At 72.9% G+C, this 55,628-nt stretch carries 54 protein-coding genes and 2 pseudogenes (2 of these 56 running past the window's edge); 29 read left to right on the forward strand and 27 right to left on the reverse strand.

Annotation, left to right across the window (positions count from 1 at the left end; all coding sequences use genetic code 11):
• A protein-coding gene (locus tag ACQPZW_RS22550; RefSeq protein WP_433796905.1) for a glycosyl hydrolase family 8 crosses the window boundary here: on the reverse strand, positions 1 to 954 show its 5' portion. Its footprint begins 168 nt before the window's first position; the window shows 954 of its 1,122 coding nt (coding positions 1–954); it begins with the start codon at positions 952 to 954; the stop codon falls past the left edge of the window.
• A 221-nt stretch (positions 955 to 1,175) separates the two neighbouring features.
• Here ACQPZW_RS22550 and ACQPZW_RS22555 point away from each other — a divergent pair, with 221 nt between their 5' ends.
• From ACQPZW_RS22555 to ACQPZW_RS22565, 3 genes and pseudogenes are all read left to right on the forward strand, one after another.
• On the forward strand, positions 1,176 to 2,120 hold the full coding sequence (locus tag ACQPZW_RS22555) for a hypothetical protein (RefSeq protein ID WP_433796906.1): 945 nt from the start codon (positions 1,176 to 1,178) through the stop codon (positions 2,118 to 2,120).
• Between the two features lie 120 nt (positions 2,121 to 2,240).
• A pseudogene (locus ACQPZW_RS22560) lies at positions 2,241 to 2,408 on the forward strand (X2-like carbohydrate binding domain-containing protein); the annotation flags it as partial.
• 44 nt (positions 2,409 to 2,452) lie between these two features.
• A complete protein-coding gene (locus tag ACQPZW_RS22565) occupies positions 2,453 to 2,791 on the forward strand; it encodes a hypothetical protein (protein WP_433796907.1) in 339 nt (112 codons plus the stop codon).
• A 75-nt stretch (positions 2,792 to 2,866) separates the two neighbouring features.
• On the opposite strand, the gene ACQPZW_RS22570 is transcribed toward ACQPZW_RS22565, so the two are convergent.
• Complete coding sequence (locus tag ACQPZW_RS22570) at positions 2,867 to 7,783, reverse strand: DUF4011 domain-containing protein (protein WP_433796908.1); 4,917 nt, start codon at positions 7,781 to 7,783, stop codon at positions 2,867 to 2,869.
• Between the two features lie 217 nt (positions 7,784 to 8,000).
• Entirely contained in the window at positions 8,001 to 9,734 is a 1,734-nt protein-coding gene (locus ACQPZW_RS22575) for a polysaccharide biosynthesis protein (RefSeq protein ID WP_433796909.1), read from the reverse strand.
• Positions 9,735 to 9,834: 100 nt separating this feature from the next.
• Between ACQPZW_RS22575 and ACQPZW_RS22580 the strand changes: the two genes are divergently transcribed.
• The 3 genes from ACQPZW_RS22580 to ACQPZW_RS22590 are packed head-to-tail and all read left to right on the forward strand — an operon-like array spanning position 9,835 to position 13,706.
• Positions 9,835 to 11,226, forward strand: a complete 1,392-nt coding sequence (locus ACQPZW_RS22580) for a polysaccharide biosynthesis tyrosine autokinase (protein WP_433796910.1) — start codon at positions 9,835 to 9,837, stop codon at positions 11,224 to 11,226.
• 3 nt (positions 11,227 to 11,229) lie between these two features.
• Positions 11,230 to 12,513: a lipopolysaccharide biosynthesis protein gene (locus tag ACQPZW_RS22585; protein ID WP_433796911.1), complete on the forward strand. Its 1,284-nt coding sequence runs from the start codon at positions 11,230 to 11,232 to the stop codon at positions 12,511 to 12,513.
• Positions 12,510 to 13,706, forward strand: a complete 1,197-nt coding sequence (locus ACQPZW_RS22590; protein ID WP_433796912.1) for an O-antigen ligase family protein — start codon at positions 12,510 to 12,512, stop codon at positions 13,704 to 13,706. Before ACQPZW_RS22585 ends, ACQPZW_RS22590 begins: the two co-directional genes overlap by 4 nt.
• Here the strand turns inward: ACQPZW_RS22590 and ACQPZW_RS22595 are convergent.
• From ACQPZW_RS22595 to ACQPZW_RS22610, 4 genes are read right to left on the reverse strand one after another with little or no spacing between them, the layout of a single operon-like run.
• Entirely contained in the window at positions 13,625 to 14,896 is a 1,272-nt protein-coding gene (locus tag ACQPZW_RS22595) for a glycosyltransferase family 4 protein (RefSeq protein WP_433796913.1), read from the reverse strand. The genes ACQPZW_RS22590 and ACQPZW_RS22595 overlap by 82 nt on opposite strands.
• 13 nt (positions 14,897 to 14,909) lie before the next feature.
• Positions 14,910 to 15,542: a NeuD/PglB/VioB family sugar acetyltransferase gene (locus ACQPZW_RS22600; protein ID WP_433796914.1), complete on the reverse strand. Its 633-nt coding sequence runs from the start codon at positions 15,540 to 15,542 to the stop codon at positions 14,910 to 14,912.
• On the reverse strand, positions 15,535 to 16,161 hold the full coding sequence (locus ACQPZW_RS22605) for a sugar transferase (protein WP_433796915.1): 627 nt from the start codon (positions 16,159 to 16,161) through the stop codon (positions 15,535 to 15,537). Before ACQPZW_RS22605 ends, ACQPZW_RS22600 begins: the two co-directional genes overlap by 8 nt.
• On the reverse strand, positions 16,158 to 17,402 hold the full coding sequence (locus tag ACQPZW_RS22610) for a DegT/DnrJ/EryC1/StrS family aminotransferase (RefSeq protein WP_433796916.1): 1,245 nt from the start codon (positions 17,400 to 17,402) through the stop codon (positions 16,158 to 16,160). Before ACQPZW_RS22610 ends, ACQPZW_RS22605 begins: the two co-directional genes overlap by 4 nt.
• On the opposite strand from ACQPZW_RS22610, the gene ACQPZW_RS22615 reads away from it, so the two are divergent.
• The 5 genes from ACQPZW_RS22615 (at position 17,401) to ACQPZW_RS22635 (ending at position 22,302) form a co-directional block, all read left to right on the forward strand.
• The gene (locus ACQPZW_RS22615) at positions 17,401 to 18,174 is read left to right on the forward strand and encodes a 2-phosphosulfolactate phosphatase (RefSeq protein WP_433796917.1); all 774 of its coding nucleotides are present in this window, start codon (positions 17,401 to 17,403) and stop codon (positions 18,172 to 18,174) included. The two genes, ACQPZW_RS22610 and ACQPZW_RS22615, sit on opposite strands and share 2 nt — an antisense overlap.
• A gap of 101 nt (positions 18,175 to 18,275) precedes the next feature.
• The gene (locus ACQPZW_RS22620) at positions 18,276 to 19,763 is read left to right on the forward strand and encodes a glycoside hydrolase family 43 protein (RefSeq protein ID WP_433796918.1); all 1,488 of its coding nucleotides are present in this window, start codon (positions 18,276 to 18,278) and stop codon (positions 19,761 to 19,763) included.
• The gene (locus ACQPZW_RS22625) at positions 19,760 to 20,743 is read left to right on the forward strand and encodes a LacI family DNA-binding transcriptional regulator (RefSeq protein ID WP_433796919.1); all 984 of its coding nucleotides are present in this window, start codon (positions 19,760 to 19,762) and stop codon (positions 20,741 to 20,743) included. The genes ACQPZW_RS22620 and ACQPZW_RS22625 overlap by 4 nt, the downstream gene beginning before the upstream one ends.
• Positions 20,744 to 20,886: 143 nt before the next feature.
• Positions 20,887 to 21,375: an NUDIX hydrolase gene (locus ACQPZW_RS22630; protein WP_433796920.1), complete on the forward strand. Its 489-nt coding sequence runs from the start codon at positions 20,887 to 20,889 to the stop codon at positions 21,373 to 21,375.
• Between the two features lie 84 nt (positions 21,376 to 21,459).
• On the forward strand, positions 21,460 to 22,302 hold the full coding sequence (locus ACQPZW_RS22635) for a TolB family protein (RefSeq protein WP_433796921.1): 843 nt from the start codon (positions 21,460 to 21,462) through the stop codon (positions 22,300 to 22,302).
• On the opposite strand, the gene ACQPZW_RS22640 is transcribed toward ACQPZW_RS22635, so the two are convergent.
• Positions 22,265 to 22,645 carry a VOC family protein gene (locus tag ACQPZW_RS22640; RefSeq protein WP_433796922.1) on the reverse strand — a complete coding sequence of 127 codons (381 nt, stop codon included), beginning with the start codon at positions 22,643 to 22,645 and terminating at the stop codon, positions 22,265 to 22,267. The two genes, ACQPZW_RS22635 and ACQPZW_RS22640, sit on opposite strands and share 38 nt — an antisense overlap.
• A gap of 32 nt (positions 22,646 to 22,677) precedes the next feature.
• Between ACQPZW_RS22640 and pepN the strand changes: the two genes are divergently transcribed.
• Entirely contained in the window at positions 22,678 to 25,041 is a 2,364-nt protein-coding gene (gene pepN / locus ACQPZW_RS22645; protein WP_433796923.1) for an aminopeptidase N, read from the forward strand.
• On the opposite strand, the gene ACQPZW_RS22650 is transcribed toward pepN, so the two are convergent.
• Genes ACQPZW_RS22650 through ACQPZW_RS22665 form a run of 4 tightly spaced genes read right to left on the reverse strand, consistent with a single transcriptional unit; the run spans position 25,042 to position 26,795 of the window.
• Positions 25,042 to 25,593, reverse strand: a complete 552-nt coding sequence (locus tag ACQPZW_RS22650) for a tetratricopeptide repeat protein (protein ID WP_433797597.1) — start codon at positions 25,591 to 25,593, stop codon at positions 25,042 to 25,044.
• Positions 25,488 to 26,228, reverse strand: coding sequence for a tetratricopeptide repeat protein (locus ACQPZW_RS22655; RefSeq protein ID WP_433796924.1), 741 nt, complete (start codon positions 26,226 to 26,228; stop codon positions 25,488 to 25,490). The genes ACQPZW_RS22650 and ACQPZW_RS22655 overlap by 106 nt, the downstream gene beginning before the upstream one ends.
• A 25-nt stretch (positions 26,229 to 26,253) precedes the next feature.
• Entirely contained in the window at positions 26,254 to 26,397 is a 144-nt protein-coding gene (locus ACQPZW_RS22660; RefSeq protein WP_433796925.1) for a hypothetical protein, read from the reverse strand.
• Between the two features lie 32 nt (positions 26,398 to 26,429).
• Positions 26,430 to 26,795 (reverse strand): STAS domain-containing protein, encoded by a 366-nt coding sequence (locus ACQPZW_RS22665; RefSeq protein ID WP_433796926.1) that lies wholly within the window; start codon positions 26,793 to 26,795, stop codon positions 26,430 to 26,432.
• 259 nt (positions 26,796 to 27,054) lie between these two features.
• Here ACQPZW_RS22665 and ACQPZW_RS22670 point away from each other — a divergent pair, with 259 nt between their 5' ends.
• From ACQPZW_RS22670 to ACQPZW_RS22680, 3 genes are all read left to right on the forward strand, one after another.
• A complete protein-coding gene (locus ACQPZW_RS22670; protein ID WP_433796927.1) occupies positions 27,055 to 28,419 on the forward strand; it encodes a BNR repeat-containing protein in 1,365 nt (454 codons plus the stop codon).
• A 117-nt stretch (positions 28,420 to 28,536) separates the two neighbouring features.
• Entirely contained in the window at positions 28,537 to 30,765 is a 2,229-nt protein-coding gene (locus ACQPZW_RS22675) for a beta-L-arabinofuranosidase domain-containing protein (RefSeq protein WP_433796928.1), read from the forward strand.
• Between the two features lie 181 nt (positions 30,766 to 30,946).
• Positions 30,947 to 32,221 carry an ABC transporter substrate-binding protein gene (locus tag ACQPZW_RS22680; RefSeq protein WP_433796929.1) on the forward strand — a complete coding sequence of 425 codons (1,275 nt, stop codon included), beginning with the start codon at positions 30,947 to 30,949 and terminating at the stop codon, positions 32,219 to 32,221.
• A 4-nt stretch (positions 32,222 to 32,225) separates the two neighbouring features.
• Here the strand turns inward: ACQPZW_RS22680 and ACQPZW_RS22685 are convergent, their stop codons facing one another.
• On the reverse strand, positions 32,226 to 33,254 hold the full coding sequence (locus ACQPZW_RS22685; RefSeq protein ID WP_433796930.1) for a sugar ABC transporter substrate-binding protein: 1,029 nt from the start codon (positions 33,252 to 33,254) through the stop codon (positions 32,226 to 32,228).
• Between the two features lie 82 nt (positions 33,255 to 33,336).
• Between ACQPZW_RS22685 and ACQPZW_RS22690 the strand changes: the two genes are divergently transcribed.
• Positions 33,337 to 35,286, forward strand: a complete 1,950-nt coding sequence (locus tag ACQPZW_RS22690) for a putative bifunctional diguanylate cyclase/phosphodiesterase (protein ID WP_433796931.1) — start codon at positions 33,337 to 33,339, stop codon at positions 35,284 to 35,286.
• Between the two features lie 94 nt (positions 35,287 to 35,380).
• Here ACQPZW_RS22690 and ACQPZW_RS22695 read toward each other — a convergent pair whose 3' ends face one another.
• The 5 genes from ACQPZW_RS22695 to ACQPZW_RS22715 form a co-directional block, all read right to left on the reverse strand.
• Positions 35,381 to 36,493 carry a sensor histidine kinase gene (locus ACQPZW_RS22695; protein WP_433796932.1) on the reverse strand — a complete coding sequence of 371 codons (1,113 nt, stop codon included), beginning with the start codon at positions 36,491 to 36,493 and terminating at the stop codon, positions 35,381 to 35,383.
• On the reverse strand, positions 36,490 to 37,152 hold the full coding sequence (locus ACQPZW_RS22700; RefSeq protein ID WP_433796933.1) for a response regulator transcription factor: 663 nt from the start codon (positions 37,150 to 37,152) through the stop codon (positions 36,490 to 36,492). Before ACQPZW_RS22700 ends, ACQPZW_RS22695 begins: the two co-directional genes overlap by 4 nt.
• Before the next feature lie 91 nt (positions 37,153 to 37,243).
• On the reverse strand, positions 37,244 to 37,966 hold the full coding sequence (locus ACQPZW_RS22705; protein ID WP_433796934.1) for an ABC transporter permease: 723 nt from the start codon (positions 37,964 to 37,966) through the stop codon (positions 37,244 to 37,246).
• On the reverse strand, positions 37,963 to 39,453 hold the full coding sequence (locus tag ACQPZW_RS22710; protein WP_433796935.1) for an ABC transporter permease subunit: 1,491 nt from the start codon (positions 39,451 to 39,453) through the stop codon (positions 37,963 to 37,965). The genes ACQPZW_RS22705 and ACQPZW_RS22710 overlap by 4 nt, the downstream gene beginning before the upstream one ends.
• Positions 39,450 to 40,370: an ABC transporter ATP-binding protein gene (locus ACQPZW_RS22715; RefSeq protein WP_433796936.1), complete on the reverse strand. Its 921-nt coding sequence runs from the start codon at positions 40,368 to 40,370 to the stop codon at positions 39,450 to 39,452. Before ACQPZW_RS22715 ends, ACQPZW_RS22710 begins: the two co-directional genes overlap by 4 nt.
• Positions 40,371 to 40,627: 257 nt before the next feature.
• Between ACQPZW_RS22715 and ACQPZW_RS22720 the strand changes: the two genes are divergently transcribed.
• The 5 genes from ACQPZW_RS22720 to ACQPZW_RS22740 all read left to right on the forward strand — a co-directional run bounded on the left by ACQPZW_RS22720 (position 40,628) and on the right by ACQPZW_RS22740 (position 43,637).
• Positions 40,628 to 41,248, forward strand: coding sequence for a DUF4360 domain-containing protein (locus tag ACQPZW_RS22720; RefSeq protein WP_433796937.1), 621 nt, complete (start codon positions 40,628 to 40,630; stop codon positions 41,246 to 41,248).
• A 38-nt stretch (positions 41,249 to 41,286) separates the two neighbouring features.
• Positions 41,287 to 41,457, forward strand: a complete 171-nt coding sequence (locus tag ACQPZW_RS22725; protein ID WP_433796938.1) for a hypothetical protein — start codon at positions 41,287 to 41,289, stop codon at positions 41,455 to 41,457.
• The gene (locus ACQPZW_RS22730; RefSeq protein ID WP_433796939.1) at positions 41,454 to 41,861 is read left to right on the forward strand and encodes a hypothetical protein; all 408 of its coding nucleotides are present in this window, start codon (positions 41,454 to 41,456) and stop codon (positions 41,859 to 41,861) included. Before ACQPZW_RS22725 ends, ACQPZW_RS22730 begins: the two co-directional genes overlap by 4 nt.
• 244 nt (positions 41,862 to 42,105) lie before the next feature.
• Positions 42,106 to 42,630 carry an RNA polymerase sigma factor gene (locus tag ACQPZW_RS22735; protein WP_433796940.1) on the forward strand — a complete coding sequence of 175 codons (525 nt, stop codon included), beginning with the start codon at positions 42,106 to 42,108 and terminating at the stop codon, positions 42,628 to 42,630.
• Entirely contained in the window at positions 42,627 to 43,637 is a 1,011-nt protein-coding gene (locus tag ACQPZW_RS22740) for a CU044_5270 family protein (protein WP_433796941.1), read from the forward strand. Before ACQPZW_RS22735 ends, ACQPZW_RS22740 begins: the two co-directional genes overlap by 4 nt.
• A gap of 43 nt (positions 43,638 to 43,680) precedes the next feature.
• On the opposite strand, the gene ACQPZW_RS22745 is transcribed toward ACQPZW_RS22740, so the two are convergent.
• Positions 43,681 to 44,421: a hypothetical protein gene (locus ACQPZW_RS22745; protein WP_433796942.1), complete on the reverse strand. Its 741-nt coding sequence runs from the start codon at positions 44,419 to 44,421 to the stop codon at positions 43,681 to 43,683.
• Between the two features lie 97 nt (positions 44,422 to 44,518).
• On the opposite strand from ACQPZW_RS22745, the gene ACQPZW_RS22750 reads away from it, so the two are divergent.
• A complete protein-coding gene (locus tag ACQPZW_RS22750) occupies positions 44,519 to 44,950 on the forward strand; it encodes an RpiB/LacA/LacB family sugar-phosphate isomerase (RefSeq protein WP_433796943.1) in 432 nt (143 codons plus the stop codon).
• Here the strand turns inward: ACQPZW_RS22750 and ACQPZW_RS22755 are convergent.
• The 3 genes from ACQPZW_RS22755 to ACQPZW_RS22765 form a co-directional block, all read right to left on the reverse strand.
• Positions 44,940 to 45,377: an ATP-binding protein gene (locus ACQPZW_RS22755; protein ID WP_433796944.1), complete on the reverse strand. Its 438-nt coding sequence runs from the start codon at positions 45,375 to 45,377 to the stop codon at positions 44,940 to 44,942. The two genes, ACQPZW_RS22750 and ACQPZW_RS22755, sit on opposite strands and share 11 nt — an antisense overlap.
• An 80-nt stretch (positions 45,378 to 45,457) precedes the next feature.
• Entirely contained in the window at positions 45,458 to 45,817 is a 360-nt protein-coding gene (locus ACQPZW_RS22760) for an STAS domain-containing protein (protein ID WP_433796945.1), read from the reverse strand.
• Positions 45,814 to 46,104 carry a hypothetical protein gene (locus tag ACQPZW_RS22765; RefSeq protein WP_433796946.1) on the reverse strand — a complete coding sequence of 97 codons (291 nt, stop codon included), beginning with the start codon at positions 46,102 to 46,104 and terminating at the stop codon, positions 45,814 to 45,816. Before ACQPZW_RS22765 ends, ACQPZW_RS22760 begins: the two co-directional genes overlap by 4 nt.
• Positions 46,105 to 46,227: 123 nt before the next feature.
• Between ACQPZW_RS22765 and ACQPZW_RS22770 the strand changes: the two genes are divergently transcribed.
• The 4 genes from ACQPZW_RS22770 to ACQPZW_RS22785 all read left to right on the forward strand — a co-directional run bounded on the left by ACQPZW_RS22770 (position 46,228) and on the right by ACQPZW_RS22785 (position 49,176).
• Positions 46,228 to 46,914 carry a response regulator transcription factor gene (locus tag ACQPZW_RS22770; protein WP_433796947.1) on the forward strand — a complete coding sequence of 229 codons (687 nt, stop codon included), beginning with the start codon at positions 46,228 to 46,230 and terminating at the stop codon, positions 46,912 to 46,914.
• Positions 46,911 to 48,254, forward strand: coding sequence for an ATP-binding protein (locus ACQPZW_RS22775; protein ID WP_433796948.1), 1,344 nt, complete (start codon positions 46,911 to 46,913; stop codon positions 48,252 to 48,254). The genes ACQPZW_RS22770 and ACQPZW_RS22775 overlap by 4 nt, the downstream gene beginning before the upstream one ends.
• Positions 48,251 to 48,820 (forward strand): GerMN domain-containing protein, encoded by a 570-nt coding sequence (locus ACQPZW_RS22780; protein ID WP_433796949.1) that lies wholly within the window; start codon positions 48,251 to 48,253, stop codon positions 48,818 to 48,820. Before ACQPZW_RS22775 ends, ACQPZW_RS22780 begins: the two co-directional genes overlap by 4 nt.
• Positions 48,821 to 48,909: 89 nt before the next feature.
• Entirely contained in the window at positions 48,910 to 49,176 is a 267-nt protein-coding gene (locus ACQPZW_RS22785) for a DUF3040 domain-containing protein (RefSeq protein ID WP_433796950.1), read from the forward strand.
• Between the two features lie 284 nt (positions 49,177 to 49,460).
• Here ACQPZW_RS22785 and ACQPZW_RS22790 read toward each other — a convergent pair.
• From ACQPZW_RS22790 to ACQPZW_RS22800, 3 genes and pseudogenes are all read right to left on the reverse strand, one after another.
• Positions 49,461 to 49,571: pseudogene (locus tag ACQPZW_RS22790) on the reverse strand (flavin reductase family protein); the annotation flags it as partial.
• Between the two features lie 164 nt (positions 49,572 to 49,735).
• Positions 49,736 to 50,245 (reverse strand): peptide deformylase, encoded by a 510-nt coding sequence (gene def, locus ACQPZW_RS22795; RefSeq protein WP_433796951.1) that lies wholly within the window; start codon positions 50,243 to 50,245, stop codon positions 49,736 to 49,738.
• A gap of 22 nt (positions 50,246 to 50,267) precedes the next feature.
• Positions 50,268 to 50,411, reverse strand: coding sequence for a hypothetical protein (locus ACQPZW_RS22800; RefSeq protein ID WP_433796952.1), 144 nt, complete (start codon positions 50,409 to 50,411; stop codon positions 50,268 to 50,270).
• Between the two features lie 357 nt (positions 50,412 to 50,768).
• Between ACQPZW_RS22800 and ACQPZW_RS22805 the strand changes: the two genes are divergently transcribed.
• The 3 genes from ACQPZW_RS22805 to ACQPZW_RS22815 all read left to right on the forward strand — a co-directional run bounded on the left by ACQPZW_RS22805 (position 50,769) and on the right by ACQPZW_RS22815 (position 53,220).
• A complete protein-coding gene (locus ACQPZW_RS22805; protein ID WP_433796953.1) occupies positions 50,769 to 51,956 on the forward strand; it encodes a cytochrome P450 in 1,188 nt (395 codons plus the stop codon).
• Position 51,957: 1 nt separating this feature from the next.
• Positions 51,958 to 52,521: an HD domain-containing protein gene (locus ACQPZW_RS22810; RefSeq protein ID WP_433796954.1), complete on the forward strand. Its 564-nt coding sequence runs from the start codon at positions 51,958 to 51,960 to the stop codon at positions 52,519 to 52,521.
• A gap of 258 nt (positions 52,522 to 52,779) precedes the next feature.
• The gene (locus ACQPZW_RS22815) at positions 52,780 to 53,220 is read left to right on the forward strand and encodes a GNAT family N-acetyltransferase (RefSeq protein ID WP_433796955.1); all 441 of its coding nucleotides are present in this window, start codon (positions 52,780 to 52,782) and stop codon (positions 53,218 to 53,220) included.
• Between the two features lie 292 nt (positions 53,221 to 53,512).
• Here ACQPZW_RS22815 and ACQPZW_RS22820 read toward each other — a convergent pair whose 3' ends face one another.
• Together ACQPZW_RS22820 and ACQPZW_RS22825 are read right to left on the reverse strand one after the other, a co-directional pair.
• The gene (locus ACQPZW_RS22820; RefSeq protein ID WP_433796956.1) at positions 53,513 to 55,018 is read right to left on the reverse strand and encodes an MFS transporter; all 1,506 of its coding nucleotides are present in this window, start codon (positions 55,016 to 55,018) and stop codon (positions 53,513 to 53,515) included.
• A 174-nt stretch (positions 55,019 to 55,192) separates the two neighbouring features.
• Positions 55,193 to 55,628, reverse strand: the end of a protein-coding gene (locus ACQPZW_RS22825; RefSeq protein WP_433796957.1) for a helix-turn-helix domain-containing protein. 665 nt of this gene lie beyond the right edge of the window; 436 of the gene's 1,101 nt are visible here — the last part of the coding sequence; its start codon lies off the right edge, out of view; its stop codon occupies positions 55,193 to 55,195.

Below are 55,628 nucleotides of genomic sequence, written 5' to 3' on the forward strand. Positions count from 1 at the left end.
CCAGAACGCGTTGTCGGCGTCGGCCCGGTAACGGGTGCCGTCCAGGGCGTACCCCGATCCGACCCGGCCCGGATCGTCCCCGGTCACCGACCGGAACCACGCTGTCATCCGGCGGGCCGCGGCGGTCGTGACGGCGTCACCGGTGAGCAGCGCGTCGAGGCCGAGACGCCACGGGGTCCGGCAGGCGTTGAACCCGTAGTCATCGTCGTGCACGGTCTCCAGCACCCGGCCCGTGACCGGCGCCGGCCCGTCGCCGCGCACGAAGTCCGGAAGCAGACCGGTCCGCGGACTGTGCCGGCGCTGCAGCCGGTCGATCGCCGACAGGTGCGCGCGGGTGATCGCCGCCCACCGCGGATCCCCGGTGGCCGCCTGGAACGCCCGGAAGTACAGCGGATTCCAGTCCGACGTGCGCGACGTGCCGTACAGGCGGGTGCCCTCGGTGCTCCAGTCGCCGAGCAGCATCAGGCCGCTGTCACGGTTCACGGTGCTGCGCTCGATCGCCCGGATGCGGCGTACCGCCAGCTCCCGGTAGTCGTGACGGCCGGTGCTGCCCCAGGCGCGGTCGGCGAGCAGCAGCGCGTACGCGATGTCCAGGTCGCCGTCGGTCGCCGAGTCCCCGCCGGCCCGCTCGGCGCAGCGCGCGTCGAGCTCCGCCGCCATCAGGTCGGGGTCGTTGCGGGACGGATGCTCCAGCACGAAACCGAGGAGACCGTCGAACAGCTCCCGTGCCCCGCTGTCGAGCGTTGCCATCGACACGGCGGCCACCAGGCCGTACCCCTGCCCCTCGGCGATCGCCGGATACGCCGCGTCGGGGGAGTGGACCCGCAGCGTCCCCTCGGTGCAGCCGGGCCGCACGAACGCCGTCTTCCAATCGGTGTAGTAGGCGAGCAGTCGCTCCCGCATCCGCTCCGGGCTCGCCGACGGCCGGATGACGTCGTGCGGATAGAAGCCCACGGGCGGCGGTGGTACGGGTGTGCGCAGTATGGCGACGGAAGGCTGCGGCCCGCACCCGGCGAGACACAGGAGAAGAAGCCCCGCGGCCCACCTGATCACGGCGGCCACCCTACGTCGGCTCTCCGGCGTGCCGGGCATCCAGCGACGGACCCGGAGTGCGTCCCGGCCCTCCCGAGGCAGGGTTCTAAGATCATGGATCTTGTGAGACTCGGGGGAGTTCGATGAGACAGCGACGGCCGGGCCGATATTGGATCTTCACCGCCGCGGTGATGCCGCTCAACCCGCTCGCCTGGTATCTCGTCGAGCGCCGGCAGTCGTGTGCGGACGCGCATCCGGGGGCGCAGCAGCAGGGGTACGACGGGCCGTGCGCCGTCGAGTACGGCCTCTCCGGTGTCGCGACCCTCGCGCTGCTGCCGCTGACCGCCACCATCGCCGTCGCCCTGTTCATCGGCATCACCGAGGGACGGCGGCGCTACCCGTTCGCCGCCGCCCGGTGGTGGTGTGCCGCGGTGGTCGGCGTGTGCTCACCTCCGACGCTGGTGGTGTACGCGCTCGGCTACGGGCTCGGGCGTGTCCTGCCCGCGCCGCAGGCCCTGGTGGCGTACCGGGTGGGCCGGCAGACCGCGGTCCACGCGTTCGCGGCCCTCAGCCGTGGCCTGCCGCCGCAGCAGGTCCTCGCCGCCGGTTTCGTCAGCCCGGAGCCGGTCTATCTGGACACGGTGATGGGCTACGCCCGCTACTACGGCATGGACGTGACCTTCCAGCCCGGCTTCACGGTCGCGTTCGGGTCGCCCGCGTTCGTGGCCGGCGCGGCGATCGGCAATCTGGTCGGCAACAGCGTCGGCCGGTCCCGGGCCGCGGCGATGGCCCGCGCCCAGTGGCGCGAGCAGCGGTCGGTCCGGGTGCTCGTCACCGCCTCGACCACCTGGTGCTGTGTGGACGGCCGCTGGCTGCGCTTCGACCACTCCGTGGTGATGGAGTACCACCTGGAGGACGCCACGTGCGTCCTGACGTTCCCGGACACCGAGCCGATGATGCTGACCGGCCCGGCGGCGGCGCTGCACGCCGTGCTCTTCGCCTATCTCCGGGGCGGGCCGCACTGGCAGCACCAGCCGTTCCTGCATCAGATCGCGGTCGCGGCCTTTCCGGGATCCCCGATCGGCTGAGCCGTCCGATCGTGGCCGGCGCGCCGGACGGCGCACCCCTTATGATTGACGTCCTTCAATATCACTCGTAGCGTGCCGGGCAGAGAAACTTTCGCCGTCCCGAGCGAAAATATCCTCTACATGCGGCGGTCCGGCGCCATCACCGCGCAGAGCGTCACCCTCAACCTCCACGGCCTGACGTTCCGGGGCGTCACCGGTCTCACCCGGGGCGCCGACTACACGGTCTCCGGCAACACCCTCACCCTCACGGCGGCGGCCCTCACCCGGCTGGCCGACGACCGCGCCTACGGCGCCAAGAGCACCATCGAGCTGCGATTCTCCCAAGGTCTGCGATGGTCCATCACGATCATCTCGTACGATCAACGACTCACGCCCCGGCCAGTGCGACGACCGGCGGCTTCGCCATACCGACGCAGTTCCGTGGTGATCAGCCGGCCACCATGGAGGCGCGGTACGCCGACGGCACCAACGCGGGGCCCGCGGACTGGACGCCCTTCAAGGAGTTCTGGACCCACTTCCAGCCCGACTACGCGGCCGGCACGATCCTGCTGAAGCCGGAGTTCTTCGCCGAGGTCGACGACGGCCCGGTCACGCTCACCTTCCACTTCTGGAGCCGCGCGCGGACCACGTACCTCATCACGAAGTCCGGGGCCACGGTCACCGGCTCCTGAGCCGATACGGGCGTGGTGGCCCGCTGCCGGTCGCCGCGCGCGGCTCGCCGGCGCGGATCGACGGCCGCGTAGCGGTCACCGGCGGGCTGGCTCCGAGCGCAGCACCCGGGGCCGGGCCGACGGCGCCCGGTCGGCCGGAGCCTCCGCCGCTCCGGTACGCCCCACGCGCCCCCGCGCCGCACGGTCCAGTGCCGCCCGCAGCCGGGCCTCCTCGCCGGCCCGGTCCCGGTACCACGCCAGCGCCCACGCCCGGTGCAGACGCCACCCCAGGCTCATCAGCACCTGGTCGTTGAGCCGGTCCCGGTCCCGCGCCGCCGGGCAGTCCCGGTAGCCCGGCCCGTCGCAGCGCACCCCGAGCAGATAGTCACCGGCCGGATCGTCGGGGTGCCGGATCGCGATGTCGACCCGCCCGCCGGCCGTGCCCAGACCGGTCCGTGCCGGATAGCCCCAGGATCGGACGGTCTCCAGCACCGAGGTCGCGAACGCGCCCGCCTCGTCGTCCGGCCCCGGATCGGCGCCCGCCGCGTCGCGTTCCACATAGTCCAGGTAGGCGGCGAGTTGCCGGATCCCCTCGTTCTCCGACTGCGGCACGTCCCGTGCCAGGATCGACGTCACGATCTCCACCCGGTGCCGGGCGCGGGTGATCGCCACGTTCAGCCGCCGCCAGCCGTTCGGGCGGTTGAGGGCCCCGAAGTTCGCGCTGATCCGGCCGTTCTCGTCGTAGCCGTACCCGATCGAGAAGATCATCACGTCGCGCTCGTCGCCCTGCACCGACTCCAGGCTCTTGACGAAGAAGCCGTGCAGCCGGTCGTCGGTGACCGCCCGCTCCAGCGCCGGATGCCCGGCCGCGATCTTCTCCAGCGCCCGCTCGATCGCCTCGGCCTGGGTCACCGAGAACGTCACCACCCCGAGCGACTGCCGCGGCCGGGTGGCGAAGTGGTGCACGATCCGCTCGGCGACCCGCTCCGCCTCGACCGGGTTGTCCCGGCCGGTCGCCCGGCGGTAGACGCCCGCCACCGGGAACAGCTGGACCCCGGTGTCCGGCCCGCCGATCGCCGGCGCCGGGAAGGTGCTCAGCCGGCCCTGATAGAACGCGTCGTTGGCGAACGCCACGAGCGCCTGGTGCCGGCTGCGGTAGTGCCAGGTCAGGCTCATCCCGGGGAACGCGCCGCAGGCCTTGGCCAGCTCCAGGACCGACTGGAAGTCGAGCACCTCACTGTCCTCGCCGCCCGCGGACAGACCGCCCGCAGAGAGGTCGGACACGGAGAGACCGGACGCGGAGGGAGCCGACGACGAGAGACCCGACGCGGAGAACGAGCGGTCGAAGAACGACGTCGGGGGCAGCTGCCGGTCGTCACCCGCGGTGATCAGCGAGCGGCCCCGGTAGATGCAGTTGACCGCTTCCGCCGGCGTCACCTGGGATGCCTCGTCGAAGATCACGGCGTCGAAGTCGATGTCCGGGGGCAGCGACTGGCTGACCGTCAGCGGGGAGGCGAGCACGCACGGGCGCAGGGCGAGCACGGCGTCGCGGGCGCGGGAGATCAGGTCGCGTACCGGAAGCTGCCGGTCGGCCTTCATCGCCTCGCGCCGCAGCAGGGCCGCCCCGGCGCTGTCGGCCGCCGGCCGGCCCGCCTCGACGGCGGCGACGATGTCGCGGGCCGCGATCGGCGCGAGCCTCGCGTCGGCCTGCCGGTACTCGGCGACCAGCCGGTCCCGGTCCTCGCCCCGCCACGGCCGCAACCGGCTGTCGCCGCGGACCACCGCGTCCACCCAGCCGTGCAGTAACGCCCGTTCCAGCACGGCCGGCACCTCGGCGCCGTCGACGCCCTGATCGGCGCAGAACTCGACGGCCGCGTCCAGGCCGTGGAAGGTGAGCACGTCGCGGGCGTCCAGGCAGGCGAACCACTCCTCCTGGCCGCTGCTGTCGTCGCGGATGGCGCGCAGCAGCGCCGCCGCCCGCCGGTAGTCGCCGAAGCACTCCCGCAGGTCGGCCTGGCGGGCCGGGCCGAACCCGGCGAGCACCAGTTGGCTCGCCCCGGCCCACTCCTGGGCCCGCTCGCCGAGCAGGGGCAGCGGCCGCAGATCACGCAGCGCGGCGACCTGGGCGTCGGTGAGTGGCCCACCGGCGAACTCCCGCGCGGTCGCGACCCAGGCGATGGCCGCGGCGAGCACGGCCGGATCGGTGTCCGGCATCTGCGCGGTACGCCCACCGGCCGCCGCCGTGGCCGACTCGGCAGCCGCCCGCAACTCCGCCAGCCGGACCGTCTCGGCGTAGTCCAGGGTCCGCCCGGTCGCCTTGTCGTACGCCCGGACCGTCTCCGCCGCCGCCCGCAGCGCCACGCCGTGCTCGGTCAGCCAGGTGATCGCGTCGTCGATCGGCCCGGTCGTCAGCTCCGGCCGGGCCGCCGGATAGGGCGCCGGCCGCAACGTGGCCTGCCACCGCTGCAGGGCGTCACGTGCGTCGGCGACCACCTGCAGCGGTGTCGGGTCGGGCGCCGGCGCGCAGACGTAGGCGAGCACCGCCTCCAGGGCGGCGGGCGGTGCGGCCGTGAGCGCCGCCCCGGCCACCGCGATCGCGTCGTCGAGGGCGGCGAAGTCGGTGCCACGGCCCTGCCAGTAGCGGCCGAGCGCGGTCGCGTAGGTGTGCTCGGCCGCCGCCAGGTCCTGCAGCGCCCGCTTCCACGCGACAGCCACCCCGATCCGGGAGATCGCGTCGCCGAGATGCGCGGTCGGCAGCACGAACCCGGCCACCTGCCGCCGGTCGCGCCGGTACGCCGCCAGCAGCTTGCGCCACCCCCGGTGCACGTGCGTGAACCGTTCGGCCAGTTCCTCCACCGGCTGCGCCAGGATCGCCTCGGAGAAGTACGGACGGGCCTGGATCTCCGCCCCGACCAGCACCTCCAGAGCCCGGCGCAGCGCGTTCGCCCCGGTCTGCACGGTCGCCAGCACCCCCGGCCCGAACCAGAACCGTTCCGGCTTGTGCGGCCGGGCGCCCAGCTCGACGACCGTGGCGACGCGGGCGATGTCGCGGGTGGTGGCCGCCGACGGCAGCCCCAGCTTGGCGGTGACCCGGTCGACCGCGCGCCGGTGCTTCTCGAGCTGCTCGGCGGCTCGCGTGAAGGACAGGGCCAGCTCGTCGGCGTCGGCCGCGGTCAGTGCACCCAGGTCGACCGGGGCGGTCAGCGACTCCAGCGACGGCACGTCCGGCAGGGCGGCGGGGGAGGGCAGGGCCGTCCAGGGCGCGCCGGCCCGCTGCCTGACGGCCTCGGCGGCGTGGGCGGCGGCGGCCAGCGCGTCACCGCGACGGCCGGCGGCCGTCCGGATCGGTTCCAGGTCGGCGGCGGTCAACCAGGCGTCGGCGACGTGTTCCGGCCGGGTGCCCGCGTGGTCGGCCAGACGGGCCAGCGTGGCCGCGTCGGACGGCCCGCGCAGCCCGAACGCGGTGGCGGCGGCGTCGGCGGTCCGGGCCATCCGGGCCAGCGCGGCGAGGGCCTTCTCGGCGCGGCTCAGCGCCGGGTCGAGCGATTCCCGGATCGTCACGTCACGCCAGAGCAGCGTGTCGCCCCCGGCGATCGCCCGCCACGAGCGCGACAGCTGGTCGACGGCCTCGTGGATGCGGTGCATCGCGTCGGGGGTGAGCGCGCTCGGGGCGATCGTGGGCACCGGCGCGGCGGGCACCCGGGCCAGCGCGGCGCATCGTCCGATGATCTCGTGCACGCTCGCGCCCAGCGGCCGGCGGATCTCGTTGATCGCGTACGCGTAGGCGGTGAGCCGCTCCCGGCGCTCGCGCAGAGCGGCCCGGTCCACCGACGGCCCCTCGCCGGCCGGCTCCGGGACCTCGTCGACCGCCGCGGCCAGCAGCGTCGCGACCTCCCGGCGGCCCGCCTTCTGCCCGTGCAGCTCCAGCAGGTACCGGTCGAGCCCGGCCTCGGCGAGGCGGTTGCGGACCACGTCGAGCGCGGCCACCTTCTCCGAGACGAACAGGACCCGTTTCCCGGCGTGCAGCAGCGCCCCGATCATGTTGGCGACGGTCTGCGACTTGCCGGTGCCGGGCGGCCCGTCCATCACGAAGCTCTGCCCGGCCAGCGCCGCGGCCACGCACGCGCGCTGTGACGAGTCGGCGTCCAGCACCAGCGGCACGTCCTCCGGTGGGGCGAGCCGGTCGGTCTCCTCCGGCCTGATCGGCGTGAAGCGGAACTGCTCGGTCTGCCGCCGCTGGTCGGTGGTCGCCAGCGCGCGGACCACGGGGTGCGCCAGGATCCGCTCCTCGTTCTCCTGCAGGTCCCGGTAGATGGCCTCCTTGTGGAAGGTGAGGCAGGTCAGGGTCACCGACCGCTCGATGTGCCAGCCGTTGCGGCGGGCCACGGTGTCGGTGAACGTCTGCCAGAGCCGGGACACGTTCAGCTCGGCGCCCGGCTCCGGCTCGGGCACGCTGATACCGGCCTGCCGCAGTCGCAGCACGAGCGCCGGGTTGAGCACCGGCTCGGCGTCGCGCATCCGCAGGCCCGGATGGCCGCCCTGCTCGCCGGCGACGAGCTCGACCGGGAGCAGCAGCAGGGGGCTGGCGTAGCTGGTGGTCTCGCTGTCGGCGTCCTCGTCGTCGGTGGCCAGCCGCCAGTGCAGCAGCCCGAACGCCAGATGCAGCACGGCGACGCCACGGTCCAGGTGCTCCTGGTGGGCCCGGCGCATCATCCGCCGCAGCATCGGCCCGAGGGCACGGTCCGGCAGTTCGGTGCGGAACGTCGTGTCGTCCGCCTCGCCGCCGCCCGGTCCGCCCAGCGGGCACGGCATGCCCCGGGTGAGCGCGGCGACCACCTGATCGGCGTCGGGAGCGGTGATCTCCACGAGATCGGCGCTGCCGCCGGTGAAGTTGATCAGGCGGTTGTTGTCGCCGAGATCGATCAGGCTGTCACGCCAGGCCCGCAAGGCCGCGTGCACGCCGGCCCGTGCCGGCCTCGACTCGGGCCGGTCGTCGTCACCCCGGGATCCCATGCCCCGATTGCAGCAGTACGAGACGCTTTCGCGCGGGAGAATCAGATACTTCGCGTTTGTCGGCTTTCCGGAGAAAGCGCCCCGGCGGGCGCTTCCCGACGGCCGCCCGGCGACTCGTCGTGACGGCCGCCCGGGGAGTCGTCACCGCCGCCCGGGGAGTCGTCGCGCGGCGGTTCGGTGGGCGCCGGCAGGGCGCACGTCTCCGCCAGGGCCGCGATCAGAACCGGGGGTCGGCTCCGGAGGGGAGCGGGATCAGGTGGTTGGGGTCGACGGGCGGCACCTCGACGTGCGAGATCAGCGGATGCAACGGCCGCCGGTCGACCTCGCCGGCGCCGAACAGCGTCTCGGTGAGCTTCTCGCCCTCGCGCAGCCCGGTGTAGACGATCGGGACCGGTTTGCGCGACAGCGACACCATCTGGTGCGCCACCTCGGCGATCCGGACCGGTTCGCCCATCTCCAGGACCAGGGCCTCACCGTCGGCGCCGATCGCCGCGGCCTGGATCACCAGGTGCACCGCCTCCTGGGTGGTCATGAAATACCGGGTCACGTCGGGATGGGTCACCGTGACCGGGCCGCCCTCGGCGATCTGGGTGCTGAACGTGGTGAACACCGAGCCCCGGCTGCCCAGCACGTTGCCGAAGCGGACGCTCAGGAACGTCCCGTCGCTGTGCCGGGCCGTCCACGCGGTGAGCCGCTCGGTGATCCGTTTCGAGTAGCCGAGCACGCTGGTCGGGTCGGCGGCCTTGTCGGTGGAGATGTTGACGAACCGTTCCACCGAGCCGGCAGCGTCGAGCACGTTGAGCGTACCCATCACATTGGTCTTCATCGCCTCGGCCGGATAGCGCTGCAGCAGCGCCAGGTGCTTGAGTGCGGCGGCGTGGAAGACCACCTGCGGGCGCCGGGACCGGAAGATCTCCCGCATCCGCCCGGCGTCGCGCACGTCGGCCAGGATCACCGACGGGTCGTCGAGCCGGGCCTGCGAGTCGATCGACAGCTGGACGGCGAGCAGCGACGTCTCGTCCCGGTCCAGCATCAGCAGCTCGGCCGGCCGGAAGTGGTGGATCTGCCGGCACAGCTCCGACCCGATCGAGCCGCCCGCCCCGGTCACCAGCACCCGTTTGCCGGTCAGGCAGCTGCCGATCGAGGTCAGGTCGGTGTCGATCTGATGACGGCCGAGCAGGTCGGTGACCTGGACCTCGCGGATGTCGCCGACCTCGACGGGCTGGTCCATCAGCTCGCTGACCGACGGCACCACCTTGAACGCGGCGCCCGCCGCCAGCGCCCGGTCGCGGATCTCGCGGACCAGGCCGGCGTCCGCGTTGGCCACCGCGAAGATCAGCACCTCGGCGCGGGTGTCGGCCAGAGCCCGGCCGATGGCGTCGCGCCCGCCCAGGACCGGGACGCCGTGGATGTGCAGCAGCCGTTTGCCCGGGTCGTCGTCGATCAGACCGGCCGGCAGGTAGCGGCCCTTGGGGTCGTGCAGCATCGAGTGGATCAGCAGCGCCCCCGCCGATCCGGCCCCGAACAGCACCGCGGGAGCGGCGGTCCGGCGGTCCGGTCGCAGCCGGTGGATCAGCTGGACGCGGCGTAGGTAGCGGGCGCCCATCATCAGGACCAGGCTGATCGCGCCGCCTGCGGCCGGCACGCCGACCGGCACGAGCGGGCGGGACAGCAGCATGCCGGCGATGGTCAGGACGAACGCGACCGCCGCCGTGGTGGTGGCGACCCCGTGCACCTCCTCGAAGCTCGCGAACCGGTAGCGGCCCCGGTAGAGCCGGCGGGTGTGGCCGATGGTCGCCTGCAGCGCCACCGCGAGCGCGATCATGGCGAAGGTACCGGCCAGGTAGCGGTGGCCGGGGAGGAAGTCGAAGCGGGCGTGGACGGCCGCGAGGAGCCCGACCGTCCAGGCGGCGCCGTCCACGAGCAGCGGCAGCAGGCGAGCGCCCCTCATGTCCGGCAGCGTAGCAAGGGTCGCATTATGATAAAAACCAACTTTTCCGATTCAAGGTATTCGCACGATTAGTAGCCCTATCGTGGCGGTTAGCCGCGGAATGGGGGTCTCGGTGGGCCTGCGCGACTACCTCCGTGTCGCCGGACGCAACCGGTGGCTGCTGGCCGCCTCGCTGGTCCTGGCGCTCGGCGTGGCCATGCTCGTCAACCTCTACACCACGCCGGTGTACGCCGCCCGGGTCACGTTCTTCTTCTCCACTCCCGGCGGCGGGGCCGGTGACATGCCCGGCGCGTCGATGTTCAGCGGCAGCCGCCTGTCCACCTACGCCGAGCTGCTCACCAGCGACGAGGTCGCCAAGCCGCTCGCCGGGACGCCCGGTGTCGACCTGGACCTCGAGGAGATCCGTGAGTCGATCTCCGCGGAGATCGTCCCGGACACCGTGATCATGAAGGTCGCCGTGGAGGACCGCGACCGCAACCGGACGTTGCTGCTGCTCACCCGGCTCAGCCGCCGCTTCGCCGCCGCGGTGCAGGAGCTCGAGCGGCCCGGTCCGGCCGAGCCGTCGTCGGTGAAGGTCACGGTCGTCTCCGGCCCGGCCCTGGACGAGGACCCGGTCGCCCCGAACCCCCTCAACAACTTCGCCCTCGCCTCGGTCGCCGGCCTGGTGGTCGGCGCGATCGCCTCGGTCGCCCGGGAGGTGGCCGACCACACCGTCCGCAACGCCGAGACGCTGCAGATCCTCACGTCCGCCCCGGTGCTGGGCCGGGTGCCGATGGACCCGGCCGGGCCGTTCGTCTCCCCGAGCGCCTCGCCCCGGACCGAGGCGCTGCGCGAGATCCGGACCCGGGTGCAGTGCGCCGCGGCGGCCCAGTCGGTGAAGACCATCGCGGTGACCAGCGCGGTCCCCGGTGAGGGCCGGTCGGCCACCGCCTGCGGGCTGGCCCTGCTCTTCGCCGAGGCCGGCCAGCGGGTCCTGGTCGTCGACGCCGAGCTGCGCCACCCCCGCCTGGCCGCCTTCCTGGGCCGGGAGGACGCGGCGGGCCTCAGCACGGTCCTGGACGGCACGGCGCCGCTGGAGCAGGCCCTGCAACCGTGGGGCGCCGGCCTGTGGCTGCTGGCCGGCGGCCGGACCCCGCCGAACCCGAGCGAGCTGCTCAGCTCACCCCGGATGACCGAGCTGGTCGACGAGGTACGCCGCAGGTTCGACGTGGTGATCTTCGACTGCCCGCCGCTGCTCCCGGTCACCGACGCCGCCGTGGTGGCCGCCCGCGCCGACGGCACCCTGCTCGTGGTGCGCGCCCGCCGGACGACCTCGGCGCAGGTCACCGACGCGGTCCGGGCCCTGCACGCGGTCAACGCGACACTGCTCGGCTGCGTGCTCAACATGGTCGCCGGCAAGGGCCCGGACGCGATCCCCACCTACGACACGTACCCGTCCGGCCCGAAGCCGTCACCGCGCGGCCGGGGCGGATGGACGATGCAGGCGGCGTGATGCATGCCCGCCCGTGAACGCCTGCGCCTGGGGGCTCTGCTGCGCAGTGTGCCCGCCACGGTCCGCCGCGACTACGTCACCACCCTGATCGTCCAGTGGTTCGTCCTGGGCGTCGGGCTGCTGCTGTTCCACCTGGTCGCCCGGCGCGGCAGCGTCAGCGGGTTCGCCTACTACCAGATCGCGCGCGGCACGGTCAGCAGCCTCCAGCCGATCCTGCTGCTCGGGCTCGGCGTCGGCCTGCACCGCTACCTGCCCCACACCGAGCACACCACCCGTCGCCTCGCCCGGCACGCCCTCACCATCGAGGCCGGGCTGGTCACCGCCGTCGGCCTGGCCGGTGTCGCGGCCGGTGACGAGATCGCCGCACTGCTCGGCCTGCCCGGCCGGCCCGCGGTCACCGCCGCCCTCGTCATGCTGGCCGGCAACTGCCTGTGCACGGTCTCGCTGGCCGCGCTGCGCGGCAACCAGCAGGTCATCGACGCGAACCTGACCATGGGACTGGGCTTCGGGCTGATCCCGCTGTTCGCCTTCGCGCTGGCCGACCGGATCGAGGACTTCCTGATCATCCAGGGCGCCGGGACCGCGCTGGTCGGCGTGTGGGCGACGTGGGTGGTTCGGCGGCAACCGGCCACGGCCGAGAAGACCGACGAACCCGACGTCAAGACCCTCATCGGGTACGGCGTGCGCCGCATGCCCGGAGAGTTCGCCCTGCCCGCCCTCTACACCTTCCCCACCTTCGCCGTGGCGGTGCTGATGCCCGGTGAGGCCGAAGCCGGCTACGTCGGGTTCACCACGTCGGCGGTCACCCTGATCTGCTCGGTGTTCGCCATGCTCACGCCGGTGCTGATGCCCCGGCTGAGCCGCCTGTTCCACCGCGCCGGCGCCGACGCGGGCGTACGCCGCCTGCTGACCGTGCTGCCGTTGGTGGCCGGGGCACTGGCCGCCCTGCCGGCCGGGCTGATCCTGCTCTTCGCCCGGCCGATGGTGCACGGATTCCTCGGGCCCGAGTTCGACGGCGCGGTCCCGGTGCTGCGCCTCGGCGTGCTCGCCGCCGTCCCGCTGGCCATGTTCTACGCCGCCCGCCCCACCATGGACACCCTGCTGGACGCCAAGTTCATGAGCCGGCTGCTGCTGGCCTGCCTGGTCCTGGAGATCCTGGCGACCGTCATCGGCGAGTCCTTCCTGACCGTCCCGCAGGCGGCGGTGCTGGGTCTGCTGGTCGCCGGCACGGCGCTCGGCCTCGACGCGGTGGGCCTGGCCGCCTTCGCCCTGCGCCGGCGCGGATGACGGCCACCGCGGCCGGGCCCCGCCCCGGACTGGTCGTCGTGATCGCCTTCGTGGTCACGCTCTCCGGCCGCTTCACCCTGGAACGCGTCGGCCTGGACGTCCCGATCGTCAACGACGTACGCGTACCCCTCTTCCTGATCCTGATCCTGTCCCTGGTCCTGGAGGCCCACCAGGTCGGCTCGCGCCCGGTCGAGGGCGCCCAGGCCCTGCTCGGCATCCTGGCGCTGCTCGGCTACCAGGCCCTGTCGGTGCTGTGGGTGCCGGCCGGCTCGGTGACCGGCCCGATGCTCGGCGACCTGCTCGCCATCGCCGGGCTGCTCATCGTCTACTTCAACCTGGCCGCCTGGGACCGCGACCGGGTGACCGCGACCACCCTGAAGCTGTTCCACGCCGCCGCCTGGATCTACTTCCTGGCCGCCGCGTCCGGCCGCGGGCATCAGGCCAACGGGCGGTGGGCGGCGCTGGGCGGCGGCCCCAACGTCTTCATCCGCATCATGATCCTCGGCATGATCACCGCGCTCTACCTGTACCTTCGCAGCGGCGAGAACCTGATCTGGCTGGCGCCGATCCCGGCGTTCCTGTTCGGCGCGATCGCCTCCGGCTCCCGGGGCGGCATCGTGGCGCTCGCCGTCACCATCGCGGTCGCCCTGCTGGCCATCCGGCCCCGGATCGACTTCGAGCGGATCGCCAAGCCACTGGCCCTGGTCGCCGTGCTCGGCACCGTCCTGGTCATCGTGGCCGGCCCGTCGATCGCCGGCTACGTCCAGTCACGGTTCGTCGAGGCGACCATCGGGCAGGGGTACGCGTCCTCGCGTGACGTGCTGTTCGAGATGGCGCTGCGGATCTTCCTCCAGCGCCCGATCCTGGGCACCGGGCTGAACGGCTTCTACACCGTCACCGACCTCGGGTTCGGCGAGCGGTACGTGCACAACCTGCCGCTGTCGATCGCGGCCGAGGGCGGGTTCGTCGGGCTCGTGCTGCTGATCGTGGCGTGGCTGGGGCTGTGGCGCGCGTACGCCGCGGTCCCGCCGGCCGAGCGCAGCCTCGAGGCCCGGATCGCGGCCTACTGCGGCATCTTCATCGGCGCGGCCAGCCTGTTCTCCGGTGACTACTACGACGCCCGGCTGATGTGGATCCTCCTGCTGCTCGCCGCGGTCCGGCCCGCCCCCGCCCGGGTCGTGCTCCGGTACTGAGCCGCCTCGGTCAGCACCCGCTCGAAGTCACCGAAGAGCAGGTCCCGGTCGAAACGGTCACGGGCCAGGGCGTACGCCGCCGCGCGAGCCGTCCGGCAGGCCGCCGGGTCGCCCAGGAACGCCGACACCGCCGCGGCCGCGGCCCCGGTGTCGTGGGCGGGCAGCACGAGCCCGGCGCCGTGCCCGGTGATCAGGTCGGCGATCCACCCGTCGTGGTTGACCGCGACCGGACGGCCCGCGGCGAAGGCGTCGAACACCTTGTTCGGCGAGTTGGCGCCCAGCTCCGGCACGTCGGCGAACACCGACGCGGCCAGATCACACGCGCCGAAGAACGCCACCACCTCCGCCTTGCTGACCGGGCCCAGCAGGAACAGGTTGCGGTCCAGGACGCCCAGCCGGGCGGCGAGGTCCCGGAGGGTGGCCCGCATCCGGCCGTCGCCGAGGATCACGATCCGCACCTCGGGGTCCGTGTCGGCGAGCCGGGCCGCCATCCGGACCAGGTAGTCCACGCCGTTGGCCACACCCAGCGTGCCCGCGTAGAGGACCAGCGGACGGTCACCGAGCCAGGGCGTGTCCCGGCGCAGGCGCTCGCCCGCCCGGTCGGCACGGCCGAACAGCTTCCGGTCGGAGCTGTTCGGCACCACGGTCACCGCGACGCCGGGGAAGCGGCGGCGGATGCTGGCGGCCATCCCCGGCGACAGGGCGATGACCCGCGCCGATCTGCGGTACGCCCACGCCTCCAGCCGGTGCGCGGCCCAGCGGCTCACCGGCGACCGCAGCGCGCCCATCGCGATCGGCAGTTCGGGCCACACGTCGCGGACCTCCAGCACCATCGGGACCCGGCGGCGCAGCGCGGCCCAGGCCCCGGGGACCGCCACCGTCAGCGGCGTGCTGGTCGCGAAGACCAGGTCGTGCCGTAGCCGCCCGGCCACCAGAGCCGACCGGCCGACGAAGCCGAGGAACGACCACAGCCGGCGACGGTACGACATCGCGTTGTCGTAGGGCACCGGCAGCCAGTGCACGACGATCCCGGCCTCCGTGGTGACCCGGGCCCGGTCGGCGTCCGGATCGCCGGTGATCATGTGCACCTCGTGGCCACGCTCGACCAGGCGACGCGCGAACTCGTACGACCGGGTGCCGCCGGACATCGCCGGCGTCTTGAAGTACTGGTGGATGTAGGTGATCCGCACGACTCCGCTCCCTCTATCTCGCGGGCACGCCCTTGACGACACACCCGGCCTCGACGTCGCGGACCACGCAGGCGCCCGCGCCTACCGTCGCGCCCGCGCCCACCGACCGGCCCTGCAGGACCGAGGCGGTGGTGCCGATCAGCGCCTCCCGGCCGAGCACACAGTTGCCGGAGACCGCCGCCGACGGGTTCACCTGGACGAAGTCGGCCAGCACCGCGTCGTGGCCGACGGTCGCGTTCTGGTTCAGGTGCACGTGCCGGCCCAGCGTCACGTTCGTGGTGATCCGCGCGCCGGCGAACATCACCACCCCCTCGGCCAGGTGGTTGTCCGGACCGACCGTCGCCGCCGGGTGCACCAGCGTGGCCGCCCGGCGTCCGAAGGGGGCCAGGCGCGTGGCGACGGCGGCGCGGACCCGTGGGTCGCCGATCCCGATGACGTGGTACGCGTCCAGCTCCGCCAGCAGCGCGGTCGGGCCCAGCCAGGCCGTGCCGAGACGATCCAGGGCGCGCAGGTTCGCCTCCGACGGCGCGTCGTCGACGAAACCGAGCACCTTCCACGGGTCGCCGTCGCGGTTGACGGCCGCGATGATCCCGAAGATCTCCCGTCCGTGGCCACCGCACCCGACCACCACGATCGGCTCAGGCACCGTCCGCCTCCCGTACCACGGGCGATCCGGTGAACTGGGGCATCGTCACCGAGCCCGGCGCCGCGATCCCCGCCCGCCGCAGCAGCACCAGGGCGGTCCGGGCACAGATCCGCAGGTTCAGGCCCAGCGACCGGTGATCCACGTACCAGGTGTCCAGCGCCAGCCGGTCCTCCCAGCTCAGCAGGTTGCGCCCGCTCACCTGGGCCAGACCGGTGACGCCCGGCCGTACCAGATGACGCCGTGCCTGTTCCGGGGTGTAGAGGTCGAGGTAGTGCATCAGCAGCGGCCGCGGGCCGACCAGGCTCATGTCGCCGCGCAGCACGTTCCACAGCGTCGGCAGCTCGTCCAGGCTGGCCGCCCGCAGCGCCCGGCCCAGCCCGGTCATCCGGTCGGCGTCGCTGACCAGGCCACGCTGCTCGTCGACGTCGCGCATGGTGCGGAACTTGACCAGCGTGAACGGCCGCCCGTGCAGGCCGGGGCGCTGCTGGCGGAACAGCACCGGCCGGCCGAGCCGCCTCGCGACCAGGACGGCGACCCCGGCCATCACCGGCGCCGTCACCACCAGCAGACCGCCGGAGACGGCCACGTCGATCGCCCGCTGGACCCGGTCGCCCCTCACCGCCGCTCCCTCAGGAAGCCGGTGATCTCGTCGAGCACCCGGCGGATCTGGTCGTCGCCGAGCGCCGAACCGCTGGGCAGCACCAGGCCGTTCGTGAACAGGCGCTCGGCGGCGCCGCTGAGGAACGAGCGGGCGCCCGCGAAGAGCGGCTGCAGGTGCATCGGCTTGAAGACCGGCCGGGTCTCCACGTCGCGGGCCCTCAGGTGGGCGGCCAGGTCACGGGCCCGCCAGCCGGTCCGCTGCGGGTCGGCGACGATGGCGGTCAGCCAGCAGTTGCCCACCGGGTCGTCGGCGGCGAGCAGGCGCACGCCGTCGACCGGGGCGAACACCCGGGCGTACGCCGCCCGCAGGGCCCGCCGGCGCTCGATCATCGCGTCCAGACGGCACAGCTGGGCCCGGCCCAGCGCGGCGAGCACATTGCTCAACCGGTAGTTGTAGCCGACCTCGGCGTGCTCGTAGTGCTCGGCGGGCAGCCGGGCCTGACCGGCCAGATACCGCGCCCGGTCGGCCAGCCCCTCGTCGGCGGTGACCAGCATGCCCCCACCGGACGTCGTGATGATCTTGTTGCCGTTGAACGAGAACGCCGCCGCCCGCCCGAACGACCCGGCCGCCCGCCCGTCGTATCCGGCCCCGAGCGACTCCGCGGCGTCCTCGACCACCGGCACCCCGTACCGCTCGCACACCGGCAGGATCGTGCGGTAGTCGGCACACGACCCGTACAGGTCCACGGCCAGCACCGCCCGCACCCGCGCGCCCTCGCCGTCGAGCATGTCGAGCAGCCCGCCCAGCACCCCGGGATCGAGGTTGCCGGTGGCCGGATCGCAGTCGGCGAACACGGGTGTCGCACCGGTGTACAGGACCGCGTTGGCGGTGGCCGCGAAGGTGAGCGTCGGTACGACCACCACGTCACCGGGACCGGCGCCGACCCCCTCCAGCGCCAGATGCAGCGCGGCCGTGCCCGAGCTCACCGCGACCGCGTGCGGCACCCCGGCGCGCCCGGCGATCTCACGCTCGAACAGGTCCAGATCGGGGCCGGCCGGAGCGACCCAGCCGGAGCGCAGCGCCGCCAGCACGTACTCCTGCTCCAGCTCACCGACGTCCGGAGCGGACAGCAGGACGGGCCGGTGGTGCTCCGTGCCGACCAGCGCCATCCCGGACCCCTTCATCCGCCCGTCGTCTCTGTTCGGCACGGGCGGGCCCGCGCTGAGCCGAATCCACCGGTCCGCCATGATCGCCGGCATGGACGACTTCCTTGCTCAGGGGACATTCCGGGTGCGCTGTGACTGGGGCCCGCCGGGCGCGGACGCGGTCGGGCCGGATGCCGCGATCGTGGCCGTGGTCGACGTGCTGTCGTTCACCACGGCCCTGACCGTGGCCGCCGACCGGGGCGCCGAGGTGTTCCCGTACCGGTGGCGCGACGATCGGGCCGAGGCGTTCGCCGCCGAGCACCGGGCCGTGCTGGCCGTCGGGCGCTCGCAGGCCGGCCCCGGCAATCCCGTCAGCCTGTCGCCGGCCACGATCCGCGCCGTCGCGCACCTGGAGCGCCTGGTGCTGCCGTCACCGAACGGATCCACCGTCGCCCGTCGCCTGGCGGAGACCGGGGCGACCGTGATCGGTGTGTCGCTGCGCAATGCGGCGGCCGCCGCCCGATGGACGGCGTCGCGGCTGCCGGCCGGGGCCGCGGTGGCCGTGATCGCGTCCGGCGAACGCTGGCCCGACGGCACGCTGCGCCCGGCGGTCGAGGACCTGTGGGGCGCCGGGGCCTTCATCGACGGCCTGCTCGGACAGGGGATCACCGGGCTGTCGCCGGAGGCGGGGGCGGCCGCGGCCGCGTACCGGCACGTCGAGCCGGACATCCGCGCGGCACTGCTCGACTGCGCCGGCGGACGCGAGCTCGTCACCAAGGGCTACCCCCAGGACGTGGAGATCGCCGCCGAGGCCGGCGCGAGCGAGGTCGTGCCGCTGCTCTCCGGCGAGAGCTTCCGCCCGGCCCGTCCGACGGCCAACCCCTGAGGGCCAGCCGGTCCGGAAACTTTCTCCGGTGTGCGCGAAACAAGGCATGCCGATCGACCATGATCCATGATTGAATCGGGTCCCACGACAGGGAGGACCGGATGACCTTCGCCAACCCGGTGATCGCCGGCATGCACCCGGACCCCAGCGTCTGCCGGGTCGGCGACGACTACTACCTGGCCTGCTCCAGCTTCGAGTACTTCCCGGGCGTGCCGATATTCCACAGTCGTGACCTGGTCCACTGGGAGCAGATCGGTAACGCCCTCGACCGGCCGAGCCAGCTGAGCCTGCCACCGGCCACCCCGTCCTCCGGCGGCGTCTACGCACCGACACTGCGCCACCACGACGGCCGGTTCTGGCTGATCACCACCAACTGCGCGCCCGGTGGCGGGACCTTCATCGTCACCGCCGACGACCCGGCCGGGCCCTGGTCCGAGCCGGTCGCCGTGCCCGGCATCGGCATCGATCCCGACCTGGCCTGGGACGACGACGGCAACTGCTGGTGCACCTACGCCGAGATCGGGCAGATCCGCCTCGACCCGGCCACCGGCGAGACGCTCGACGGGCCGTACCGGCTGTGGTCCGGCGGTCCCCGCGCCCAGGCGCCCGAGGCCCCGCACCTCTACCGGATCGACGGGTACTGGTATCTGCTGATCGCCGAGGGTGGCACCGAGCGCGGCCACGCCGTCTCGATCGCCCGCTCCACCTCGCCGAACGGGCCGTTCGAGCCCTGCCCCGCCAACCCGGTCCTCACCCATCGCGGCACGAACCGTCCGATCCAGAACACCGGTCACGCCGACCTCGTCCAGGGACCCGACGACTCGTGGTGGATGGTGCTGCTCGGCGTGCGGCCCGGCGGCGGCACCCCCGGCTGGCACGTGCTCGGCCGGGAGACCTTCCTGGTCCCGGTCTCCTGGGTCGACGGCTGGCCGGTCCCCGGCGAGCTGGAGCCCGAGATGACCGTGCCGTGGCCGCTGAAACCGCCCGCACCGGCGGTGACCCGCGACGACTTCGACTCGCCGGACCTGCATCCCCGCTGGATCTCGGTGCGGTCCCGGCCGGCCGCGAGCTGGTCCACCACGCAACGGCCCGGCTGGCTCAGCCTCCACGCCCGCGGTCCCTCGCTCGACCAGCCCGGCGTCACGTTCGTCGGCCGTCGCCAGCAGGATCTCTCCTGTCGGGTACGAGCACTCGCCGACCCGTCGCAGGGCCGCGGGGGACTGGCGGTCCGCCTCGACGAATGCCACCACTACGCACTCGAAGCGGGTGACGGCCTGATCCGGGTGACCGCCCGCATCGGCTCGATCCGGCACACCGTCGTCAGCCGTCCGATCCCCGACGGCCCGGTCCGGCTGCGCATCGACGTGATCGCAGCCGGCGGCTGGCATCCCACCCAGGGCCCCGACGAGCTGCACCTGGGCGTCGAGACCGCGGACGGCGACTTCCTGACACTGGCCCAACTCGACGGCCGCTACCTCTCGACCGAGGTCGCCGGGGGCTTCACCGGCCGGGTGATCGGGATGTTCGCCACCGCCGGCACGGTCCGGTTCGACTGGTTCGACTACGAGCCGATCGGGGACGAGCGATGAAGCCGGTCACCATCTCGTACATCGCGGAGACCGCCGGCGTCTCCGTCCCGACCGTCTCGAAGGTCATCAACGGCCGCTCGGGGGTCGCCGCCGAGACCCGGGCCCGCGTCGAAGCCCTGATCACCCAGTACGGCTACCGCAAGTCCAGCCCACCCCAGCGCACCAACCTGATGGAGCTGGTGGTCGACGAGATCGAGCACATGTGGGGTGTCGAGATCATCCGCGGCGTCCAGCGGGTGGTCCGTGAGCACCGGGTGGGGCTGGTGCTCACCGAGTTCGGCCCGGACCGCAGCACCATCCGCTACTGGATCGACGACACCATCGCCCGCCGCCCCGACTGCATCGTCACCGTCGCCCAGCTCTCCGAGGCCGAGCAGAACCAGCTCCGCGCCCGCGGCATCCCGTTCGTCGTCCTGGACCCGGCCACCGAGTTCGGAGAGGATGTCCCGTTCGTCGGCGCCACCAACTGGGCCGGCGGCCGGTCGGCGACCCGCCACCTGATCGGTCTCGGTCACCGCGACATCGCCATGATCAGCGGGCCCGGGCACCTCTACTGCCAGGCCCGCCTCGACGGTCATCGCTCCGCCCTGCACAGCGCCGGCCTGCCGCCGGGTGAGGTGCTCCAGGGGCCGCTCACCGAGGACGGCGGCCACACCGCGGCCCGCGACCTGCTCACCCGGCCCGCCCGTCCGTCCGCGATCGTCACCGGCAACGACCGGCAGGCCGTCGGCGTCTACCGGGCGGCCCGCGAGCTCGGTCTGCGCATCCCGGCCGACCTGAGCGTCGTCGGTTTCGACGACCTGCCGATCGCCGGCATGCTCGACCCGGCCCTGACCACCGTCCACCAGCCGCTGACCGAGATGGCGGTCGCCGCCACCGAGCTGGCCCTGGCCCTGGGCCGTGGCGAGACCGTCTCCCGCATCGGCATCGAGCTGGCCACCAGCCTCGTCGTCCGCGACAGCACCACCCCACCCTCGTGACCGCCGGCCGTTTCCATCGGCCGTGTCCGCCGGCCGTGTCCGCCGACCGGGTCCCTCGGCCTTGACCGTCGGTGTGGTGCAGCCCGGCCGGCCGACACGGTGGCGGTGCCGGCTCCTGGTGCCTGCCTCGTAGGGTGATCCGCATGCCCATCCCCGAGTTCGTCGTCGCACTCCGCGCCAAGATCGGCCATGCCCCGTTGCCGCTGAACGGCGTCGTCGCCGTGGTTCTCGACGACCGGGACCGGGTTCTTCTGGGCCGCCGCTCCGACAGCGGCGACTGGGCGCTCATCGCGGGTTGCCTGGAGCCCGGCGAGCAGCCGGCCGACGGAGTCCGGCGCGAGGTGTTCGAGGAGACCGGCGTCGAGGTGGCGGTGGAGCGGCTGCTCTCCATCGAGGCACTGGAGCTGTCCGTCGCCCCGAACGGCGACCAGGTCCACTGGCTCGCCATCGGGTTCCGCTGCCGGGTCGTCGGCGGCTCCCCCCGGGTCAACGACGACGAGTCCGTCGAGGTCGGCTGGTTCGAGCCGGATGCGATGCCGTCTCTCCCCGCCCACCAGGCGCGTTGTCTGGCACTCGCCCTGTCCGGAGAGGGCGACCCCTGGTTCGCCGACCCGGTCTCCCCACTCGGATGACGCCTTCCGGGGCATCCTTGATCCGCCGGCCGTGGCGACATGTGCCGGACCTGTCGACCGCACCGCCCGCGGGAGGGAACCCTCATGCCGTGCCGCATCCTCACCTACGACATCACCACCGGTGAGCGGACCCTCGTGCACACCAGCACGTCGGTGCACTTCGAGGCGCCGAACTGGACCGACACCGGCACGCTGATCGTCAACGGCGACGGTCTGCTCTGGGCCCTGCCGGCCGACGGCACGGGGGAGCCGCGACGGATCCCACTGGACGGCGTGCCCGCGCTCAACAACGACCACGTCCTGGCACCCGGCCACGAGACGATCTTCCTGTCCGCCGATGACGGCCACCTCTACGAGGCGCCGGTCGACGGCGGCTCCGCACGCCGGATCACCTCCGGCGACGACCGGCTGCACTTCCTGCACGGGGTCAGCCCGGACGGCGCCACCCTGGCGTACGTCGGCATCGACCGCCCCGACTGGTCGACGGCGAGCCTGCTGACCGTGGGCACGGACGGCACCGGCACGTTCCGGGTGACGCCGGCCGGTGGTGTCGACGACGGGCCGGAGTACACGCCGGACGGCGCGTGGATCCACTTCAACACCGAGCGGTTCTCGCCGGGCCACGCCCAGATCGCCCGGATCCGGCCCGACGGCTCCGGCCTGGAGCAGCTCACCTTCGACGACCGGGTCAACTGGTTCCCGCACTTCGCCCCGGACGGCCGGCACGCCGTGCACCTCAGCTACCCGCCGGGCACCCAGGGCCACCCGGGCGACCTGCCCGTCGAGTTGCACCTGGTCGAGGGCGGCGACTGGCGGTCCGCCCGGACGGTCGTCGCGCTCCAGGGCGGCCAGGGCACCATCAACGTCAACAGTTGGTCGCCGGACTCCCTCAGGTTCGCGTACGTGGACTATCCCGCGACGCGATGATCACCCGGTTGCCGTCCGGGTCGGTGACCGTGGCCATCCGCTCGCCCCACGGCTGGTCGGCCGGCTCCTGCAGCACCTCGACCCCGCCGGCCCGCAGCCGCTGCACCCCGGCGTCGCAGTCGTCGGTGTACACCCACAGCGTGATCCGGTCGTTGGCCAGTGGCCCCGGCTGCTCCTGCCGCCCGATGCCGAGGTGGGAGCGGCCCAGGTCCAGGGCGACGTAGACCGGATCACCCTCGTCCGGGAACCGGTAGGTGACCTCGCCACCGAGCAGATCACGCCAGAAACGCAGCGACCGTGCCAGGTCCGCGGTCGTCAGGATCGGGAACATCTCGTCGAACATCGTTTCCTCCCTCGGCAGGCCATAATGTCCGAGTGTCGCTGACTCTCGCCGAGGCCCGGGCCCGTGCCGCCGCACTCTCCGAGATCTCCTACGATCTCGCGCTCGACGTCACCGGGACGGATGATTTCCGCAGCCGTGCCGTCATCCGGTTCACCACCACCGGCGGCGGCACCTTCCTCGAGCTGCACCGGGCGCAGACGCTCGATGTCCTCCTCGACGGGACGGTGATCACCCCGGCGTACGACGGCAGGCGCATCCCGCTCGACGACCTGGCCCCCGGCAAGCACGAGGTGATCGTCGACGCCCGCCTGCGCTACGTCACCGACGGCGAGGGCCTGCACACCTTCACCGACCCGGCCGACGGCGAACGCTACGTCGGCGGCTATCTCGGCCTCGACATCACCCAGCGGCTGTTCGCCTGCTTCGACCAGCTCGACCTGAAGGCCCCGATCACCCTGACCGTCGAGGCCGACCCGGCGTGGACGGTGCTGTCCAACGGCGTGCCCACCGGCCCGGGTACGTTCGCGACGACCCCGCCGATCGCCTGCGACCTGTTCGTCGTGGCGGCGGGCCCGTTCCATTCGGTGCGCTGGGAGCACGCCGGTGTGCCGATGGGCTGGCACGCCCGCCGTTCGCTCGCCGCCGAGCTGGACCGCGACGCCGCCGAGCTGCGTCGTGTCACCGAGGTCTGCTGGGACCATTTCGCCCGGGTCTTCACCGAGCCGTTCCCGTTCGACTCCTACGACCAGGTCTTCGTCCCGGAGCTCAACTGGGGCGCCCAGGAGAACCCGGGCTGTGTCACGTTCAACGAGTTCCTGCTGCCCCGCGGCCGGGTGACCGGCGACGACCGCCGCCGCCGGGCCATGGTGATCGCCCACGAGATGTCGCACATGTGGTTCGGTGACCTGGTGTCCCCGGTCTGGTGGGAGGACGCCTGGCTCAACGAGTCGTTCGCCGACTACATGGGTTTCGAGGTGGCCGAGACCGCCGCCGGTTACGCCGGGACCAGGGTGTCCTTCGAGGCGTTGCACAAACCGGGCGCCTACGACGCCGACCGGCGACGGTCGACGCATCCGGTGGCCCCGGCGAGCGCTGACGTGCCCGACGTCGCGACCGCCACGACCATCTTCGATCACATCTCGTACGGCAAGGGCAACGCCACCCTGCGCCAGCTGGTGACCTGGCTGGGGGAGGAGGACTTCCTGACCGGCGTCAACGCTCACCTGACCCGGCACCGGTTCGGCAACGCCACCCTGGAGGACCTGCTGTCCGCCCTGGACACCGCTTCCCCGCGGGACGTGCGCGGCTGGGCCGAGGTGTGGCTGCGCCGGGCCGGGCACGACACGATCCGGGTCACCCGCCGTAACGGTGTGCCCGTGCTGACCCGTGACGGCGTCCGGCCGCACCGGTTCACCGTCACGGCGTACACCCCTGATCTGGAGCCGGTGGGCTCGCGCCTGATCGACCTCGGTGACGAACCGCTGGTCCTGGCCGACTGGCCCGGCCTCGTCGTGGTCCCCAACGCGCACGGTGAGACCTTCGCCCGCCTCGACCTCGACCGTCAGTCGAGCGACGCCCTCACCGAGGGCCTGACCGCCGTGCCCGACCCGCTGGTCCGGGCCGTGCTGTGGCCGGCGCTGCTCGACCGGGATCCGCTGCCCCTGCTGGCCCGCCAGCTCCCGCGCGAGCCGTCGCCGACGCTGATCACCGCGGCCCTCGACCGGACCCGCAACAGCCTGATCCGCCGCACGCTGCCGGCCGCCGACGTGCCGGCCGCCCTCGACGTGATCGCCGCCGCCTGCGCCACCGCCGCCACCGAGCCCGACGAACAGCGCGACGTCGCGCTCGCCAAGGGCCTGGCCTGGTCGACCGCCGACACGGGCCTGCTGCGCCGCTGGCTGGCCGCGAACGCCACCGACGCCGGCCTCACCCTGGACCCGGATCTGCGCTGGTCGCTGCTGCGGCGGCTCGCCGAACTGGGCGGCGTCGAGGCCGCGGAGATCGACGCCGAGCAGCATCGCGACGGCACCGCGGACGGTGTGCTCGGCGCTCTCACCGCGCTGGCCGCACGGCCGACCACCGAGGCCAAGGCGCAGGCCTGGGCGGCGATGACCGAGGACGCCGGTGTCTCGGGCCGCCGGTTCCGGGCGCTGGCCGCCGGCTTCTGGTCGCCGTCACAGCGGGAGCTGCTGGCCCCCTACCTCCCGGCCTACGTCACCGCCGCACCCGCCCTGGCCCGGCGCGGCTCGGCGTTCGCCGCCGAGGTCGGCCGGGCCTTCCCGGCCCTCGCCCTGACAGATCAGGAAAATGAGCTGGTACGCGACGCGCTGCGCGACGACGTGCCGACCGTCCTGCGCCGCCACTGGGACGACGAGCTCGACGACCGGACGGCGTGATCAGGCCGCGCGCCGCCGCACCAGGAAGACCTCGGCGTCCGACAGCCTTCCGGACAGCCGCCCGGCCGCCCGGATCTCGTCGTCGCTCATCGACGGGACGATCTGGTGTGCCTCGTGCAGACCGTCGCCGTTGCCCACGCCGAGCATGGCGAGATACCAGCGCAGCGCCTGAACCAGGTCGACGGGCCCGCCGAAGCCGTCGCGATACCAGCAGGCAGCCGCGAACATGCAGCCCTCCTGCCCGGCTTCGGCGCCACGCACGTACCACCGCAGGGCCTCGTCGTCGATGTCCAGCTCGCTGAGACGGTTCGCGAGATGCGGGTACGCATCGTGGACGCCTGCCTCCGCCGCCTGCCGCAGCCACCGCACCGCGGTCCGGGGATCGGTGGCGGTGACACCGAGATTGTGGGCCGCGTAGCCGTCACCGGCGTCGGCCGCGATCCGGCTCAGTGTCGCCGCCCGAGCCGTGTCACGAAGCTCCTCGGGGCCCTCGGCGTGCAGGAACGCCAGTGAACGCTGCGCCTCCGGGTCCTCGTCGGCGGTCGCCAGCAGCTCGGCGCCGGCGATCGGCTCGCCGAGATGGAAGGCGAGGATGACGCCCAGCATCTTCCGGGCCCGCGTGCTGCCGGACGCCTGCTCCCGTAGGCGCGGAACCAGCGCCTCCAAGTGCCCCGGGCCAGGTCCTCATCCTGTTTCGCCGCCTCCAGATACCACCGCGCGGCCTCGACCGGGTCGTCGCGCCGGTAGGCGTGGAGTGCCCCGAGGTCGAACGCGGCCTCCGGCACGTCGCCCGCGGCCGCGGCCAGCAGCAGCCGCTCCGCCTCCCCGTCGTCGGCCGGGACCCCCTGGCCGGTCGCGTGCATGACGCCGGCCATCCGCAGGCCGCCGGCGTCACCGAGCTCCGCCGCCCGCAGATACCAACTCAGGCCCGTCGCGTACCGCTGCGCCCCGGCGTGGATCGCCCCGAGGTCGTAGGCCGCCTCCGCGCTGCCCAACTCGGCGGCCCGTTCATACCACGCCTGCTTCTGCGCCGGATCCGCCGGCCCGCCGAGACCCGCCCCGACGAGCTGTCCCAGCAGCAGCATCGCGGCCGGATCGTCCCCGGCCTCGCGCAGCAGGCTCCGGGCCGCCTCGTAGTCCCGCCGATCGACGGCGAGCCGCCCCTGCTCGTACGCCGTCCAAGTCACGTCCGGCAGTGTAGGCACGCCCGGATCAGGGTGGTCCTTCGCGGTCGAGGCCGCCGTTCCACCGGTCCGGGCTCTCCGGCTCCTTCTCCGGGTCCTTGTCGTCGACCTCGGTGAGCTCGTGCTCCTCGGCGAAGTCGCCGGTCTCGTCAGGATCGCCGATCGGCTCCATGGATCACCCTCCTCGTCGTCGTGGTCGCGCGGCTACCCGCCGGCCCTCGCGATAAACGCCTCCGGCCGTCGCAGCGCCGACGGGACCTGGAGGATCTCCGTCGCCCCGGTCGCCGCGAGCACCTGGCAGACGATGCCGAACGCGTTGACCACCCGGTGTCCGCAGCCGTGTTCGAGAGCGGCGTCCCGGCCCCGCAGCAGCGCGCCGACCCCGCCCGCGGCCAGGAAGGTGACATGCTCGAGGTCGACGACCACATCGATGACGCCCGGCTGCTGCACCGCGTTGAGCACCAGCGACGTGAGCCCGGCACTGGTGTCCTCGTCGAGATATCCGGTGACGGTCATCCGGACCACACCGCCGCCCTCGTCGTGCTTGTTCACTCCGAACGGGTTTCCCATCGGATCCTCCTCCGGCGCGTGCAGCCGCGACGGCAACGATTGCCGCTGCGGACCTGATCAAACGGGTCCGCGGGGCCAACCCGCCACCGGGGCATGGTCCGCGGCGACCCGCCTGGAGACGTGGATGATCGGACCGGACGCCCGAGCGCGGCCGCCGGTCACCGCCGACCCTCGTGCCGCTCGCCATTGACGGGCGTGAAACGGCGTCTTAACGTCTCCGGCACCGTTCCTTCCTCCGCCATCCCCCTGCGAGGATCCCGTGAAACGATTCATCCCCCTGGCGCTCGCCGCCCTGGCGGCCGTGTTCCCGGCCGTGCCGGCCGCAGCGGCGGCGCCGACCGTGGCGCACACCTCGACCACCGTCCTGACCACCAGTGGCCGGACCGCGCTCACCTACACCGGCTACATGAACGGCGAGTCGTTCCAGCAGGACGGCATCGTCACGTTCAACGGCTGGCAGTACTCGGCCTTCTGGGACCAGGCCGGATACGTCAACCTGTCCCGCCGGCAGCTGCCCTCCGGCGCCTGGTCCAACCTGCGGCTCACCGACTACGTCACCGCCTCGACCGACTCGCACAACACGATCAGCATCGGCATCGCCCCGTCCGACGGCACCATCCACCTGGCCTTCGACACGCACTCCTCGCAGTTGCGCTACCGGAGGTCGATCGCCGGACTGGCTTCCTCGCCGGCGGGCGCGGTCTGGTCCACGAGCAGTTTCGGCACGGTCCAGACGCGACTCACCGGCACGAGCATGGACGTCGTCACGTACCCGCAGTTCTTCGCCCATCCCGACGGCACGCTGCAGCTGGCGATCCGTACCGGCTACAGCGGCACCGGCGACGAGGTCCTCTACGAGTACCGGCCGGGCGCCTGGTCCTACGTCGGCGAGTTCATCGACGGCACCACGGCCGGCAACAACGCCTACCTGTTCGGCATCGAGTACGACAACGTCGACCCGGCCGCCCCGCTGCTGCACGTGACGTGGACGGTCCGGGAGACGTCGAACGCCAGCACGAACCACGACATCTTCTACGCGTACAGCAGGGACAAGGGCCGGACCTGGCGCAACAACGCCGGAACCGTCATCGCGACCACCGGCAGCACCCCGCTCGCCTCGAACGCCGCCGGCCTCAAAGTGTGGGGCATCGGCCAGAATCGGGGACTGATCAACCAGGAGTCCCAGGTCGTCGACGCGGCCGGGATCGTGCACGTGCTCGCCTCGCACCTGCCGGCGTCGGCCGCCGACACCGGCGACTTCACCGCCGCCCGGGAGAAGGCCGTCCTCGTGCACTACTGGCGGGACAAGGCGAGCAAGGTGTGGCACCAGAAGTACACGCCGTTCCTGGAGCGCTCGGCCCGCGGTGACATCGCCGTCGACTCCCGCGACAACCTGTACGTGGTCAGCGGCGACTCCAGCACCCGCAAGCTGCACATCCAGACCGCGTCGAAGGCGTCCGGCTGGACCGACTGGGTGATCCGGTACACGTCGTCGGCGGTCTACTACTCCGACCCGCTGATCGACCACCAGCGCCTGAGGACACTCGGCACGCTGAGCTTCTTCGCCCCGCGGTACGGCGGTAGTCAGATCGACGTTCAGGATTGGACGGTGAGCGCCGGATAGAACGATCACATCGGTTACCAGCGGGTGAATCCGGGAGCCTTGACACACCAATTGTTATCGATAACATGTGGCGCGTAACACAGGCGAAATCTCCCCGTACCCCCACTGAGGAGAGCCATGCTCCCGCTCACCCGCCGCAGCATCCTGGGCGCCGCCGTCGGTGGCGCCGCCCTGTCCGTGATGCCCGGTCTCCCCGCGTCCGCCGCCGAGACCGGTGTCTCGGCCTACACCTTCCCCCTCGGCCAGGTGCGGCTCACCGCCGGCCGGCTCATGGACAACCAGAGCCGCACCCTGGCCTACCTCCGGTTCGTCGACGTCGACCGGCTGCTCTACGTCTTCCGCGCCAACCACGGCCTGTCCACCGGCGGCGCCGCGGCCAACGGCGGCTGGGACGCGCCCACCTTCCCGTTCCGCTCCCACGTGCAGGGGCACTTCCTGACCGCGTGGGCGCAGGCGTGGGCCGTCCTCGGCGACACGACCTGCCGTGACAAGGCCAACTACATGGTCGCCGAGCTGGCGAAATGCCAGGCCGCCAACGGTTACCTGTCCGGGTTCCCGGAGGCCGACATCACGGCCGTGCACAACCGCACGCTGACCAACGGCAACGTGCCCTACTACTGCATCCACAAGACGCTCGCCGGGCTGCTCGACGTGTGGCGGCTCATCGGCGGCACCCAGGCCCGCGACGTCGTCCTCAAGCTCGCCGCGTGGGTCGACACCCGTACCGCCGCGCTGACGACCGCCCAGATGCAGGCCATGCTGCAGACCGAGTTCGGCGGCATGAACGCCGTCCTCACCGACCTCCACCAGCAGACCGGCGACTCCCGCTGGCTGACCGTGGCCCGCCGTTTCGATCACGCCGTCGTCTTCGACCCGCTCGCGGCCGGCACCGACAGCCTCAACGGGCTGCACGCCAACACGCAGGTGCCGAAGTGGATCGGCGCGGCCCGCGAGTACAAGGCCACCGGCACCACCCGCTACCGCGACATCGCGCGCAACGCCTGGAACATCACGGTCGGCGCGCACACGTACGCGATCGGCGGCAACAGCCAGGCCGAGCACTTCCGCCCGGCCGGAGCGATCGCCGGTTACCTCACCAACGACACGTGCGAGCACTGCAACACCGTCAACATGCTGCGCCTGACCAACGAGCTGTGGGTGACCGAACCGGACCGGGCCGCCTACTTCGACTACTACGAGCAGGCGCTGCTCAACCACGTCCTCGGCGCGCAGAACCCGGCCTCGCCCTACGGGCACGTCACCTATTTCACCCCCCTTCGCCCGGGCGGCCGCCGCGGTGTCGGCCCGGCCTGGGGCGGCGGCACCTGGTCGACCGACTACGGCACGTTCTGGTGCTGCCAGGGCACCGGCGTCGAGGTCAACACCCGGCTCGCCGAGTCGATCTACCACTACAGCGGGACCACGCTGACGGTGAACCTGTTCGCGCCGTCGGTGCTGACCTGGAGCCAGCGCGGCATCACCGTCACCCAGACCACCACGTTCCCGGAGAGCGACACCACGACGCTGAAGCTCACCGGCACGATGAGCGGCTCGTGGAGCATCCGGGTCCGCATCCCGTCCTGGACCAGCGGCGCCACCATCACCGTCAACGGCACGGCGGTCACCACGAGCGCGCCCGGCACGTACACCACGATCACCCGCACCTGGGCGGCGAACGACACGATCGTGGTACGCCTGCCGATGCGGATCGTGCTGCGCGCCGCCAACGACAACCCCGGTCTGCAGGCCATCACCTACGGCCCGACCGTGCTGGCCGGCAACTACGGCGACACGGCGCTCACCTCGCCGCCGTCGCTGACGGTCTCCTCGGTCACCCGGACCACCGCCACCGCGAACGGCGCGACCGTCAACCTGGTGCCGTTCTACAACGCGCACGCCATCAACTACAACGTCTACTGGCTGACCACGCCCACCTACAAGCTGGTCAACAACGCCACCGGGCTGGTCCTCGGCATCCGGGACATGTCGGTGGCCAACGGCGGGCTCGCCGTGACCTGGGGCGACACCGGCACGCTGGACCACAGCTGGGTGCGCGTCACCGACGGCGACGCGGTCCGGTTCCGCAACGTCAACAGCGGCAAGGTCCTCGGCGTCCAGGACATGTCGACCGCCGACAACGCCGTCGTCCTGCAATGGGACGACAACGGCACCGCCGACCACCGCTGGACCCTGCTCGACCAGGGCAACGGCCTCTACAAGATCCGCAACGTGAACAGCGGGAGGCTCCTGGCCGTCCTCAACGGCGCAACGGCCTGGGGCACCCAGGTGGTCCAGGAGTCCGACAACGGCACGGCCGACAACCTCTGGCGCCTCACAGCCATCTAGAAGGTCCGCCTCGGCGCGGCTCGGGCTCGAGGCCGGGGCCGGGCCGGGGCGCCCCTGTGCCCAGGCCCGGCCCCGGCCGCGCCTGTCGTTTCGGCTGCCCGCTGCCCGCCGCCCGCCCTCGGCGTAGGGGCCCGACCGGGCCTCGGGCTGCGGTACCGTCGGGGAGGCGAAAGGGGCCGTTTTGCTACCTATATCCAGGCGGCGGGCGCTCCTGGCCGGACTTGCCGGCGCCGCTGGACTGGCCGGCTGCCGCCAGGAGACGGCGACCGCCGAGAGCGACCAGACCCGTCTGCTCTACTGGCCCGGCGGTCTCAGCGCCGACGTGCTCAAGCGGGCCGCGACCCGGTTCGCGGACCGGACCGAGCTCACCGCGGTCCAGCTCGAGGGCGCCTACCGTGACCAGCTCGTCCAGATCCTCAACGACGGCACCGATCTGCCCGGCATCGTGGGCATCAAGGGCGAGGAGATCGCCGCCCTGGTGCCCCGGGCCGACTTCTTCGTCGACCTGCACACCCTCGGCGCCGACGAGCTGATGGGCCAGTACGTGCCGTGGAAGTGGCAGCAGGCCGCCTCGCCGGACAACCGGCAGATCGGCTTCCCCATCGACATCGGCCCGACCGCCACCTTCTACCGCGCCGACCTGATCGAGAAGGCCGGCCTGCCCGGCGATCCCGCGAAGATGGCCGCGACCGTGCGCACCTGGGACGACTACATCACGATGGGGCGCAAGCTGGTGAAGGCGCTCCCGTCGGTCAAACTGGTCCGCAACAGCAGCGAGCTCTACACGATCATGCTGTGTCAGGGTGTGCGGCGCTACATCGACGAGACCAACCACTACGTCGGCGGCGAAGCGCACGTCAGACGAGCCTGGGACCTCGGCATCCGGCTGATCGAGCACGACCTGGTCGCCCGGATCGGCGGCACCGACGGCGACGGCTGGGCCAAGGCCCTGGCGGAGGGCACGATCGCCACCGCCCTCGGCGCGTCCTGGCTCGGCTACGACCTGAAGAGCCTGGCCCCGGCCTCGTCCGGCAGATGGCGCGTCGCGTCCGGGCCGGCGATCGGCGCCAACTACGGCGGCTCGTTCCTGGCCATCCCGCAGGGCAGCGCCGACCCGGCGCTCTCCTTCGAGATCATCAAATGGATCCTGGCCCCGGACAATCAGGCCGTCGCGTTCACCGAGGCCGGGCTCTTCCCGGCGGCCACCGCCGCGTTCGAGATGCCGGCCCTGATGGAGCCGGATCCGTTCTTCGGAGGCCAGAAGACGGTCGGCATCTTCGCCGAATCGGCCCGGAAAGCCCATCGGGTGTACGAGGCGCCCGCCGACGGAAAGATCCATGAGGCCTTCGTGGCCCAACTCGACGCCATCGAGAAGGGCACGAAGCCCGCCTCGCAGGCGTGGACCGACGCGGTGGAGGAGGGCCGCTCGATCGGCGTGTCCCTCGGCGTCAACTGACCGGTCAGCGCGCGTCGTCCAGTGGGCGCAGCCGGTCGTCGAGTTCGGCGAGGATCGCGTCGGCGCCCGGCGCGAACCACGCCTGCCGGGCCTCCGGTGTCCGCTGCCGGGCGAGGACCGCCGCAGCGTTGGACTCGTCCACCACGATCCCGGGCGCCGGCAGCCAGCCGGCCGGCAGCGGCGAGCCGTCCTTGGCACAGCGGGCCTGGATCGCGCCCGCCAGCAGACCCTGCAGGTACGGCTCGGTGGAGACCAGCGCCATCGCCCCCGCGGCGGTCAGCTCCAGGGCGTACGGGTCGGTGCCGAACCCGCCGTCCACCCGGGTCGTCCCGGCGTCACGCAGCAGCGCCAGATTGTGGGCGTCCTGACCGCCCACCCCGATGAACGCGAGCGCGCCCGGATTGGCCTCCTGCAGCGTCCGCCACGCCTGCATGTTCGCCGTCGGGGGCTGTTTGGTGTCGAACGGCCCCATCACGGTCACGTTCGGCCGCAACCTCTGCACGGCCGCACGCACGCCGGTGGCCCGGTCGTCGAGCACGGTGATACCCGGATGCGGCGAACCGATGATCACCACGCCCTCGGCGTCGGCCGGCAGACGATTCGCCACCGCCTCGCCCAGCCGGGTGCCCAGCGCCAGGTTGTCGTTGCCGATGTAGAGCGACACCCCGGAGCCCGGCGCCGGAACCGAGTGCAACGCGATCACCGGTGTGCCGGCCGCGGCCGCCCGGCTCAGTGAGTCGGCGAACAGCTCCGGAGCGAACGTGAACAGCGTGATCGACCCGCGCGAGCCGTTCAGGAAGCCCTGAATGGCGCGGAGCTCGCTCGCGTTGTCGACGATGTCCGGTCCGGTGACCACGTGGGTCATCCCGGGAACGCGCTGCACGCCCTGGACGAAGCCGGCCGTGAGCTCGGAGACGAAGTCGACCTGGCGCCCGGCCACCACCAGCGCGGGCGGGTCCGGCGTCCGCGGCGCCTCGGCGGTGCATGCGGTGAGCAGCGACGTCACCACGAGAGCGAAAGCTGCGACCCTCACCGGCTTCCCATCGGCAGCACCCACCCGCGGCTGAGCCCTCAATCACCCGGTGGCCCGGCCGATATGAACCGGGGAGGGTTCCATGCGGGATTGGTTACGGCGGCGTGCGGTCGCCCGTACCGCCGTGGTGGCTTTGACCGTGGGGTTGGGTCTGCTCGCCGGGATGGCGGTGGTCAGCAGCCGCTCCGCCGCGCGCGCGGCGGACATCGCGGCCGCCACCCAGCAGACCAGCCAGCAGTGGAACGAGATCTATCTCAAGATCAGCATCGAGTACGAGCTGCTCGAGGACTACCTCGACGCGCCCGACGAGAACGACCGGCAGCCGCTGCTCTCCTCGATCGGGTCGGCCGAGCCGAACCTGCGCTGGCTGCTCGCCAACGGCGGTGAACCGGACACCCGGCAGGCGATGGCGCTGCAGAACGCGTACGGCGGCTACACCTGGACGCTGCGGAACCTGATCGACGCGGCGTCGGCCGGCGACCGGTCCGGGACCCTGAAGTTCGCCAAGCAGGCCGCCCTGAGCGCCTCCGGGCTGCGCCGGCAGGCCTCGGTCAACGTGGCCCGTAACAACCTGAGCATCTCGGTCGTGCTGCGCGACGCCAAGCGTGACATCGCCCGCCAGCTGATCGCCGTCAAGGTCCTGTCGATCGCCGACCTGCTGCTGGTGATCCTGTGCGGGCTGGTGCTGCTGGCGTACCAGAAGCGCACCGAACGGCAGGCCGCCGACAACGACTACCGGGCCTCCCACGACGGCCTGACCGGGCTGGCCAACCGCCGCCTGCTCACCGATCGGGTCGCCCGGGCGATCACCGAGGCCGACCGCGGCGGACCGGGCGTGGGCCTGCTGCTGCTCGACCTCAACCGGTTCAAGGAGGTCAACGACACGCTCGGGCATCACTCCGGCGACCTGCTGCTGATGGAGGTGGCCCGTCGCCTGCGCGGCGCCACCCGCCCGGCCGACCTGGTGGCCCGGCTCGGCGGCGACGAGTTCGCGATCCTGCTCGCCGACGTCGAGGAGCTCGCCGACGCCGGCACGGTCGCCGAACGCCTGCTCACCGAGCTGTGCGGGCCGGCCGAGCTGGGAGGGCTCACCGTGGACATCAGCGGGAGCATCGGCTACTCGTACTACCCGTCGCCCAGCGGCTCGGCCGAGGAGCTGCTGCAGCACGCCGACGTCGCGATGTACCACGCCAAACGCAACCACCTGGGCGTCGCCGGGTACGAGGTGGAGAACGACGGCAACAGCTTCGAGCAGCTCACCCTGCTGGCCGACCTGCGCTGCGGCATCGACCGGGGCGAGCTGGAGCTGCACTACCAGCCCAAGATCAGCCTGCCGGACCGGGCGGTCGCCGGCATGGAGGCGCTGGTGCGCTGGCGTCACCCGATCCGCGGACTGCTCGGACCGCACGCGTTCGTGCCGGAGGCCGAGCAGAGCGACCTGATGCTGGCGCTCACCGACGCCGTCCTGGACCTGGCCCTGAGCGAGCAGCAGCGGTGGCGGTCGGCCGGCCGTGACGTGCCGGTCGCGGTGAACGTGGGCGCCGCCTGCCTGCGCGACAGCGGGTTCCCGGCGCGCGTGGAGGAGCTGATCCGCCGCCACGACGCGGACGCCGGCCGGCTCACCCTGGAGATCACCGAGTCGTTCCTGATCATCGACCCGTCGGCCGCCGCCGGGGCCCTGGCCCGGCTACGCGCCAAGGGAGTACGCATCTCCATCGACGACTTCGGCGTCGGCTACTCCTCGATGAGCTACCTGCAGTCGATGCCCCTGGACGAGTTGAAGATCGACCGCAAGTTCACCGCCGGCATCCTCACCACCGACCGGGGCCGGGCCATTGCCGGCGCGATCATCGACCTGGCCCACGCCCTCGACCTGACCGTGGTCGCCGAGGGCATCGAGGACGAGCAGACCCTGACGGCGGTCGGTGACATGGGGTGTGAGCAGGCGCAGGGCTACCTGATGTGCCGCCCGTTGCCGCCTGCCGAGATCCCCGCCTGGCTCGACGCCTGGACCGTCCCGGTCCTGTCCTGACACCCGGGCGCCCGACTCGGGTCGCGGGTCAGGGGAACACCACAGTCGGGTCACGGGAACACCACGGTCGGGTCCGGGGAACACCACGGTCGGGTCAGGGGAACACCACGGTGACGTCGAGGCCACCGGACGGGCGGGCGGTCGCCACCACCGTGGCCTGATGTGCGGCCGCTATCGCCCGGACGATGGCCAGGCCCAGCCCGTGGCCGTCGCCGTGCCCGGTCCGCTGCCGGTGCAGCTGCTGGAACGGCTCGAAGAGACGGTCGATCTCGGCGGGCGGCACGACCGGGCCCGAGTTGCGGACGACCAGACGGGCCGCGCCGCCGGCCGCTGAGGTCTCCACCTCGACGCGGCCACCGGGGACGTTGTGGCGCACCGCGTTGTCGACCAGATTGGCGATCAGGCTCCCCAGCAGGCGCGGATCGGCGGTCAGCGGGGCCGGAGCGAGGCTGACCTCGACGGTGAGCGGCTCAAGGACCGTACCGGGCTCAGCGGTGTGCGATGTCGCCGCCGGGGAACCGGGGACGCCGGGGGAGGGGCGGGCCCGCAGGGCTGCGCGGGTCAGGTCGGCGAGGTCGCACGGGCGCCGCGCCTCGACTCCCTGCTCACCGCTGGCCAGGGTGAACAGGGCCTCGAGCAGGTGCTCCTGGGCGGCGCCCAGCCGGAGCACCTCGTCACAGGCCTCCCGGAGCGAGGCGACGGTGACGTCGGGGTCGGCGAGGGCCACCTGGAGCAGGGCGCGCTCGGCGGTCAGCGGGGTCCGCAACTCGTGGGACGCGTTGGCGATGAACTGCCGCTGGGCCGCGAACGCCGTCTCCAAACGGTGGAACAGGCCGTCCAGAGTGGCGGCCAGCTCGGCGAACTCGTCCGGCCCGCCGATGTCGCCGAGCCGGCGGTGCAGGTCGCTGGCGGAGATGTCGCGGGCCGTCGCGGTGATGACCCGCACCGGACGCAGGAACCGGCCCGCGACCAGGCGGCCCAGGATCAGCGACACCAGCACGAGGACGGCCATCAGCACCGACCACGGGCCGAGCGGAAAGCCGGCGCCGGACGGGCCGGCCTGGGGTGGTGGCACACCGGTGCCGGCGGGCACCGACTCGCGGCCGGCCAGCAGCGAGACGGTCACCAGGACGGTGCCGGTGATGGTGAACGGGACGGCGTAGAGCAGGGTGAGCTGGGTGCGCAGGGCCAGCCGGCGGCGGGTCACGGCTCACCGATCCGGTAACCGCCCGCACGGACGGTGTGGACCACGGGCGGCTCGCCGAGTTTCGTCCGCAGGCGGCGGACCGTCGTCTTCACCGCGGTGGTGAACGGGTCGGCGGCCTCGTCCCACACCCGTTCCAGCAGCTCCTCTGCGGGCACCACCCGACCGCCGGCGGCCATCAGGCACTCCAGCACGGACAGCTCCTTGGGGCTGAGATCCAGACGGCGGCCGGCGCGGGCGGCGGTGCGCCGGCCCGTGTCGAGGGTCAGGTCGCCGCGCTGCAGGATCGGCGGGACCAGCACCGGCGGGCGGCGGGCCAGGGCGCGGACGCGGGCGACCAGCTCGTCGAAGTCGAACGGTTTCGGCAGATAGTCGTCGGCGCCCAGGCCCAGCCCGTCGACCCGGTCCCGGACGGTGCCGGCCGCGGTGAGCATCAGCACCCGGCACCCCTGGTGGCCGGCGACGATCCGGCGGCACACGTCGTCGCCGTGGGTGCCCGGCAGATCCCGGTCGAGGACCACCACGTCATAGCGGTTGACGGCGAGGCGCTCCAGGGCGCTGTCACCGTCACCGACGACGTCGGTGGCCATCCCCGCACGGCGCAGGCCGACGCCGATCGTCCGGGCCAGGATCGCGAAATCCTCCACCACCAGCACTCTCATACCACCCATCGTGTCAGCCACCCGGTGACAGCCCGGTGTCAGAAGACCACCGGCGCCGCCCGGCGACGGGCCGCCGCCCGCCCCATGACGATCAGGCGTCACGCACCCGCAACAGCACGCCACCGGCGAGCAGCGCCCCGCACGCCCACAGCGCCAGCACACCCAGTCCGTGCCACGGCGCGATGGCCCGGGTCGCCAGATCCTGGGTGGCCTGGACGGCCAGCCCCGCGCTCATCGGCGCGATCTGCTTCAGGTCCTCCCGGACGTCCGCGTCGGGCACCGTCTGCGCGACGATCGTGAACACGTAGAGCAGAGCGAGCACGACACCGATGGCCGTAGCCGTGTCGCGGACGATCACCGTCACCCCCACGGTGAGCAAGGAGATCAACATCAGATAGAGCACCGAGCCGTACGCCGCCCGCAGCACCGCCGCGTCCCCGAGCGCCAGCGCCGGCCGTATCCACCGCCCGGCCAGCATGCTCCCGGTCACCGCCACGGCTCCCGAGACGGCCACCACCCCGGCGACGACGACGGCTTCGGCGCCCAACACCGTGATCCGTCGCGGCACCGCCGCCAACGTCGTGTGGATCATCCCGGTGCGGTACTCGCCGCCGACCACGAGCGCCGCGACCACCGCCGCGACCGCCTGGCTGAGCTGCACCCCGGTGAGGCTGCGCTCGGCCAGATCCCCGGTCGTCACCGAGGCGAGGGTCGCCGCCCCACCACCGACGGTCAGCGCCACGATCGCCGCCAGGAGCCAGAGGCCTCCGGGAGCGGTACGGAACTTCGTCCACTCCGCACGCAGGGCGTTCACGCGTCCCGCCTCCGCAGCAGCACGACCGCACCGGTGAGGGCCGCGCCCGTCCACAGGCACAGCACCCCGAACCCGGCCCACCAGGGCAGCGGAAAGTATCCGGCGACCGGCGTGTACAGGTTCTCGACCTGGTGGAACTGCCTGGCGCTCTGCTGCACCGCGAACGCCGCCGCCGGGGTGACCCGCAGCAGCCACTGTCCCGCGCCCACCGGCAGCACGGTCAGCGCCAGCAGGTACGGCAGGACGATCAGCCCGACGACCGCGCTGATCGCCACGGCGCTGCGCCGCAGCATCGCCCCGATCGCGAGCGCCAGGACGGCCGCGACCGCGAGCAGCGCCGCCGTCCCGATGATCACCCGTGCCTCGGTGAGCGCGGTTGCGGGCAGCACGTACACCCCGTGGGCGGTCAGCAGCCGCCGGCCGACGGCGACCACCGTGGCCGCGCTGACCAGCCCCGCCACGAACGTCACCGCGCCGATGACCGCCGCCTTGGCCAGCAGCATCCGGCCCCGGCCCGGTCCGGCCGCGAGGGTCGTGCGGATCATGCCGCGCCGGTACTCGCCGGTCATGAACGCCGCCCCGACGACCACGACCAGCACCAACCCGGCGAACGTGCCGATCAGCGTCTGCGTGACGGACACGCCGAGCCCGGCCGCCCCGACCACGGCCGGCCCGATGTCGCCGGATCCGGTCAGCGTGAACCCGTCGCCGGTGCGCTGATGACCCCCGTCGCCGCCGACGCCCTCGCCGGTCCAGCCGGAGGCCCCGCCACTGATGTTGTCGAAGACGGCCCGCACCTCGGTCGGGCCGCTCGAGTCCCCGGCGCCGTTGGTCGCCGCCACGAACTGCGGTGACGTCGCGAACATGCCGATCTCCACGGTCGCCGGCATCCCGGCGGGACGCACCACGCCGACGGTGTCCCACCGCACGCCGTCCTCCGACGACGAGCCGGTGATCGTGTCGCCGGCCCGGGTCAGCCGCAGCCAGCGCGGCGACGACGCGCTGACCGCCCCCGGCCGCCCGGCCCGGTCGTGGACGAAGTCGTGCTGCAGGCGCACACCGTGGCCGCCGGTCACCATCACCGCCGCGTACGCCGACCCGCGTCGCGTACCGTCCTTGATGATCAGACCCGCCTTGGCCCAGGGGACCAGCCCCGGCCGCATGCCCGCGCCGCCACCCGGCCCGGCAGCGCGCCCGGCGCCGGCCCCGCCGGCCCCGCCGCCCTCGCCGGCCGGGATGTCGGGCACCAGGCCGGTCATCGACGTCACCCGGGCGGTGATCTCGCCGTCCCCGGTGAGTGACCGGTGCAGCAGGTAGAAGCTGTCGCGGACCTCCTCGCCCTCCGGCCCGACCGGCTGCCGGCAGGTCTCCTCGGTGCAGGTCCCGGACATCGGCGTCAGCCCGAGCCCGAGGATCACCCCACCCGCGACGATCATGGCGATGACGAACCCGCGGATCGTCCGGAACTTCGTCCACTCGGACCTCATCGCGTCGCCTCCGACGCCCGGTACTCGACGGCCTCGCGGGTCAGCTCCAGGTACGCGTCCTCCAGCGACGCCCGGTGTGCCGCCACCTCGGAGAACGGCACCGCCCCCGCGGTCAGCGCCGCGATCACCCGGTCCGGCTCCAGCCCGGACACCGTGACCGTGCCGGCCCCGGCCGTCGTGGCGCCACCCGCCGCGCGCAGCACGGCGACCGCCTCCGGCGCGTCCGTGCGCACCGTGACCCGGCCGCCCGACGCCGACCGCAGCAGGTCGGCCACCGCCATGTCGGCGATCACCCGCCCCCGGCCGGCGATCACCACCCGGCTCGCGCAGTCCTGCAACTCGCTCATCAGATGGCTGGACACCAGGACGGCCCGGCCCTGCCCGGCCATCGACCGCAGGAACCCGCGCATCCAGATGATGCCCTCCGGATCCATACCGTTGAACGGCTCGTCCAGCATCAGCGACGGCGGGTCGCCGAGCAGCGCCGCGGCGATCCCCAGCCGCTGCCGCATGCCGAGTGAGAAGCCGCCGGCCGCGCGCCGCGCCACCCGCCCCAATCCGGCCTGGTCGAGCACCTCGTCGACGCGGGCCGCGCCCAGACCCTGCGAGTGGGCGATCCACAGCAGGTGGTTGCGGGCGGTCCGGCTCGGCTGCAACGCCGCCGCGTCCAGCAGCGACCCGAGATGGCACAGCGGGCGTCGTAGGCTGCGGTACGGCCGCCCGTCGACCAGCGCGGTCCCCGCGTCCGGCCGGTCCAGCCCGAGGATCACCCGCATGGTGGTGGACTTGCCGGCCCCGTTCGGCCCGATGAACCCGGTGACCTGCCCGGCCGGGACGGCGAACGACATCCCGTCCAGCGCCTGCGTCGGCCCGAAGCGCTTGCGCACCCCGTCGACGACGATCGTCGCCTCATTCATGATCCGGTCCTCGATTCTCCGTGGAAATCACCTGCCGGGTCCGTTGTAGAGAACGGCCGGTGTCAGCCCGGTGTCGGCGAAGGCGTCACCGGGACCCCGCGGGGAGCCCCGCCATCCGATCCGGGACCCACGGGCCATCCCGGCATCCCCCGCACGGCCGAAATACGGCGGTGATCTCGATGGGCAATCGCGGCGAAACGTACGTTAAGGGAATGGGCCGAAACCGTGCACCCACCGCAAGCACCTGAGAGGTCGCCATGCTTCACGCCGTAGCCACCGGAACCGCGCTGCTCGTCTCCCTGACCGCGACCGCGGCCGTCCCGTCGTCCGCCGCCTCAGCGCCGCCGCCCGGCAAGGTCACCGTCGCGATCGTCTCCGCCAACCGATCGGGCTGCCCGGCCGGCACCGCCGACGTGACCGCCCCGGCCAAGGGCACGTCGTTCAAGGTCACCTACCGGGCGTTCACCGCCTCGGCCGGCGCCGGCGCCTCCCCGCTCGACTTCCGCAAGAACTGCCAGATCGCGCTCGCCGTCTCCGGCCGCAAGGGCTGGACCTGGGCGATCTCCCGGATCGCCAACAGCGGATCGGCCACCCTGCGCAGCGGCGCGTCCGGCACCCAGGTGACGTCCTTCTACTGGGCCGGCGACAGCCGCACCGGCCGGGTCGCGCAGTCGTTCACCGGCCCGGTCACCGGCCCGTGGCAGCGCAGCAGGAAGATCGCCGAGAAGGCACGCATCTACCAGCCGTGCGGCCAGAGACGCCACCTCAACGTCAACCTCGAGCTGCGGGTACGGTCCGGGTCCGCCTCCGGGCGCAGCGTGCTCACCCTCGACTCGACCACCGGCTCCACGTTCGGCCTCGTCTGGAAGAAGTGCTGAGCTGGTCATCGCGCAGGCCCACGCCGTACCCTGACGTCATGAGCAACCCCGACACCGACGGCCGGCCGCTCGTCGACGTGCTCGCCGAGAACGGGCGGCCCGTCACCACCGAGGGCCTCGACCGTGCCCGCCGCTCGCTCGCCGACGCCCGGGCCCGCCGTGACCCGAAGGCGCGGGCCGCGCTGCTCGCCCGCCTGCGCGCCGCGTGACCGATCGGCCCGGCCCACGTCCCGTCGCCCTGATCCTCGACACCAGCGCCATCACCGGTTTCGCCCGGGGCAGCATCGCCGTCGGCGAGCTGCTGGCCGAGATCGACATCGAGGGTGGCTGCTTTCTCGTCCCACTGCCCTGCCTGGTCGAGGCGGCCGCCCTGATCGCCGAGGAAGAGCTCGGCTGGCTCGACATCCTGCTCGGCCACGCGGCCGCCCAACTGGTCGTCGACGATCCCGACGACTGGCGGATGGTCGCCGGCGTGCACCGGATCGTCGGCAGCTATCCACACGCCCTGGCCGCCTGGCTGGCCCTGGAGTGCGGCGCCGACGTGATGACCCGCAACCCGCACGTCTACGCCGGCCTCGGCGGCGGCGGCATCACCCTGCACTTCGACGGCTGACCCGAGCGGCCCCGTCACCGCGGGCCCGTGCCTGCCGGCGCACCACATCCGCACCCACCGCATCCGGCCCGGCGGCCGCGTCCCGGCCGCGAGTGGGCAGCCCCGTCGCGGGGGACGGACGGGACGGCGTGCGCTGCGGTCGGGGAGGCGTGGCCGTACCCCCTCATGGTCCTGCCCTGGATTTTCTGCGAGTCCTCCGGTGAACATCCGCGCCGTGCCGGACACAGGCATGGTGGGAGGTCGAATGGCGAAGTCGGAGCAACGGTTCACGGTGCTGTACGAGCAGCACTACGACGCCGTCGAACGTTATGTGCGCCGCCGCATCGACGACGCCGCGGTGCGTGACGTCGTCGCCGAGGTGTTCCTCGTCGCCTGGCGGCGGCTGCCGGAGGTTCCGGCCGACGCGCTGCCCTGGCTGTACGGGACGGCGCGCCGAGTGCTGGCCAACGAGGTCCGGGGCGCCGGCCGCCGCGCGGCGCTGACCGTGCGGGCTGCCGATCACGGTGAGCTCTGGGCTGGTGACCACGCCGACGAGGTGGCCGGCCGGGTCAGCCTCGCGTCGGCCCTCTCCGGCCTGTCCGAGTCCGACGCCGAGGCGTTGCGCCTGGTCGCGTGGGAGTGCCTGACCCTGCGTCAGGCGGCGAGAGCGGCCGGCTGCTCCCTGCCCGCGTTCGCGATGCGGCTGCACCGGGCCCGTGCCCGGCTGCGGCAGGCGCTGTCACCCGCCGGCCCGACCCGCGTGACCACCCTGAGAGGAGAGCCATCGTGAGCCCATCCCCGACCCGCGAGGTCCGCCGCCTGCTCGGCCCGGCCGACCCCACCGACGGCCGCCCGCTGACCGCCCCGCACGACCGGCGGGCCGACCTCGACCGTATCCTCGCCACCTCACCGCCCCGGCCGGCGAGGCCCGTCGCCCGCCGTCTCGTGGCCGCGGCCGCCTCCCTGGCGCTGCTCGGGGTCGCCGGCCTCCAGTTCGCTCCACAGCCACGGCCCGCGTTCGCCGCCACTCCGGCGTTGTTGCAGTTCAGTGGGGGTGACGGTGCGGCTTCCGAGCTGCTCGTCACCATCGCCGACCGAGCGGCCGGGGCGCCCGCCGCGGCCCGCACCGGCGACCACGAGCATCTGGTCGTCGAGTCATGGGGGCTCTGGACCTCCGTCGACGGCGAACGTGTCGCGTCCGCTGTCATCCCGTCGCGCGCCGAGTCGTGGCGCGGACCCGACGACTCCGGGCGGCGTGACACCCGATTCGAGGACGCGCAGTTCACGTCCCCCGCGAGCGAGTGGCTGTGGCGGGCGCAGAACCTGTTCGGCGACGGCCTCGACGCCACCTCCGAGGACTATCCGGCCGGGCGGTTCCCGGCGATGTGGGCCGGTCAGCCCCCGGCCGGTGACCTCGACGACTGGCTGCACATCGCCCACCCGCGGGAGAACGGCCCCGTCGAGACCATCGTGGCGGTCACCGATCTGGTCCGGGAGCGGCTCCTGACCCCGGCGACCCGGGCCGCGGCCCTGCGGGTCGTCGCGCGACTGCCCGGCCTCACCCACGACGGGACGGTCACCGACCGCGCCGGGCGTACCGGCGCCGCGTTCTCGGTGACCAGCGCCGAGAGTGGCCTGCCGACCCGGCACACCCTGATCGTCGACCCGGGGACCGGTGTCCTGCTCGGCTACGAGCAGATGCTGACCACCGACGCGGGGCGACTCGACGTCCGGGTGCCCGCCGTGATCGGCTACGAGACCTACCTGACCGCCGACTGGACCACCCTGCCGCGATAGCGGGTCGCCGGCCGCAGCCGTACGTCGGCTCCGGTGGGTGCTCCTACGGCGCCTGACCGGACCGTACCCGGGCGACGGCCTCGCCGGTGATCTCGGCCAGATCGATGCCGGGCTGCTCGGACGTCCCCATCAGCACCACGACCACACTGCGGGTCCCGACGGCGGCGACCGCGATGCTGAGGTACGACCAGCTGTCGAAGTAGTACTCGGACACCCCCTCCGAGGCGCTGTTCGACTTGGTGCCGACGTCGACCCGGAAGGCGGCCGACCGGTCACCGATCGTGGGCACGGTGATCGGCGACATGCTGATCCGGCTGCGGGGCGTGTCGATCTCCGGGCACTGCCGCGGCATCGCGGCTGCCGCGTCCACGAGCGCACCGGCCACCCCGGCGCCCCGGTCGGCCACCACCTCGGCCATCGTCTCGTCGTCCTCGCTGCCGTCGCCCTCCCGCAGGAAGGTGGCGCTGACCGAGCGCTCCCAGGTGAAGCTGCTGTAGGACAGCTCCGCCGGCAGCCGGCAGGGCGCACCCTTCCCGATCACCTCGAACAGATCCGTCCGGTACGGGTTCTCGTCCGCCGGGACGGCCCGGTATCCGGCCGGCAGATCCGCCGTGGTCAGCAGCAGGCCTGCCATTCCCGGCGGGCCCGCGGTCACCGGAACGCCGGGGGCCGCGGTCGCGGGAACGGCCGGCGCCGCGGTCGCGGTAACGGCGGGCGCCGCAGCCGCGGGTACGGCCGGCGCCGCCAGAGCGCAGACGGCGACGAGTCCGACAGCGAGCCGCATGGGTTTCTCCCGAGGGTGAGACGACCGGGCCAACGTAGAACGGCGCCGGCGGGCCGCGGGCCGGATCCGCCCAGGTTCAGGCCCTAAGGTGGGCGGGATGCGGATCGCGTTCGCCTGTGACGACCAGAACGAGACGACCCGGGCGGTGGCCGGCGCGCTGATCGAGGACGGACACGACGTGATCCGCCCGGACGGATCACCGGCCTGGCCCGACCTGGGCCGGTTCGTCGGGGATGCGGTCGTCGACGGCCGTGCCGACTACGGCGTGGTGATGTGCTGGACCGGCACCGGGACGGCGATCGCGGCGAACAAGGTTCCGGGCGTCCGCGCGGCACTCGCCTGGGATCCGTGGATAGCCCGTGGCGCCCGCCTTTGGAACGACGCGAACGTGCTGGCCATGAGCTTGAAGCGGCTGGCGCCGGACGTGGCGGTCGAGGTGCTGCGCGCGTTCCTGGACACCGCCGAGCCGGATCCCGGCGAGGCCGCCGCCATCGCCGCGATCGAACCGCCCGGCGACCCTAGCCGCTGAGCGGCTCGTCCCGGGCGCTGCCGGACGGGACGGGCGGACCGTCGACGTCGGGATAGAGCCGCAGCTCGGCCCGGACCCGTTTGCCGCCCTCGTGCTCCTCGACGTGCCAGCGGAGGGTCAGCGCCTCGACCAGGACCAGCCCGCGCCCGCCCCGGCCGTCGGGCTCCCGGCGGCGTGGCGCGGCCGACGACCCGTCGGCGACCGACACGACGACCTGCGGACCGTACGCCTCGAGGCCGATCTGGACCGACCCGGCGCCGTGCTGCACCGCGTTGGTGACCAGCTCGCTGACGACCACCGACGCGCCGGCCGCCCAGTCGTCCTCGACGTAGCCCCAGACGGCGAGAACCGCGAGCACGGCCTTACGGCACGTCCGCGGGGAGTCCACACCGATCGGAACGTCGAACTGCGCAGTCAGAGTCGTCATCAGGCACCCGCTCACCCCGGAGCGCTCGCCCCGCGCCACACATTAGCCGGTGACCGGACGACCCGAAACAGCCCCGGGCGTCACGCGGACGCGGCCGACCGCTCCGGCATGGCCAGCGCGGCCTGCAGATCCGCGAAGATCGGGAACACCCCGTCCAGTCGCATGGTGTGCAGAACCGTGAGCACGAACCGTGACGGCGCCACCAGGCACAGCGTCGCGCCGTGCTGCCGGGCCGCCCGGTGTGCGCGCACCAGCAGCCCCAGCCCGGCCGGGTCGATGGTCGCCGCGTCCCGCATGTCGATCACCAGGTCCCGGCCGGACTCGGCCGCCTCGAGGAGGGCCGGCCGCAGCCGGTCGGCCAGCCGCTGATCGAGATCGGCCGGCAGCATCACCACCCTGGCCCCGGCGACATCCCGGACCTGACCACTGGACCCGCTCATCGCGTCTCCCCGGGCGAGGTCACCGGGCCCGGACGGTCGGCCGTCAGCGCCACGAGCGTGACCCCGGCCGCCGCGAACAGCACCTGCAGGACGAGCTCCACCAGGGTCGGGCCGGGACCACCGGCCGTCGCCATCCGGACCGCCACCGTGGCCAGCAACGCGGCGGCCACCCCGGCCGCCGGCGGCAGCCACCACGGCGCGGTACGGCACCGGACGGCCACCATCCGCCCGGCGGCACCGAGGAAGGCGCCGACGGTCACCGCCGCGATCAGACTCAGCCCGGTCATCGTGGACCCCTTCCGGCTCGACGACCGCCAGAATGCACGCCCCGATCTGCGGAACCTTCCCGCCACCATGACAGTTCCATGACAAACGGGCCGATCGCCGATACACGCGACAGGATTGACGGCATGAGCGCGGTGCTGCTGATCGAGGACGACGACCGGATCCGACTGTCCCTGGCGATGGCCTTGGAGGACGAGGGCTACACCGCCCACGCGGTGGCCACCGCCGAGGAGGGGCTGACGGCGCAACGCCGGCACCGGGCCGACACCGTCCTCATCGACCTGATGCTGCCCGGGATGGACGGCTACGAGTGCATCCGGCGGATGCGCCGCGACGACGACGTGCCGATCGTGGTGGTCAGCGCCCATGACGACACCCACGACATCGTGGCGGCGCTGGAGGCCGGCGCCGACGACTACGTCGTCAAACCGGTCAAGGTCAAGGAGTTGGCGGCCCGCCTGCGGGCCCTGCGGCGCCGCGGCCGCACGGGCGACCGGCCGTCGGTCCCGGAGACGACGGTGCTGACCTTCGGAGATCTGGAGGTACGCCCGGAGGCCGGCGAGATCCGGCTGGGCGGCGAGCCGGTGGCCGTGACCCGCACCGAGTTCCGCCTGCTGTGCGAGCTGGCCGACCACCCCGGCCTGGTGCTCTCCCGCCAGCAGCTGCTGCAGCGCGTGTGGGGCCACGAGTTCGGCGACGAGCGGGTGGTGGACGTGCACGTCGGCCGGCTGCGGCAGAAGATCGAGCAGGAGACCGGCAGCCCGCGGTACCTGGTGACGGTCCGCGGCCTGGGCTACAAGCTGCAGCCGTGAGACCGATCGGCCTGCGGGCCAGGGTCAGCGCCGCCTTCGCCCTGGGCGCGCTCATCCTGTCCGCCTGCATCAGCCTGGTGTCGTACGAGTCGGTCCGCAGCACCCTGTTCGCCGAGCGGGAGCGCACCGCCGTACGGGCCACCTACTACGACGCGTCCGTGGTCGACGCCGGGCTCGCCGGACCCGCCCCGGACGTGCTGGAGGTGCTCGGGGCGCTGGACACCGGCACCGACCGGTTCGTGCTGCTGCACCTCGACGGCCGCTGGCACTCCCGCAGCGCCGACCGGGCCGTCGACACGGCCGTACCGCCGGGGCTGCAGGAGTTGACCGCCTCCGGTGAGGCCGGCGCGCAGCGCATCCGCCGCGACGGCCGGCCCGCTCTGATCGTCGGCGTGCCGCTCGCCGGCTCAGCGGTCTTCTACGAGATCATCTCGCTGGGCGAGCTGGAGCGCACCCTGCAGACCCTGGCCCTGGTCCTCACCGCCGTCGCCATCATGGTCGCGGCGGCCGGCGCGGCCGTCGGCTGGTATGTCACCAGGCACGCACTGCGTCCGATGACCGCCGTGGCCGAGGCCGCCCGTGGTATCGCCGGCGGCGACCTGACCACCCGCCTGGACCCGTCGACCGAGCCCGATCTCGCCCCGCTGACCGCCGCCTTCAACGACATGGCCGACCAGCTGACCCGCCGTCGGGAACGCGACCGCCGATTCGCCGCCGACGTCAGCCACGAGCTGCGGTCCCCGCTGCAGACCCTGGAGGCCGCCGCCAGCGTCCTCGACAAGCGCCGCGACCGGCTCGACGAGCGGTCCGGCGCCGCGATCACCCTGGTCACCGCCGAGATCACCCGCTTCCAGGCGCTCGTCGACGACCTGCTCGAACTGGCCCGCACCGACCGTCCCGCCCACCGTGAGGAGGTCGACGTCCCGGCCCTGGCCCAGCGGGTCTGCCGCTCCCGTGACCTGCCCGCCGGCCTGGTCGAGACGGTGCCCGGCACCCCGGCGACCTGGTCGGTCGACCGGCGCCGGATCGAGCAGGCGCTGGGCAACCTGATCGACAACGCGGTCCGCTACGGCGGCGGGCCGGTCGCGGTCCGGGTCGGCCCCGGCTATTTGGAGGTCGACGACGCCGGGCCGGGCGTGGCCGAGAAGGACCGGGCCACCGTCTTCGACCGGTTCGTCCGGGGCCCGGCCGCCCACGCCCGCGGCGACAGCGACGGCACCGGCCTCGGCCTGGCCATCGTCGCCGGGCACGCGGCCGCGCACGGCGGCGGCGCCGAGGTCGGCGAACGGCCCGGCGGGGGAGCGCGATTCCGCATCACCCTGCCGGGATCATCCACATGACCGGCGTACGCGGCCCGGCCGTCACCCTGAGCGCTCTGCTCCTGCTGAGCGCGTGCGGTGTGCCGGCCCAGGACGAGCCGCATCCGGTCGTCCTGCCCCGTCAGCCACTGAACGCGACCGCCTCGGCGGCCACCGCCGAACCGGCCGGGGAGGTCGCGCAGGTGCTCTGCCTGACCCGCGACGAGCGCCTCGTCGAGACGGTGCGCCGATCCGGGGTGCCGCTGCGGCCACAACGCCAGCTCGACCTGCTGGTCACCGGTCCGACCCCGGCCGAGCAGGCACAGGGCCTGTCCACGGCGCTGGCCGCGACCGCGCTGACGGTGACCGTTCCGGCGGGCGGCGCCACGGCGGCCGTCGAGATCGGGGCCCCCGAGGAGGGTGCCGGCCGGGTCGTCGAGGCGCTCGCGTACGGCCAGATCGTCTGCACCCTGACGGCCCGCACCGACATCGCCGCCGTCACGTTCCTCCGCAACGGGCAGCCGTTGCAGGTGCCCGACGGTGACGGCGCCGTCACCGGGGGTCCGCTGACAGCCGCCGACTACCGCTCCCTGATCGACCCACCGTGAAAACCATTCGCCACGGGCCGTGCGGGTGGTTGCCGAAACGGGGTATGCATGGAGGGGCAAGGTCCACGTAACGATGGGCGGTGACGACGTTGTCCACCAGAGACACACGCCGACAGTTCGAGGAGATCGTCGGAAAGCTGGCGGCGGAGGACCCGTCCCTCGCCCGCCCGGTCCGGATGATCCCGAAACGAGTGCTGCTGTCCATCGTCGCGATTGCCGGCGCCCTCGTCTGGGCCGGGCTCTCGGTGCTGATGGTGGTCTGGGGCGCCGTCGGCGTGGTCATCACCTGCCTGACCGTGGCCGCCGCCGTCGGCCTGGGCATCCACCGTCAGCGCCGGCTCTCGTCGAACAGATGACACCGGCCCGTGTGGCCGCCCTCGCATCGGCGGCCGCTGCGGGGTCACCCTGTCCGGACGACCGTCACCGCTGCGGTCCCGGCCGGAGACGACCGGGTGACGGCGCCCGAACCGGTACGCCGTCACCCGATACGCGATCAAGGCCTCCTCACGACCTCGAAACGGCAGTATTCCGTACCGCTGTGGCGGTCTCGTCCCCGTCGTGTGACATCGGTGTGACAGTTCGGCGGAGATCGTGTGGCATCCGCCACCCCTCGGCCAGCCGCGACGTGTGCACCGGCTCACCACGCCGACGACATCGGCGCCAGGTTGGTCGAACCGTCGGGATTACGCGAGCTGATCAGCACGACGGGCGTACCGAAATAGAGGACCTTGAGCCCGGAGACGATGTGCATGCGCTCCAGCATGTCCGCGCGCCGGCCCGTTCTCTGGCGGAGATCGGACCTGACGATCACCCCCGGCCCCGGTGAGGAGTGCCCGTGACAGGCGCCGGGGCCCCGGGCGGCGGTTCAGCGGCGCCGCCGTCCGGCTGTCCCCGGCCGACGAGTGCGCCGCCGTGTCAGGACAGGGGCTCGAGGCCGGCCTCGCTCAGCAGGCCGTCGCGCTGGGTCTCGGGCAGCAGGTCGACGTAGAGGGTGCCGTTGAGATGGTCGGTCTCGTGCTGCAGGCAGCGGGCGAAGTAACCGGTCCCGGTGACCGTGACCGGTTCGCCGTCACGATCCACGCCGGCGACCGTGGCGACCGACGCCCGTGACACCGACGCCCGCGGGCCCGGCACCGACAGGCAGCCCTCGGTGCCGTCGTCGAGCTCGTCGGACAGTGCCGTGATCACCGGGTTGACCACGTAGCCCTTGCGGCGCACGTCGTCGGCGTCCGGGCAGTCGTAGACGAAGATCTGCGCGTCGACGCCGATCTGGTTGGCGGCCAGCCCGACACCGGAGGCGGCGTACATGGAGGCGAACATGTCCTCGATCAGGTCGGCCAGTGCCTGGTCGAAGACGGTGACATCGGCACAACGGCGGTGCAGAACCGGCGTGCCGTAGTAGGTGATCGGTCGAGGGTCAGCCATCGCCGCACCCTACCGTCGCCGATCACGCCACCCGGAACCGGTGGGCGGCTCCGGCCGCCGCCGAGGCGGTGACCTCGCAGACCGGGCGGGACACCGCCAACTGTCCGAGCACGCTCGGCTCGTCCGCGCCCAGGGGATACATGCCGCGGGAATGGTCGGCACGCATTCGGGATCGTCGTTGAGCAGTATTGCCACTCGATCGCTGGAGCGTATTACCAGCCGACTCGGCAGGCCGCCGGATCCGCTGTACGCGATGGACTTCAGCGCACTAAAAGAGCCTTTCCCCTTTCCGCCGAGAAATGTCGATCCCCGGTCAGGGAGGGAGAGAGCGCGCAGTTGATGCGCGAACGAGCCCGTGAGACACAGCGATCCTCGTCCGCTGCCGCCATATCAGTGATCGGGTGCTTACAAGCCCGAGATGTTAGCGACGCTAAACCCTGTATGCAGGCATTATCCGTTGACCGCGGTAAATGATCTCGGAGTCCCGGACAGGTCGCCGGACGGTGTGTGGTTGAGTTGCGGGATGGACTTCGACACCGCGCTGGGATCACTGTTCTCGCCGGAGGGGCGGCGGAATCCGTACCCGGCCTATGACGTCCTCCGCGAGCACGCGCCGATCTTCGCCGCGCTGGACGGGCGCTGGTTCGTCACCACACACGCGCTGACCAGCCGGCTGCTGCGCGACCCGAGCGTGCGCGTCTCCGACGCCGCCGTCTACGACAGCTTCTGGCCGGACTGGCGCGCCAACCGGGGCGTCGCATCGATCGTCCAGTCGATGCTGATGACCAACCCGCCCGACCACACCCGGCTGCGCCGCGCGGCCGCCGCCACCTTCACCGCACGCCGGGTCGCCGCCATGCGCGACATGATCACCGCGCAGGCCACCGACCTGATCAAGGCGATGCCGGAGCGGGCCGACTTCGTCAGCGCGTTCGCCTACCCGCTGCCGATCGCGGTGATCTGCGCCCTGCTCGGCGTCCCCGACACCGACCGCAACTGGTTCCGCGAGCAGGCCGCCGACCTCACTGTCGTCCTCGAGCCGATCAGCACCGAGGAGGAGATGGCGAAGGCCGACGCGGCCGGGCGCGAGCTGGAGGACTACTTCATCGGCCTGATCGCCGAACGGCAGAAGCACCCGGCCGAGGACCTGACCAGCGCCCTCGCCGCCGGCAACTCCGGGCTCACCGGCCAGGAACTGCTCGCCAACCTGGTCCTGATGCTGGTCGCCGGCTTCGAGACCACCACCAACCTGCTCGGCACCGGGCTCAAGCTGCTGCTGGACCAGCCCGAACAGGCCGACCGGCTGCGCGCCGCACCCGAGTTGGCGCCCGCCTTCGTCGAGGAGACGCTGCGCTGGGACTCGCCCGTGCAGATGGCCGCCCGCTACACCTCCGAGCCGCTCGACCTCGGTGAAGGCCGCTACCTCGCACCCGGCGCCGACATCAACCTGCTGCTCGGCTCGGCCAACCACGACCCCGAGCGCTACCCCGACCCCCACCGTTTCGACCCGGACCGGCCCAACATCCAGCCCGTCTCGTTCGGCGGCGGCGCGCACTACTGCCTCGGCGCGCCACTGGCCCGCTTGGAAGCGCAGGTGGCGTTCCCGCTGCTGCTGACCATGCTGCCCCGGCTCGCCCTCGCCGGTGAGGCCAGGCTGCGTGACCGCCTGGTGCTCCGCGGCTACGCCGAGCTGCCGGTCACCACGGGCTGACATGCACACCGCCGATTTCCTGTACGAGGTGGGCGCGCTGAAACGAACCGCGCGCACCGGATGGGCGCTCGCCCGCATTCCCGGCCGCGAGTCGGTGGCGGATCACTCGTTCCGTACCGCCGTCATCGCCATGACGCTCGCCGCGATGGCCGGCGCCGACCCCGACCGGGCCGCCGCCCTGGCCCTGCTGCACGACCTGCCGGAGGCCCGTCTCGGCGACATGCACCACCTGACCCGCCGCTACCTGGACGAGCCCAAACCGTTCCGCCGGGTGATCGACGACCAGACCGCGGCCCTGCCCGCCCCCGTTCGCGACATGATCCGCTCCCGGGCCGCCCAGTGGCTGTCCCAGGACACCGAGGAGGCCCGCCTGGCCCGCGACGCCGACATCCTGGACTCTGTGCTGCACGTCCGCGAAAGCCTCTCCGACCGCCCTGCACTGCGCGAACGCTGGGAGGACTACCTCGCCGAGTCGGTGACGACCGAGGCGGGCCGCACCCTGCTCGCCGAGATCCGGACCACCGACCCGGACGCCTGGTGGCCCCGCACGGTGGCGGAAGGCTAGGACATTCCCGATCGACGTCTGAGGTTCGGCCTCGGGGTTGCTCGGTCGAGGTTGCCCGGTGGGGTTTGCTCGGTGGGGGCTGCTCGGTCGGGGTTGCTCGGTCGGGCGAGTGGCGGTGGACGTGTCGGCCGGGCGGGTGGCGGTGGGCCGGGTGGCAGTGGGTTGGGCGGGAAGTAGCGGTAGGCCGGGCGGAGAGGGATCGCCCGGGTGCCCGGCACCGTAGGCCCGCCGGTGATCTCCGGAGCTTAAGGTCGTGGGATGCACATCCGGCCGATCCACCACGGTGACGCGGCGCGCCTCGCCGTCCTGCTCGATCAGCTCGGCTTCCCGTCGGCCGAGCGGGAGGTTCGCCAGCGCCTCGACTACTGGCTCGGCGACCGGGCGGGCGCGCTGCTCGGGGCCGACGACGACGGCAGCCTGGTCGGCATGGCGGCTCTGCACATCACCCCGTTGTTGGAGGTGACCGGCAAGTTCGGGCGGCTGGCGGCGCTGGTCGTCGACGAGGCGGTCCGGGGCCGCGGTGTCGGCCGCATGCTGATCCACGCCACGGAGCAGCGGGCCCGAGCGGCGGGGTGCCTGTTCGTGGAGGTCAACAGCAGCAACCACCGGGAGTCGGCGCACCTGTTCTACGAGAGCCTCGGGTTCACCGACAGCCGCGAGACGTCGCGCCGTTTCGTCCTGCCGCTTCAGGGCTCCTGACCGTCCCGGTCCCTCGTGCGGCGCCGAGAGTGGGGCGCCAAGAGTCTGGTATCAGGTAGAGCGGCGCCAGGAGCACGGTTGCGGGGAGCACGGTTCCCGGGTGCGCGGCGCCAGGAGCGCGGTTGCGGGGAGCGCGGTTGCCGGATGTGCGGCGCCGGGAGCGCGTCGTCAGGGAGCGGGTTGTGGGACCCGCGGTCGCGACCAAGGCCGGCGAGCCGGGTCAGGCAGCGCGGTTCCCGGGTGCGCGGCGCCGAGAGTGCGGTTGCCAGGGGCGCGGCGCCATGAAGCCGGGTCAGGGAGCGGGATCGCTCGGCTGGGGTCGGCCGGTGGTGTGGCGGTCCTCGGCCGGGTGGACCGGCGGGCTGCACGGGTCGCAGAACGTCGTGACCGGTGTGTGCGCGGCCAGACGGTTCGGGATCAGGAACCAGGCCAGCACCCCGCCGACGAGCATCAGGGCCGCGCATATCGTCATCGCGTTGCGGTAGACCGGGGCCAGCGTGGCCGGGTCGGTGAGGCTGCCCGTACCCAAGCCGGCTGCCAGGGGGAGCACCGCGACGGCCAGCAGGCTCGCGGCCCGGGCCACCGCGTTGTTCACGCCGGAGGCGATTCCGGCGTAGGCGTCGTCGAGCGCGCCGAGAGCGGTCGCGGTCAGCGGAGCCACCAGCAGGCACAGCCCGAGCCCGAAAAGGATCACCGGCGGCAGTACGTCAGCCGTGTAGGAGGCGTTCGCGCCGACCCGGGACAGCCAGGCCAGGGCCGCCGCGCAGACCAGCGGACCGGCCGCCATCGGGATCCGCGGGCCGATTCGCTGGCCGAGAGCGCCCGCGCGGGCCGAGAGCAGGAGCATCAGCACGGTCACCGGGAGCAGCGCGATCCCGCTGGCCAGCGGCGAGAAGCCGGCGACCACCTGGAGGTTGACCACGACCAGCAGGAACACCCCGCCGTTGGCCGCGTAGACCAGGAGGGTCACCAGGTTGGCGCCGGAGAACGCCCGGGACCGGAAGATCCCCAACGGCAGCATGGGGTACGGGGAACGCCGCTCGACCAGCAGGAACGCGATCATCCCGGCCACGCCGAGCGCCAGCGCCGCCATGACGGCCGGGTGGCCGGGCCCGTGCTCCGGCCACGCGGTGAAGCCGTAGGTGAGCCCGCCCAGGCCGGCCGCTCCGGTGAGCAGCCCGGCGATGTCCAGTGAGCGGGCCGCCGACGGGTTGCGCGACTCCGGCACATGCCGCCCGGCCACCCACAGCACGACCGCGGCCACCGGCACGTTGATCAGGAAGATGAGCCGCCAGCTGCCGCTCTCCACCAGCCATCCGCCGAGGAAGGGGCCGAGTGCCCCGCCGATGCCGGCGAGTCCCGACCAGGCGCCGATCGCCTTCGGGCGGTCCCCGGGCGTGAACGATGCCTCGAGGATGGCCAGCGCGCCGGGGGTGAGAAGCGCTCCGCCGACGCCCTGGAGGATCCGGGCGGCGATCAGCAGCTCGACGCTCGGCGCGAGCCCGCACAGCAGGGAGGCGACGGCGAACCAGGTGACGCCGCCGAGGAACATCCGCCGCCGGCCGAACCGGTCGCTGAGCGAGCCGCCGAGCAGCACCAGCGAGGCGAGGCTGAGGGCGTAGCCGTTGACCGTCCACTGCAGGCCCGCGCTGTCGGCGCCGAGGTCCCGCCCGATCTCGGACAGCGCGATGTTGACGACGGTCGCGTCGATGAACGCGAGGCTGGAGCCGAGGACGGTGGCGAGCAGCACCCACCGACCGGCCGCCGACCGGTACTCCAGGCGCCCGGGAAGAGTCACCCGGAGAGCCTTGCACACGACCGCTCGGGCAGGGCGTACCGGCCGGTCAACCGACCCGGCGTGGGCCGACACGGGCGGTGCTGAGGAACAAGGCCGGGAAGACCTACGACAGGTGCACCTGGAAGCAGAGGTCCGGGCGTACCCGCGTCGCTTGTTGATCTTTTGAAAGGCCGGTCAGGTCGCCTCGCGCAGCCAGGTGCGGCACAGCCACCAGGCGTCGACGGCGCCGGACGTGCCGGCCGGGTCGATGCCGGTGACCTCGGCGAAGCGTCGGACCCGGTTGCGGACCGTGTTCGGGTGGACGAAGATCCGCCCGCCGGCGATCGTGACGTCCCGGTCGCTGTCCAGCCAGGCCAGTACGGCGTGGGCGACCGGCTCGGCGTTGGGGCCGAGGCTCGCCCACGCCTGCCGGTGCCGGTCGAGCAGCGCCGCCGCCAGATCGGCGCGGCCGGCGAGCGCCGTCTGCCAGGCCACGTCGGCGATGTGCACCACCCCGGTCCGCCCGGTCGTCTCCGCGGTGGCCAGCGCGGCCAGGGCGAGCCGCTGCACCGGCGCCATCTCGTCCGGTGCGGCGGGCCCGGCCAGACCAGCTGTCGCGTGCCGCACCGAC

This window comes from Actinoplanes sp. CA-252034 (genome assembly GCF_050956125.1).
In the GTDB taxonomy this organism is placed as follows: Bacteria; Actinomycetota; Actinomycetes; order Mycobacteriales; family Micromonosporaceae; genus Actinoplanes.

Coding starts and splice junctions, on each gene's coding strand:
- ACQPZW_RS22635 (WP_433796921.1), top strand. CDS start 21,460: ATGCCGTGCCGCATCCTCACCTACGACATCACCACCGGTGAGCGGACC.
- ACQPZW_RS22620 (WP_433796918.1), top strand. CDS start 18,276: ATGACCTTCGCCAACCCGGTGATCGCCGGCATGCACCCGGACCCCAGC.
- ACQPZW_RS22760 (WP_433796945.1), bottom strand. CDS start 45,817: ATGAGCGGGTCCAGTGGTCAGGTCCGGGATGTCGCCGGGGCCAGGGTG.
- ACQPZW_RS22570 (WP_433796908.1), bottom strand. CDS start 7,783: ATGGGATCCCGGGGTGACGACGACCGGCCCGAGTCGAGGCCGGCACGG.
- ACQPZW_RS22585 (WP_433796911.1), top strand. CDS start 11,230: ATGCCCGCCCGTGAACGCCTGCGCCTGGGGGCTCTGCTGCGCAGTGTG.
- ACQPZW_RS22750 (WP_433796943.1), top strand. CDS start 44,519: ATGCGGATCGCGTTCGCCTGTGACGACCAGAACGAGACGACCCGGGCG.
- ACQPZW_RS22700 (WP_433796933.1), bottom strand. CDS start 37,152: ATGAGAGTGCTGGTGGTGGAGGATTTCGCGATCCTGGCCCGGACGATC.
- ACQPZW_RS22625 (WP_433796919.1), top strand. CDS start 19,760: ATGAAGCCGGTCACCATCTCGTACATCGCGGAGACCGCCGGCGTCTCC.
- ACQPZW_RS22735 (WP_433796940.1), top strand. CDS start 42,106: ATGGCGAAGTCGGAGCAACGGTTCACGGTGCTGTACGAGCAGCACTAC.
- ACQPZW_RS22565 (WP_433796907.1), top strand. CDS start 2,453: ATGGTCCATCACGATCATCTCGTACGATCAACGACTCACGCCCCGGCC.
- ACQPZW_RS22715 (WP_433796936.1), bottom strand. CDS start 40,370: ATGAATGAGGCGACGATCGTCGTCGACGGGGTGCGCAAGCGCTTCGGG.
- ACQPZW_RS22725 (WP_433796938.1), top strand. CDS start 41,287: ATGAGCAACCCCGACACCGACGGCCGGCCGCTCGTCGACGTGCTCGCC.
- ACQPZW_RS22800 (WP_433796952.1), bottom strand. CDS start 50,411: ATGCGTGCCGACCATTCCCGCGGCATGTATCCCCTGGGCGCGGACGAG.
- ACQPZW_RS22765 (WP_433796946.1), bottom strand. CDS start 46,104: ATGACCGGGCTGAGTCTGATCGCGGCGGTGACCGTCGGCGCCTTCCTC.
- ACQPZW_RS22640 (WP_433796922.1), bottom strand. CDS start 22,645: ATGTTCGACGAGATGTTCCCGATCCTGACGACCGCGGACCTGGCACGG.
- ACQPZW_RS22610 (WP_433796916.1), bottom strand. CDS start 17,402: ATGCCGGCGATCATGGCGGACCGGTGGATTCGGCTCAGCGCGGGCCCG.
- ACQPZW_RS22690 (WP_433796931.1), top strand. CDS start 33,337: ATGCGGGATTGGTTACGGCGGCGTGCGGTCGCCCGTACCGCCGTGGTG.
- def (WP_433796951.1), bottom strand. CDS start 50,245: ATGGCTGACCCTCGACCGATCACCTACTACGGCACGCCGGTTCTGCAC.
- ACQPZW_RS22665 (WP_433796926.1), bottom strand. CDS start 26,795: ATGGGAAACCCGTTCGGAGTGAACAAGCACGACGAGGGCGGCGGTGTG.
- ACQPZW_RS22770 (WP_433796947.1), top strand. CDS start 46,228: ATGAGCGCGGTGCTGCTGATCGAGGACGACGACCGGATCCGACTGTCC.
- ACQPZW_RS22815 (WP_433796955.1), top strand. CDS start 52,780: ATGCACATCCGGCCGATCCACCACGGTGACGCGGCGCGCCTCGCCGTC.
- ACQPZW_RS22810 (WP_433796954.1), top strand. CDS start 51,958: ATGCACACCGCCGATTTCCTGTACGAGGTGGGCGCGCTGAAACGAACC.
- ACQPZW_RS22780 (WP_433796949.1), top strand. CDS start 48,251: ATGACCGGCGTACGCGGCCCGGCCGTCACCCTGAGCGCTCTGCTCCTG.
- ACQPZW_RS22660 (WP_433796925.1), bottom strand. CDS start 26,397: ATGGAGCCGATCGGCGATCCTGACGAGACCGGCGACTTCGCCGAGGAG.
- ACQPZW_RS22555 (WP_433796906.1), top strand. CDS start 1,176: ATGAGACAGCGACGGCCGGGCCGATATTGGATCTTCACCGCCGCGGTG.
- ACQPZW_RS22615 (WP_433796917.1), top strand. CDS start 17,401: ATGGACGACTTCCTTGCTCAGGGGACATTCCGGGTGCGCTGTGACTGG.
- ACQPZW_RS22755 (WP_433796944.1), bottom strand. CDS start 45,377: ATGACGACTCTGACTGCGCAGTTCGACGTTCCGATCGGTGTGGACTCC.
- ACQPZW_RS22580 (WP_433796910.1), top strand. CDS start 9,835: ATGGGGGTCTCGGTGGGCCTGCGCGACTACCTCCGTGTCGCCGGACGC.
- ACQPZW_RS22590 (WP_433796912.1), top strand. CDS start 12,510: ATGACGGCCACCGCGGCCGGGCCCCGCCCCGGACTGGTCGTCGTGATC.
- ACQPZW_RS22745 (WP_433796942.1), bottom strand. CDS start 44,421: ATGCGGCTCGCTGTCGGACTCGTCGCCGTCTGCGCTCTGGCGGCGCCG.
- ACQPZW_RS22710 (WP_433796935.1), bottom strand. CDS start 39,453: ATGAGGTCCGAGTGGACGAAGTTCCGGACGATCCGCGGGTTCGTCATC.
- ACQPZW_RS22575 (WP_433796909.1), bottom strand. CDS start 9,734: ATGAGGGGCGCTCGCCTGCTGCCGCTGCTCGTGGACGGCGCCGCCTGG.
- ACQPZW_RS22675 (WP_433796928.1), top strand. CDS start 28,537: ATGCTCCCGCTCACCCGCCGCAGCATCCTGGGCGCCGCCGTCGGTGGC.
- ACQPZW_RS22630 (WP_433796920.1), top strand. CDS start 20,887: ATGCCCATCCCCGAGTTCGTCGTCGCACTCCGCGCCAAGATCGGCCAT.
- ACQPZW_RS22805 (WP_433796953.1), top strand. CDS start 50,769: ATGGACTTCGACACCGCGCTGGGATCACTGTTCTCGCCGGAGGGGCGG.
- ACQPZW_RS22720 (WP_433796937.1), top strand. CDS start 40,628: ATGCTTCACGCCGTAGCCACCGGAACCGCGCTGCTCGTCTCCCTGACC.